Below are 57,671 nucleotides of genomic sequence, written 5' to 3'. Positions count from 1 at the left end.
ATCAGCCGCACGCCTAGTCGAGGTGTGGGACCCACCACACGTTCGGTCCGCCGGGTACCCGACACCCAACGGACCCGTTCGCGTCGCACATCGCGCATCACATCGACGCCGAGAATGCGCCCTCCGCAACACGGCGCGCACGCAACGCGCAAGGCGGCGCGCCTCCGACGGCACCGGGCACCCACCGTCTACCGTTCCTCCTCGTGACACCGCTCGACATCCGCGACGGCGCCGCACCGACCGGGGGAACGCCCCGTGAGCCTGCTTCTTTTCGGGCGGCGGTCGATGCGATGGGCACCGCAACAGTGCACCCACAAATCGAGCTGGCGCCTATCCGGCCTCCGCAACGGTTGGCGCCGTTCTCCTATGCGCTCGGAGCGGAGGTCATCCACCCCGAGGGCCCGGTGGTGCCCACCGACTCCGAGGGGGACGCGTTCGGCAGGCTGATCCTGCTACACGACCCCGACGGCGACGAGGCCTGGAACGGGGTGTTCCGGCTGGTCGCCTACATCCAGGCCGATATCGACGCCGCGCTCGCCGCCGATCCGCTCTTACCCGAGGTCGCGTGGAGCTGGCTGGTCGACTCCCTGGAATCGCGCGGCGAACCGTTCACTGCTCTCGGCGGCACGGTCACCGCGACCAGCTCGGTCCGCTACGGCGATATCGCGGGCCCACCGCGCGCCCACCAGCTCGAACTGCGCGCGTCGTGGACGGCGACGACCACCGAGATGCGCCGACACGTCGAAGCGTTCTGCGAAGTGCTGGCCTTCGCCGCCGGGCTGCCGCCCGCCGGGGTCACCCATTTACGACCGGAGTCCTATACCCGCACCGATCGCCCTTGATCGCCACGTAGAGTTCACGTTTATGTCGGTCGCCGAGGAACCCACCGCAGCAGAGCCCCTGCTCGTCCCTGCCGAGGGCGTTCCACCTGTGCTGGCGACCGCCGACGAGGTCGCCGCGGCCGCCAAAACCCTCGCCGCGGGCACCGGTCCCCTGGCCGTCGACGCCGAACGCGCGTCCGGTTTCCGATATTCGGCACGGGCCTACCTGATCCAGCTCCGCCGCGAAGGCGCGGGCTCGTTCCTCATCGACCCCATTCCCGTTACCGACGCGCTGACCCCTTTGGCCGAGGCGATCAACGACCTCGAGTGGGTCCTGCACTCCGCCGATCAAGACCTGCCCGGCCTCGCCGAACTGGGTTTGCGTCCCGCCCGCCTCTTCGACACCGAACTCGGCGGCCGCATCGCCGGCTACGAACGCGTCGGCCTGGCCGCGATGGTCGAAAACCTCCTCGGCCGCTCTTTGCGCAAAGGTCACGGCGCCGCCGACTGGTCGAGCCGCCCGCTGCCCGACGAGTGGCTCAACTACGCCGCCCTCGACGTGGAACTACTCCTCGAACTGCGCGACACCGTCGCCGCCGACCTCACCGAGCAGGGCAAACTCGACTGGGCCGCAGAGGAATTCGAACACGTCCGCACCATGGACCCGCCCTCCCCCAAGGCCGACCGCTGGCGCCGAACCTCCGGCATCCACACCCTGCGCCGCACCCGCCAACTGGCGATCGTGCGCGAACTGTGGACCACCCGCGACGAACTCGCTCGCGCCCGCGACGTCGCCCCCGCCCGCATCCTGCCCGACTCGGCCATCGTCGCCGCCGCCGCCGGCGAACCCCGCTCGATCGCCCAACTGCGCACCCTCCCCGTCTTCGGCGGCCCCCGCCAACGCCGCTACTCCCGCGACTGGCTGGCCGCCGTCGAACGAGGCCGCACCCTCCCCGACAAACAACTCCCCCCACTGACCCTCCCCTTCGACGGCCCACCACCGGTCAACCGCTGGGAACGCCGCGACCCCGTCGCCGCCGCCCGCCTCACCACCGCCCGCGGCGCCATGGGCGAACTCTCCACCGAACACTCCATCCCGGTCGAGAACCTGCTCTCGCCCGACCTGGTCCGCCGTCTCTGCTGGGATGGACTCCCGGACTACAAGAACGTCGGCACACCCGATGAGTTGTCCGCGAGGATCGAGGCATTTCTCCTCGCCGGCGGTGCTCGCCAATGGCAGCGCACCCTCGCAGTCCCCGCCTTGACCAACGCGCTGACGCCCCCGACCGAGTAGTCGAGCCACGACGCGGGCCAGCTGCCCAGAGGTCGACAGGCAGCCGATGTCAGATAGCGTTGCCAGATTTCACTGCAACCATCGGGAACCCATGTGGATAAACTCGAATTGAAAAACTTGTGCAAGCGACCAAACTATCCACTCCGGTAGATTTCAATGCTAAACACTTGACCCGATTCCATTTGGATTCATCTATATCCGAAATATGGAGCAACGCCAAGGATTGATTTTCGTCGGCAAGATCAATCGTTATCGATTTGAAGACCGTCTTCATCTGCATCGCGAAGACGCTGAAGAATCTGATGGATACAAAGGATGGATCCGGAGATCTATCGAAGCTACGTAGCTCCAGTTCCGATAGAGACAAGTTGTAGCGCCATGGTCTGAAATTGAATCCGAAATGGATCGGAAGATTACCATTAATTAGCGTATATTCGCGATCAGGTGAAGGGGTTGTCATACCGGCTCCCGTTTCGATAGAAGAACACGTTCGACATAGAACTGCGATTATCCATGATATACGACAATTCCCAAGGTGTTACGTGGCCGTCAAAAATTGGGTCAGTTCCCCTGGCTCGTCCAGCTGAAGTGATCCACTGTTGATCATCTAGTCATCGCCTTGCGATGGCCAGTCATGATATGACCGTGCCCCGACTGAACTGGCAAAGTCCTGTAGAGCCATCGGGTCACCATCGATTTCACAGATTGCCCAGAATTGGCCGTCGACCGATTGGGTGAGGGGAACGTGGGTAGTGGGGTGATTGGTCCAGGTGTGGGTGCGGGTACCTGAACGGTCAGTGGTGGTTTGTTCAGTGAGGTGGAGCCCGTCCCAGGCGAAGTCGGTGTGGATGTTGTCTGCCTGGTTTTGCTTGCTGGTTCGGCGGCCGAAGGGGTCGTAGGAGTAGGACCAGGTGTTTTTGTCGGGCGTCGTGACTTCGGTGAGTTGGTCGAAGGCGTTGTAGCGGTAGTGCCAGATTGCGGGCTTGCGGGAGATCCGGGTCTTCTCTTTGCGAATGAGGCGTCCGGCGGTGTCGTAGTGGTAGCGGGTGCGGCCGGCACGGACGAGGAGGTTGTTGCGGTACTCGAAACGCGGATCAGTTGCGGATTCAGAGGGGTTGTGCTCCAGCACAACCGGATCAGATTGTGCTGGAACTCTGGAGATTTCGGTGGTGAGGAGGTTAGACAGTGCGTCGTAGCTGTACTGCTCGGCGACACCGGCGTTGGGGATGGCTATGTCGGTGATGCGCCCGATCACGTCCAGGCTGTAGTCGCGACGGCGACTGGCGGTGGATGTCGTGGTGACATGGCTAGTGACGTAACCGTCTGGGCGCCAAGCATATTCGTCACGTTCGAGCAGTTGACTCGGCGCGCTGGTGTGAGGGTCGAGTCGGACGAGTTCGCGGCTGAGGATGTGGCCGGTGGGGCTGTAGGTATTGTGCTGACCGATTCCGGTACTGTGCCAGCTGTTTTGGCGGCCGATCGGGTCGTGGGTGAGGTCGAAGCGGTGCCCGTCTGCGGTCAGGGCGGCGACCTGACCGGTTGGGGTGCGCTCGTAGCTGGTCGACGCACCGCTGGGAGTGGTGTACCGACTACGACGGCCGTGCTCGTCGTAGTCGTAGATGACGGGGCGGCCGTCAACGTGCTGAGCCAGGACACGCCCCGCCGGAGTATGGGTGAAGGTGACCGAATGGATCAGGTCGGCGTGCACACCATTTCGGGCTGTCGCGAGTTGCCCGGCGGGGGTATAGGTATTGGTGATCCATTCTCCGGTATCGGTGCTGACGCCGGTGAATCGACCCAGAATGTCGAAGGTCAGGCGGCGTTGGACACCAGTGGGTGTGGTGACGGCGATGGGACGGTTGAGAAGGTCGTAGTCGGTATGGGTGACCGAGCCGTTGTAGTCGGTTTCGGTGCACAGATTGCCCGCGGAGTCATATTCATAGGTCCACGTGTCGCCGAGGGGGTTGGTGACCGAAGTGAGACGACGTTCGGTGTCGTGGGTGTAGGAAGTAACTGCGCCATCAGCGGTTTCGCGGGTACTGACCAAGTCGAAAGTGCTGTAGACATAGCGGGTGACGGCACCGATCTGGTTGGCGTGGGTGAGCAGGTTCGCTTCACCGTCATAGGTCCAGACCTGGGTGGCGCCATCGGCATCGTTGCGTGACAGCAACTTTCCCTCAGCCGAGTACCGATTAGTGCTGATATTGCCGAGGGGATCGGTAATCGTGACTGGTCGTCCGAACATGTCACGCTCGACGATGGTGATCGCGTTGCCGGGCTCGGTGATCGTGATCGGCAGCCCAGCGGCATCGACATCGATGCTTGTGGTGGCCCCTGTCGATCGTGTCATCGACGCCGGTGCACCACTCGGGTGGTGGGTGTATGTGGTTGTGACACCGTCGGCGTCGGTGATTCTGGTGAGGTTGCCGTGTCCGTCGTAGGTGCGGGTGGTAGTCGTGCCGTCGACATCGGTGATCGTGGCCGGGCGCCGCGGCGCGGCGTAGCTGACCGTGATGGTTGCCTGGTCAGGGCGTCGGAGCAAGACCAGGTCGCCATCAGCGTTGTAAAGATAGACGGTGGTGTTGGAGTATGCGTCCACATGGCGGACCGGCTGGCGGTACTCGTTGTAGTCGGTGAGCGATGTCGCGCCCCGCGGATCGATCAGGTTGCGAAGGCGCAGGTCTTCATCGAACTCGAAGACGGTGGTCGAGCCGAGAGAATTCGTATGATGGGTGCGCGACCGTCGGAACTCGGATGGCGGTTCATACGCGAAGGTTGCGGACAGGATGCCGTCGGTACCGACCTGTTTGATGACCCTCCCGAATCGGTCGTAGGTGTTGTGCATTTCTGTGCCACGGGAGTCGCGCCAGGACAGCATGCGGTGCTGTTCGTCGTAGCGGAAGGTAGTGGTCGCGGCTACACCGTTGGCGACCGAGGCGAGATCACCTGCTGTGTATCCGAATTCGCGAACAACCGTTTTCGCGAAGTCGCCCTCAGGGGTGGTGCCGAGCACGGTCAGGCCGGTGATGCGACTACCGTTGGCGTCGATACGGACTCGGTAGCCGCCGCTGTGGGTGACCTCGGCCGGTTGGCCGGTGCTGGTGTAGTGGAAAGTGATTCGGTTGTGGTGGCGGTCGGTGATCTCGGAGATCGGATAGTTGCCGAGCGGGGCTTCCGTTGCGGTCGACGTCCCGGTCGGCCGGAAGCTCCAGGTGAGTTCGCGGTCAGGGTCGTGCACCGAGTATCCGCCGGTTTCAGCGCGGGTCATCGTCGCGCGGGTGCCCTGGTGCACAGGGCGAACCGGGACATCGGGTGCGGTGTGGGGGAATTGCCACAGCTCACCGTCGGGCCCGACGAACCTGACTCCGACCTGGTCGACTTCGACGCGCATGTCCAGCGTCGCTGCCCAGGAAGGCCCGAACCAGCGTCCGAAGCGGTAAGACGAACGGTGTCGGCGGGTCAGGACCAGTGCCAACACCCCAGGCAGGTCGATATCGGTTGCGGGGAGAAGGAACTCACCGGTCGCTACGTCGACCGGGTCACCACAGTCGATGGTTTGCTTCGCGGTCTTGTTGAGATCTGGTTTCTCGGAGCCGGATTGGTCGGGAAGCTTGCTGGTATCGCTCGGAGTGCTCGCGGGTTTCGTAGCACCCGGGGTATCCGGATTGTCGGTCGTTTTGGACGGAGTGTCGGGTGTACTCGCCGGATTCGTAGGCGTGTCAGGCTGTTTGGTAGTCGACGGCGTTGTCGAGGTGTCGGTGTTCTTCGCCGCCGCGGGGCTCGTGGTGGTGGTGTCGGCGTCCTTCGACGTCTTCGACGGGGTCTTCTTGAACGCCTTCGCGATATCACCGAACGCCGACTTCAACTGCTTGAGCAACGGATTCAACTTCGCCATCGTCTTAGCCAACTTCGAAAACAACTTCGAAATCGTCGCCACAGTCTTCGCGATATACGCAGTGGCCTGGACCGCAACCAACGGGGTCGCCAGACCAACCGAGAACACCAACTCCGCAGCCCAGACCGCGAGGCGACCGACGGTTTGGGCTACCAGGTCACGCACGGTTTCGCGGACCGCTGCCACGATCCCACCCGCCATACGGATCGCTGAAGCTGCCGCAGTCGCAGCAGTGTTCGCCGCAGTGAGCAGGTTCGTGGTATTGGAAGCTGCGGATTTGTAGGCAGTGGCGGTCTGGCCGGTCCAGTCCGAAACATCGGCAGAAACCGCGGCGTTCTGAGCCGTCGCTACCTCGCTGATCCGGGCAGCGACGTTGTCCCAAGTTTTGGCACCTCGATCTGGGCAGGGTCGCCCGCGATCCAATCCAGGGCATCTTGCAATGGTTGGCAGTGTTCGATCAGCCAACCGACGCCGTAACCGGCCAAGGTGCCGAGCGGGTCCACAACGAGGGAGACTGCTTCGGCGCCGAGGCCGACGACACCCAGGCCTACTTCGATCCAGGACCCACCCGAGATCGCGTCGGAGAGGTCGGTGACCGAGCTGACCAGACTGATGCCGGTGGACCAGTCGGTGGTGTCTTCCTTCGCCGCGATCAACGGGTTGGCGGCCATTACAGGCCGGACTCTTGGGCCTTGAGCGCGGCAGCATTGGTGGTGTCGCGGGTAGTGAACGCATCAGCAACGGCGGTAAGGTTCGAGCTGGTATCACCAAAGGCATCGATCGCGGCCTGGATCGCGTCGATGCCATCGGTCTCCACTGAGTCGACGAACAACGGACCGAGGAACGCACACAGCTTCCCGAAAGCGTCCGAGGGAGCTGAGACGGCTTGGGCTGCTTCGAGGGCCTCGGTCAACCCTGAACCAGCCGAGGTGACGTTGGTGGCGTGGGTTTTGATCTTGTCCGGGGAGACGCTGAGTTCCCCGCCTGCACTGGTCATATTCGGTGCCCCGCCCCTCGTGTGATGCCACCCCTGAGTCGGCGGGCACTCCCTGCCCGCGACCTGCGATGTCGAACCTGATCGACCAGGTCGAAACCACCGGAAGAACCAGCACGTCAGACCTGCGGCACGCAGTGCCAATCGCCGAGCGTAGCGGATGTGGGCGGGTTGGTATGTGCGGTGAAATCGATGGAACCGGAAGGGGCTTCGATGCGTCTAAGGACGTGAAGGAGTGCCATCTCAGTGGTCGGAAGTGTGATGCGCGGGGCGGTGAAGATCAATGCTCGACCGTAGGACTCGCGACCGTCGGGCGTTCGCTGTGGGTTGTTGCCGAGGGTTTGGCAGCCCTCTGGCACGGAACTCGCTGGGGTTGTGGACGTTTCCTGGGTCGGGGCAGTGAGGTGAATTGGGTGAGGTGGTGTCGTAGGCTGTGCGGAACGACGGGGTGTCGGGTGCGGGGAGCATTCGGGGCGGCTGTGGGGTTGGTGCGGGCTCGGCCGGACGGTGTGGCTCGTTGATCGGGGAAGACGGAGGATGCTCGTGCGGCGACGGTCTGCGGTGATGACCACGGTGTTGTGTGGAGTGCTTGCGGCGGCGGGGTGTTCCACTACCGAGAGTGGGAATGCACAGCCGAGTGCGGCCACCGACCAGGCAGCGGCTACTGCTGCCCTGTGGGACCCGTGCACGCAGATCCCGGATTCGACGCTGACGAGCTTGGGTTTGGATGTGGCGTCGAAGCGGTCCGGAATCCTCGGTGCCGAAGAACCGGGGTGGAAAATCTGTGGGTGGGAAGATGCCGAGTTCCCCCCGAACTACGGTGTCGGCGCGTACTCGACGATCCACACAATCGATGAAGTCCGGGCGAAGCCTACCAATATCGCGTTTTCGGATGTCGTAGTCGCAGGCCGCAGCGGCGTGCAATACCGGCAGACCCACAACGACGCGAATGAGGAATGCTCCCTCGCCTTCCCGACCGCGAGCGGGTTTGCACAAATCGACCTGCTCAATAGCAGTACGAAGTCGAAGTCTGTGCCGCCGTGCGATCGGCTGAAACCGATCGCGGAGGCGATCGTTCCTTTGTTTCCCAAGTGAATCGTCGAAAAGATTAGGGGGTGCGGTGGCTCCAACTGATGAGAAGTCCCGCTGGCAATACTTGAATGAGGAGGCAAAGGCCGGTCGCCTCTACCTCGACCCGTCGGTTGCCACAAGCTGCCGCGATGCAAGCAACAATCAGATTGCGCTCTTTATCCAGCTCAAGAGCGACCTACAACGACTATCGGCTGTGACCGGCCTTGGAAGGTTCACCGCCGCCGACGAGCTCTCCAAGATGCTAGGCATGAAAGCTATTGGCGGAGAACGAGATTTCAACACCGCGTTCGAGGAACACATAGCAGTTCTCGAACTCATTCGCGACACCATCGAGATCTCGGTGAAAAAGTATGAAGACCAGCAAATAGCCCAGGCACAAGCACTGACTTCACAGGGCGCCAACATCACTGGCGGTGATCAATAATGTCATTTCTGGACAGCGCTCTCAGTGCTTTCCCGATCGGTCGCGAATACGTCCAGCTCAAGAATTATGCGGAAGGCAGTAAGCCGACCAGGTCTACGGATGAGAGCCCAGACGCATCGGTCGCGCGGAATCGGCTGACGCAGTTGGAAACCTCGTTCGACGGCACCTACCAGAAGCCGCAAGTTCAAAGCGGATCGTACGAAGACCCCGGCGGCATGTCGGACCTGTACGAGCGGGTCTCGGCGATGTCGATGGCTGATGTGAACACGCTGCACACCCGCTGGGAAACGTTGCGCAACAAGCTGGAAGAGGGATTCAAGACCTACGACGCGGAGATCGCGAAGGCCATCTCGGAGAAGTGGACCGGTAACGCGGCGGCGAGCGCCGGCAAGGGGATCCAGGAGTACGTCGAGAAATCCGGCAACCTGTTGGGTTCGGCGCAGATGATGGCCGAGAAGGTGAAGCTGGTCGAGTCGGCCATGCAGATCACCAAGGATCGGGTCAAGCCGCACGAAGGTTCCACGATCAGCGGGATCGCGAGTTACATTCCCGGACCCACCTGGAAGATGGACAGCCACAACGCCGATACCGCGAAATCCGAAGGGGCGGAGGTGGTCAGGGGCGTCTACTACACGGCGATCGGGCAAGCCGATACCAACGTCCCACTGGTGCCGCAGCCGTACAACCCCCTCGACACGGGGTCGAAGACGGTCGACGGCAAGGGCACCCAGGGCGAGACCACCGACACGAAGCCGACCACGCAACAACCCACGACGCAGCAGCCCACCACCGAACAACCCACCACCGAACAGCCGACCACCGAGACACCGACGACGGAGGATCCGTCCGACGACGACACCGGTGACGACACCACTCCGTCGAGCACGGAGCCTGCGGCAACGACCACACCGCAGTCGACCATGCCGACCACGCCGACAGGCACCACCCCCGCGTCGACGACGCCGATGGGGACCGGCGGCTCTCCGGGCGGGGGCTCGCCCGGTGCAGGGACACCCGGTTCCGGCGTTCCGGGAGCGGCCGTTCCGGGCACACCGGGAGGCGCGACCGCCGGGAAAACTGGTGCGGGCGCAGGAGGTTCGGGTTCCGGCGGCGCGGGCCGCGGGATGTCGGGCATGGGCGGCATGGGCGCCGGTGGCGGCAAGGGCGGCAAGGGCGATGACGAGAAGGAATCCGGGACGAAGGACTATCTGATCAATCAGGAAAACGGTGAAGAACTCACGGGGCTCAGCGAGGATCAGCGAGCCAAGACGGTGCCGCCGGTGATCGGCGAATGAGCCAGGGACAGTGGCAGTTCAGCGCGCTCGGGTTCACGGTGCTGTGGCGCGCGGCGGATCGCGATGTGCTGCCGTATCCCCTGCAGACCCATACCGACGCGGTGACCGTGGACGACTACGACCGCATGTGGCAGGACGAGGCGCAGCGGATTCTGCCGACGTTCGACCATTCGCTGGAAGCCGCGTTGCGGATCCTGCTCGAGCCGGAAGCGCGGTTCGAACTGGCCGGGTACGGCGACGAGGAGAAGTTGCGGTCGTTCGCGGCGGTGCGGGGGCAGCAGGCGGTGCTGGTGGAACAGCAGCGGGTGCCGCTCGACCGCGAGGGTGGGGACATCCGGATGAGCATGCTCGAGATCGAGCAGTTGCCCGACAAGCTCCTTGCCCGGCTGCCGAAGACGGGGGCGGCAGGCGGGGACGTGTTCTCGATGAACAGCAACGACCTCGACGAGGAAGCGCCCTACGATCCGTGGGCGGCCGACCGGCGGACTCCACAGCAGAAGGCGGATGATTTCTTCGGGCGCGCACGGTCGACGCTGGTGTACGTGGCGGGCTATCCGGGCGCCGCGACGGACAACCGACCGCAATCCGGACAGGGCTTCCACGTGATGGATTTCCCGGATGGACGCTACCTGGTCACCGAACGTGGCTCTGTGATCGAGGCGCGACCGGGTGATACCGGTGATGCCAGAGGGTCGTTGGTCCGGTTGATGAAATCGGCGCTCGCGATCTATCGCGAGGACAACGAGCCCGTATATCGGTAGGCGCGCATCGACCCTGCCGCTGGGTGCGGCAGGGTCGATGAGTGGTTTCCGGGCGGAAGCTCGGTGTCCAGCGGCACTAAATCAGTCGCCCCGACACGTGCTCGACGCTAGCGTTGATTCTCGCCGTCACGCCGCCGTCGAAAGGTCATGCCGTGCTCGAAGCCGAAGCGATTGCCGCCAATCGGGCGAATTGGGACGACCGGGCCGACGTGCACGCGCGGTCGCGGATGTACGACGTCGATGCCTTCCTGGCCGATCCGGACGATATTTCCTCGGTGGTGCGCAACGATCTCGCGGTGCTGGCGCCGCACCTCTCGGAATCCGGGATCCAGGGGCGGTCGCTGCTGCATCTGCAGTGTCACATCGGTACCGACACCGTGTCCTGGGCGCGGTTGGGCGCGGTGGAGGTACACGGGCTGGATCTGTCGCCGAACTCGCTGCGGCACGCGGCGCGGATCGCCGAGGCCGACGGACGCGACATCACCTGGGTCGAAGGGGACGCGCGGTTCGCCTCGACGCTGCTCGACCGGCGCTTCGACACCATCGTGACCAGTGCGGGAACCATCGTCTGGCTGCCGGAGCTCACCGCTTGGGCGCGGTCGATTCATGACCTGCTCGAACCGGGTGGGGTGTTCGTGATCCGCGACGACCATCCGATTCTGGGTGCGATGCGGTTCGAACCGTGGGAGATCGACGACGATTACCTCGGTGGCGGTGGCGCTCGGAGCTACTCGGACTCGGGTACCTACACCGAGGAATCGGACGGACAGATCGCCCACACCAGCCATCACGAGTGGCGCCACGATCTGGGCGAGATCGTCGGAGCGCTGCTGGGCGCCGGGCTCGTCATCGAAGCGTTGACCGAACTGGCCTACATGGATTGGCCCGCGTTTTCCGATCTCGTACCCTGCGAGCAAGGGTGGACGCTGCCCGACGGAGCACCGCGTATCCCGTTGAACTTCGCGGTAGTCGCTCGACGGCCGCACCACTGAACGAACTCGGATCGGACATCCCGAGGGGACCGTTCGGCAGCGAGGTACGCGGCGCCTGAGCGGGTCAGCACCCGACACGCGGCGGGTGCTGTACCGCGCTGATCAGCGCGATTGCAGCCAGCCGCCGATCCGCTGGGCGATGGCGTCGGGGGTGAGGCCGAGCTCTTCGAGTATCTCGTTGCGGGTGGCGTGGTCCAGGAACTGTTGCGGCACACCGAGATCGCGGGTGGGGACATCGAGGCCCGCGTCGCGCAGGCGCGCGGAGACGGTGGAACCGATTCCGCCGTGCAGGCCGCCGTCTTCGACGGTGACGACAAGGCGATAGTTCTCGGCGAGCTTGACCAGGGTGTCGGAGACCGGGATGACCCAGCGCGGGTCGACGACGGTGACCGAGATCCCTTGTGGTTCCAGCAGTTCGGCGACCTTCATGGCGGTGTCGGCGAAGGGGCCGACGGCGACGATCAGGACGTCACCGTGCTGGGACTGCGCGGACCCCGCGCTGGGGACGGCCAGTCGCAGCACATCCAGACCGTCGAGACGTTCCACGGCCGTGATGTCTTCGGCGACACTGCCTTTCGGGAAACGCAGCACGGTCGGACCGTCGGAGACGGCGAGCGCTTCGGCCAGTTCCTCACGCAGGGTGGCACCGTCGCGGGGAGCCGCGACGCGAATACCGGGGACGATGCCGAGCAGCGAGAGGTCCCACATGCCGTTGTGACTGGCGCCGTCGGGGCCGGTGACGCCCGCGCGGTCCAGCACGACCGTGACGGGCTGCTTGAGCAGCGCCACGTCCATCAAGAGCTGGTCGAACGCACGGTTGAGGAAGGTGGCGTAGATGGCAACCACCGGGTGCATGCCGCCCAGCGCCAGACCGGCGGCCGAGGCCATGCCGTGCTGTTCGGCGATGCCGACGTCGAACATGCGCTCGGGAAAGCGTTCACCGAACGCGGCCAGACCGGTGGGGCCCGGCATGGCGGCGGTGATGGCGACGATGTCCTCACGACGCGAGCCGTGTTCGATGAGCTCCTCGGAGAACACCGCGGTCCAGCCCTTGGCCTTCTTGCCGGCGAGGGGGCGGCCGGTGAGCGGGTCGATCGGGTCGCAGGCGTGCATCTGGTCGGCGACGTGGTTCTCGGCGTGCTCGTAACCGTTGCCCTTGCGGGTGACCACGTGCACCACGACCGGACCACCGAAGTCCTTGGCGCGCCGCATGGCTGCCTCGAGCGCGACGAGATCGTGGCCATCGACCGGGCCCACGTACTTCATGCCCAGATCGGAGAACAGTTCCTGCGGGCTCACCGCGTCCTTGATCCCGGCCTTGAGCGCGTGGACCATCGAATACGCCGAATCCCCCACGGCGGGAATGCTTTTCAGAATGCGTTTCCCTGCGACCAGTGCGTGCTCGTAGGCGGGCTGGGTGCGCAGGGCGGTCAAGCGGTCGGCGAGTCCACCGATCGTGGGGGCATAGGAACGACCGTTGTCGTTGACGACCACCACCACCGGACGATCGGGGGCACCCGCGATGTTGTTGAGCGCCTCCCAGCACATGCCGCCGGTGAGCGCGCCGTCGCCGACGACCGCCACCACGGTGCGGTCCTGGTCGGTGAGCGCGAACGCCTTGGCCAGACCGTCGGCGTAGGACAGCGCGGCTGACGCGTGCGAGGACTCGACCCAGTCGTGTTCGCTCTCGGCGCGGCTCGGGTAGCCCGACAGGCCGTCGCGGCTGCGCAGCGAGTCGAAGCGGTCCTTGCGGCCGGTGAGGATCTTGTGCACGTAGGCCTGGTGGCCGGTGTCGAAGATCAACGGGTCGGCCGGCGAATCGAAAATCCGGTGCAGGGCGATGGTCAGCTCGACCACCCCTAGATTGGGGCCGAGATGGCCTCCGGTGGCGGCGACCTTCTGCACCAGGAACTCGCGGATCTCGTCCGCCAGATCCCGCAGCTGCGGCACGCTCAGCCGGCGCAGATCTTCGGGTGAATCCACCCGCGACAGCACTCCCACCTGAACTCGCTCCCTCCGGACTACATTGTGATCAGCCCAGTGTATTTGCCCGCGTGACGGGCACAGGCTCGCGGGCCCTTCCCAGCATGGGCACAGCGAGGTCTACGGTCGCGACGACGATACCGCCCCATGGCCGCTGAACAGGACGCCCGAGCGGAAATCGGGTTCTACAAAGGCTTACCTCACTGCGTTCTCGGCTGTGAGGACAATCTCCCGCGCGTCCCCGCCCGCACCCGGTGACGGCGCGACCTACAGTGACGCTGTGACCCGAAGCCACGGCGCGACGCGCACGATCGACCCGGGTGTGGTGGCAGGCATGCTCGACGAGGTGTACGCGGCCTGCCGCGAGGACACCTCCGGCGCACCCGCCGACTACATCCCCGAGCTCGCCGCGGTCGCACCGGATTCGTTCGGCTTGTGCCTGGCCACCGCCGACGGGCTGGTCTACGAAGTCGGCGACACCGATATCGGGTTCACCATCCAGTCGATCTCCAAGCCGTTCACCTATGCGCTGGCGCTGGCCGATCGCGGGCTCGACGGGGTGGCCGAGCACATCGATGTGGAGCCGTCGGGCGAGCCGTTCAACGAGATCAGCCTCGAACCCGAGACCCAGCGGCCGAGCAATCCGATGATCAACTCCGGGGCCATCACCGCGGCCTCGCTGATCAACGGCCGCGACGCCGCCGACAAGTTCGAGCGGGTTCGTCGCTGCTACTCCCGCTTCGCCGGGCGCGAGCTGACGATGGACGAGGCGGTCTACGAATCCGAAGCCCGCACCGGGTACCGCAATCGGGCGATCGGGTACATGTTGCGCTCGGTCGGCATCATCGACGTCGACCCCGACGACGCGGTCGACCGCTACTTCCGGCAGTGCTCGATCGAGATCACCTGCGCCGATCTGGCCATGATGGCGGCGACGCTCGCCGACAACGGGGTCAATCCGAAGACACACGAACGGGCGCTGTCGACCTCGCTCACCGAACGGGTGCTCAGCGTGATGACCACCTGCGGTATGTACAACGCCGCCGGTGACTGGGTGACCACGGTCGGGCTGCCCGCCAAGAGCGGGGTCGGCGGCGGGATCATCGCGGTGCTGCCCGGTCAGCTCGGGATCTCGGTGTATTCGCCGAGGCTGGACGGGCACGGCAACAGTGTGCGCGGGGCCGCAGCGTGCCGGGAGCTGTCGCGGCGGCTCGAATTGCACTTCTGTCACGTGACCCGGTCCGCGCGCACCGCGATCCGCGCCGACTACTCGGTGGCGCAGCTGCCGTCGCGATTGCGCCGCGCGCCCGAGGACGCCGAGGTGCTGGCCGCCCACGGTGACCGGGCGCGGGTCTACGAGCTGCACGGCGATCTGTTGTTCGCCGGTGCCGAGCGGGCGGTTCGGGCGATCGAGGCCAACGCCGACGAGCTCGACGCGCTGGTGATCGACCTGCGGCGGGTCGGTGAGGTGAGCCAGGTGGCTCGCGGCATGGTCGAGCAGCTGCAGACCGAGCTGGTGCGCCGGGGCAGCCGAGTGGCGCTGGTCGATCCCGATGCCAAGCTCGGGCACGAGGCGTCGAGTCTGGATCCCGACGATCCTCGTGGGCGAGTGTTCATCGACCGGGACACCGCGACCGAATGGTGCGAGGACATCGTGCTCGACCGGCGTCGACCGGCCGGGACGAGCGCCCGTACGTCGATCGACCTCGATGAGCATCCGTTGCTGGTGGGGCTGGACGCCGCCGACCGGGACCGGCTGTGCGCGGAGTTCGTCGTCCGCACGTTCGCCCGCGGTGAGGTGATCGCCGAACGCGGTGAACCACGGTCCGGGCTGTATCTGATTCTCGACGGGCGGGTGCGGGGGACGTTTCCCGGTACCGACGGGCGGGTGCACCGGTTGGTGACGTTCTCGGCGGGGATGTCGTTCGGCGAGATCCCGATGTTGATCGGTGAGAGGTTCGTCAACGACATCGTCGCCGAGACCGGGGTCCGGGTGGCGGTGATGAGCCCCGCGGTGTTCGACGAGCTCGCCGAGCAGCACCCGCAACTGAAACTCGCTCTGCTACAACGACTCGCGGCCGGGGCTTACGCGCAGATGGACGCAGCGGTACGCACAGTATCGGCGAACTCCGAGAACTACTGACCACCTCAGAACGCAGCGGTACGCACAATTCCGAGAACTACTGGCCCGGGCAGCGGAACTCGGTCCGAACGCGAGACGTTGAGCAGCACAGCAGCCTTCGACCGACAGGAGTACAGCGGTGAGCAAGAAATCCTGGCAGGCGAGCACGACCACCTACGGGCGCGGCGTCGTGCGCGCGATCCCCGACCTCATCCGGTTGACGTTGTCGGTGGAATCGCGCGCCGACACCGTCGCCGGGGCCTACGGGCGCGCCGGTGACCAGGTGAGCGCGGTCGTCGCGGCACTGCGGGCTGCCGGAGTGAGCGACGCCGACATGGCGACCAGCGGCTTGAGCGTGCGCACCGAGACCGTCTACACCGACAACGGCCGCACTGAGATCGCCGGATATCTGGCGTCCACCGGCCTCACCGTGTCGCTCCGCGAAGGAACCGGCACCGAGCCCGCCGACACCGTCGCCGCCGCGGTGAACGCGGGCGGCGACGACGTGCGCTTGGGTGGTCTGACCCGAGGCGTCGCCGACCCCGCGCCACTGCTCGAACAAGCCCGCGACGCGGCATTCGACGACGCCAAGGCCAAGGCCGAGCAGTACGCGGCCCGCGCCGGGGTAAGCCTCGGCGCGGTCCTCCAGATCACCGAGGACACCTCTCCCCCCACCAGCCGCGCCTACGACATCAGCGCGGAGATGGACTCGTCCCCCATGCTGATGGCACGCGCCAGCTCCCCCGTCCCGGTAGTCCCCGGCGAAACCGAAGTCGGCGCGAGCGTCCGGGTGACCTGGGCCCTCGACTGACTCCGCACTCGCCCGTCAGCGGTCGAGCAACGCCACACACTCCACATGATGAGTAGCAGGGAACGCATCGAACGCCCGCAACTCCGTGAGGTGATACCCGGCGTCGAGATACAACCCGAGGTCACGAGCGAAAGCCGCAGGGTCACAACCGATATGAATGATCCGACGCGGATCGGCATCGGTGACGGCAGCGACGACGTCCTTGCCGGCCCCAGCCCGCGGCGGATCGAGCACCACGACATCCGGTCGACCGGAAGCACTCCGAGCCCAACGCTCGACCCGATCGCTGTGCAATTCCAGCCACGGCAGATCGCCCAACGCCGCCACCCCGTCGACCACCGCCGAACGAGCCGATTCGACACCGGACACCGCGCCGGTCTGCCCCGTCTGCTCGGCAAGCCTGGCGGCAAAGACACCGACCCCGCTGTAGAGATCCCAACCGGAACCTCCGGGAGCAAGCCCCGACCATTCAGCGATCAGATCCGAATAACCCTGCGCCGCACCACGATGCGCCTGCCAGAAGCCCGTCGCCGACAGTTCCCACCGACGCCCCGCCACATACTCCACAACACGACCCGAACCTTCGACCACACACTCCTCGCGAGGCGCGTTCATGGCCGACTTACGCGAAGCCGCCCGGTCCCGGATCGCACCGCGCTCATCACCCGCGGGCGGCACCGACTCACGACGGCGCCCCGGCCGCTGACCTCGACCGCGACTGCCGCCACGCGGCGTCTCGGGACGACCGGCCGGGCCCGAGGCCGGAGTCTCGGCCAGTTCCACGATATGACGCACACCGTCACCGTCGATCGCGACGACCAGGTCGGCACCCGGCGTCCACAACCGATCCGCGACACCGTCGAGCGCACCGGCGACAGGCTGCGGGCAGCGCAGATCCGCGATCACCTCGGTGCTGCGGTAGCGATGCACACCAGCGTGGCCCGCACCGTCGACGACCAACCGCACCCGCGTGCGCCAACCGCCGGTGTCGGCACCGGAATCACCGGCGATCGGTTCGACCGTCACCGCGTGCTCGATCTTGGCCAACCGCCGCAACTGCTCTTCCACCACCGAGGCTTTGAGCGCACGCTGCGCCGCGGGCGTGGCGAAGGAGAAATCACAGCACCCCGCACCACCCGGTCCCGAGACGGGGCAGGTCGCGGGCACCCGATCCGCGGATGCCTCGATGATCTCGACGGCATCGGCGCGGCAGAACGAACCGCCGCGATCCTCGGTCACCCGAGCGCGCACCAGCTCACCGGGCAGACCGTGTCGCACGAACACGACCCGGCCCTCGTGGCGAGCGACGATGAAACCACCGTGCCCCGGCGCCCCGAGGCGTACCTCGAATTCTTGTCCGCTCCAATCACTCACGGCCACACCCACTCTCACCCTCGACCGGCGCGCCGCTCATTCGCGACGTCCTGGTCGTTCGAAACCTCGACGCACCGAACCCGGTGCGTTCACTTCGCCTGCCTGCTTGGCCCTGGTGGAGGAACTGAGCTGCCACGGCACGCTCGTCACCATCACACCCGGTTCGAACAGCAATCTGCCCTTCAATCGCAGCGCCGACTGGTTGTGTAGCACCTGCTCCCACCAGTGTCCGACCACGTATTCGGGGATGAACACGGTGACCACGTCGCGCGGTGCGTTCTTGCGCACCCGCTTGACGTATTCGAGCACCGGCTTGGTGATCTCGCGGTAGGGCGATTCGATCACCTTCAGCGGCACGTTGATCTCGCTGTTCTCCCATTCGCGCACCAGCTTGCGGGTGTCGGCGTCGTCGACGTTGACCGTCACCGCCTCCAGAGTGTCCGGGCGGGTGGCGCGCGCGAAGGCCAGCGCACGGCGCGTGGGCAGGTGCAGCTTGGAGACCAGGACCAGTGAGTGGGTGCGGCTGGGCAGCACGCCGTCCCAGTCGGATTCGTCGAGTTCGCGCGAGACGGAGTCGTAGTGCTTACGGATCAGCTTCATCACCCCGAAGATCGCCACCATCGTGAGGATCGCGATCCAGGCACCGGCGAAGAACTTGGTGACCAGCACGATCATCAGCACGGCGCCCGTCGCGGTCAAACCGATCGCGTTGATCACCCGGGAACGCATCATGTGCCTGCGCTGCGCCGGGTCGGTCTCGGTGCGCAGCAGGCGCGTCCAGTGCCGCAGCATGCCGGTCTGGCTCAGCACGAACGAGACGAACACACCCACGATGTAGAGCTGGATCAGCTTGGTCACTTCGGCGCCGAAGACCACCACGAACGCGATCGCCGCACCCGAGAGGAACAGGATGCCGTTGGAGAACGCGAGCCGGTCGCCGCGGGTGTGCAGCTGGCGGGGCAGGTAGCGGTCCTGAGCCAGGATCGAACCGAGTACGGGGAAACCGTTGAACGCGGTGTTGGCGGCCAGCACGAGGATCAGCGCGGTGACGATGGTGATGAAGAAGAAACCGATCGGGAAGCCGTGGAACACCGCTTCGGCGATCTGCGCGATCAGCGTCTTCTGGTGATAGTCGGCGGGCGCGCCGATCAGGTTCGCGGGGTCGTGGGCATACACGACACGGATCTTCTGGGCCAGGATGATGATGCCCATCAGCAGCACGATCGCGATGGAACCCAGCAGCAGCAGGGTGGTCGCGGCATTGCGCGACTTGGGTTTACGGAACGCGGGCACACCGTTGCTGATGGCCTCGACACCGGTGAGCGCCGCACAGCCGGAGGAGAAGGCGCGCGCGATCAGGAAGGCGAAGGCCAGGCCGTAGAGGTGCTCGTCTTCGGCATCGAGCCCGAATCCGGCGGACTCGGCCTGGATGTCGTCGCCGAGCACATAGGTACGGAACAGTCCCCAGGACAGCATCGCGACCATGCCGACGATGAACGCGTACGTCGGAATCGCGAACGCGGTCCCGGATTCGCGCACCCCGCGCAGGTTGATCGCGGTCAGGATCGCGATTGCCACCACCGCGAACAACACCTTGTGCGTGGCGACGAACGGAATGGCCGAGCCGATGTTCGAGGCCGCCGAGGAGATCGACACCGCGACCGTAAGCACGTAGTCGACCAGCAGCGCGCTGCCGACCGTCAAACCGGCATTGGGTCCGATGTTCTTGGTGGCGACCTCGTAGTCACCGCCGCCGGAGGGGTAGGCGTGCACGTTCTGCCGGTAGCTGGCGACGACCACGGCCATCACCAGCGCGACAGCCAAGCCGACCCACGGGGCGTACACATAGGCCGAGATGCCCGCCGCCGACAGCACCAGGAAGATTTCCTCCGGGGCATAGGCGACCGACGACATCGCATCGGAGGCGAAGACCGGAAGAGCGATACGCTTGGGCAACAACGTGTGGCCGAGCGAATCGCTACGGAACGGCCTGCCCAGCAGCACTCGCTTGGCTGCCGTCGTCAACTTGGACACCGGGCTGAGCATAGAGGAGTTCACCAGCACCTTCGCGCGCACGTTCATCGGCGTCACGGCGATGTCTGGATTGTTTGCCCCGCGTCGACGCGGGGAAAATGGGCGATGGGAGCATCCGGCGGGTACGGTCCTTGCCGGATACCACGGGTAGGCCAGGAACGAGGGTGCACGGTGTACGTAGTGATCATGGGGTGCGGGCGTGTCGGCTCGTCACTGGCGCGTGCGCTGACCCGGGTGGGTCACGAGGTCACGGTCATCGACCGCGATCCCACCGCGTTCCGCCGCCTCGGTGAGGGCTTCACCGGACAGCAGGTGATCGGCGTCGGCTTCGACCGTGAGGTACTGACCCGCGCGGGGATCGAGCGCGCCGACGCGTTCGCCGCGGTGAGCTCCGGCGACAACTCCAACATCATCTCCGCCAGGGTGGCCAGGGAGATGTTCGGTGTCGAACGTGTCGTGGCCCGCATCTACGACGCCAAGCGCGCCGAGGTGTACGAACGGCTCGGCATCCCGACCATCGCGACCGTGCCGTGGACCACCGACCGGTTCCTGCGCACCCTCATCGGCGACAACTCGACCACCACCTGGCGCGACCCCACCGGCGCGGTCGCGGTGACCCAGCTGACCCTGCACGAGGACTGGTCCGGTCGCACCGTGCGCGATCTGGAACGCGACCTGCAGGTGCGGGTGGCGTTCATCCTGCGCTTCGGCCAGGGCCTGCTTCCCGAATCCAAGACGATCGTCCAGGCCGACGACGTCGTCTACGTAGCGGCCACGTCCGGCACTGTCGGCGAGGCGATCGCCTTGGCCGCCAAGGCCCCCGTGAGCGAGGACTGAACACATGAAGGTCGCCATCGCCGGAGCGGGCGCGGTCGGGCGCTCGATCGCCAGGGAACTGTTACGGGGCGGGCATCGGGTGATGCTGCTCGAACGCCAGCTCGACCACATCGACCCGGCGGCCATCCCCGACGCCGTCTGGGTCCACGCCGACGCCTGTGAGCTGTCGCTGTTGGAGAACGCCGATCTCGAGACCTACGAGGTGGTGATCGCGGCCACCGGCGACGACAAGGCGAATCTCGTGCACGCCCTGCTCGCCAAGACCGAGTTCGGGGTGCGCCGGGTAGTGGCGCGGGTCAACGATCCGCGCAACGAATGGCTGTTCAACGAGTCGTGGGGCGTCGACGTGGCGGTGTCGACGCCGCGGCTGCTCGCCTCACTCGTCGAGGAGGCTGTATCGGTGGGTGATCTGGTCCGGCTGATGACGTTGCGGCAGGGACAGGCCAACCTGGTGGAGATCACCCTGCCCGCCGACACCCAGCTGGCCGGAAAGCCCGTACGAACACTGAAGATGCCGCGCGATACCGCGCTGGTGACCATCCTGCGCGGTGGCCGGGTGATCGTGCCGCAGCCCGACGATCCGTTCGAGGGCGACGACGAACTGCTGTTCGTCACCTCGGTGGAGGCCGAAGAGGATCTGCGGCTGACCCTGGCGACCCACGGCGTGAAACCCTGAGTCCTTACGCCACTTTCAGTTCCGCGCGGAGCTTGTTGAGCGCGCGGTGCTGCATCACCCGGACGACGCCGGGGCTGGTGCCGATGGCCTCGGCGGTCTGAGCCGCGCTCCAGCCGAGCACGATGCGCATGTGCAGCACCTCGCGGTGATTCGGCGCGAGCACCTTCATCAGTTCATGGGTGGCGGCGCGGCGTTCGAAAGCCAGTACCCAGTCCTCCGGACCCGCGGAGGCACTCGCGGTGTCGGGGAGTTCGGCCGTCGGGTAGGCGGTGTGCTTGCCGCGACGGAAGGCGTCGGAGACCTTGTTGGCGGCGATGCCGTAGACGAAGGCCAGAAACGACTTGCCCTGATCGCGGTAGCGCGGGATGGCCGTGACGGTGGCGATGAGGACTTCCTGGGTGACATCGTCGGCAGTGACGGTGAGATGGCCGGTGGAGCCCATGCGTGCCGAGCAGTACCGGCGGACCAGCGGGTGCACCAGGCGCAGGATCTCCGCGACGGCGTCGCGGTCACCGCGGGCGGCGGGACCGATCAGCGCGTCGAGTTCGGCGCCGATGCGCTTGCTCTCCGACAGAACCGGCGCCGGGGTCTTGGTGGCGTCGCGGCGGGCGGTGGTGGCCGGTCGCTCATTTCGGTGCTCGGTTGCCATCATGGTCGCCGGTCCTCTCACGATCATCGCGTATTTTTCGGTACGCATTGATCGTGCGACGAACGGCCGGTCGCAACCAGATACCCCAGGGTGGGTACTTCCCCACCTCCGGCGCCTCGCTACCCACCCTATGCGCGCACGGATTCCGTTCCGGCCCCGGACTTGTCGGCTTTTTCGGCGGGCAGGTGCCCTGCGCGGCGCACCGCCCAGACGGTAACGACGAGGGCCACCGCGGAGAGCGGCCAGCCCATGCCGATCCGCGCCACGGCCAGCCAGGTGGTGTGGTCGGTGTCGTAGAGCTGTGACTGCACCAGGTAGCGGGCACCGAACACGACCACCCACACGACCGTGGCCAGGTCGTAGAGCTTGCGAATGCGCTTGTCGGTACGCCAGTGGTGGCCGTGGCCGTTGAGCGCGCCCCAGATCACCCCGACCAGCGGTCGGCGCAGCAGGATCGACACCGCGAACACGCCCGCGTACACGAGGCTGGTGTAGATGCCGAACAGGAAGAAGCCCTTGGCCTCCCCCACCCGCTGGGCGATGAGCGCGCACAGGCCGACGCCGAGGAAGCCGGACACGGCCGGCTGGATAGGACTGCGCTGCACCAGCCGCCAGATGAGGATGGCGGCGGCGACACCGAGGGCGGCCCAGAGGGCCACGGTGAGGCCAGCGAAGGTGTTCACCGGGACGAACACCAGAACGGGGAGGGTGGAATAGATCAGGCCGCTGAAACCGCCGAGCTGCTCGAGCAAGGTTTGTTCGGCCTTGTCGACCTCGGTGTCGATCTCCGGGTCCACCGTTTCATCGGTGACCACGGGCAACGCCACGGTGGCTTCGGGGTCCGCGGCAGTGCGGTACTCGTCGCTGGAGGGCATACGTCAGCTGTTCCCGCGCAATTCGTAGTAGGGGTTGAAGATCACTTTGCGGCCGTCGCGGTCGCCGACGCGGCCACGGACCAGAATGCGCCTGCCCGGTTCGATCCCGGGAATGCGCCTGCGCCCGATCCACACCAGGGTGATGGCGTCGGTGCCGTCGAAGAACTCGGCCTGCACGGTGGCACCCGCGGCTTTCGGACACGCCTCGACACTGCGGAGCCTGCCCAGAATGGTCGCCTCTTCACCACGACAGCAGTCCTTGGCCCGCCGGGCACCGGAGGCATCGACCGTTTCGGCCAATTCCTCGGCGTCGAGCTGATCGATATCTGCGGTGAGACGACGACCGAGTCGACGAAAATATCCCGAGTCCGGACCCGATCCCGACTTGTGTCCGCCCGTGGATGACGACATGTCACGCTTCTCCCGCTAGTTGGCCGTACACCGCCACTGTAGATGGGCAAACGCCCGGCCGCTACGCTCGGTCGGTGTTGCGCACCCCACCCCAGGTCACCGTGGTCGCCCTGCCGGGGACCGGCTCCGACGCCGATTTCGCGGCCCGCGCGTTCGGGCCTGCCGCCCTTGCGCGCGGACTCGCCTTCCACGCCGTCGAACCGGACCCGCAGGCCGTGATCGGGAGCTGTACCGCGGCTTTGGACGCTGCCGCGGCGCGCGGTCCGGTCCTGGCCGCGGGCATCTCCCTCGGCGCCGCGATCGCGCTCGACTGGGCAGCCGAGCACTCGAACGCGGTAGTCGGTGTCATCACAGCATTACCCGCCTGGACGGGTGCCGAAACCGCCTCGTGCCCCGCCGCTTTGAGCGCTTCGGTTACCGCCGAGCAACTGCGCGCCGACGGTCTGGAGGCGGTCATCGAGCGGATGCGGGCGTCGAGTCCGCGGTGGTTGGCCGACGCGTTGACCCAGTCGTGGCGCCGGCAGTGGCCGCATCTGCCCGCCGCGCTGGACGAGGCCGCGGGGTACGCGTGGCCGTCACCGGCGGCGTTGGCCGCCAACAACGTGCCGATCGCGGTGGTTGGCGCGAGCGACGACCCGGTACACCCGATCGCGGTGGCCGAAGAGTGGGCGTCGACGTTGCCGTCGGCCCGACTACACCGAGTGACACTGGCCGAGTTGGGCGCCGATCCCGCGGTGCTCGGCCACGTAGGCTTCGCGGAGTTGCTGACCGTTATCGACCAGACAACGAACAGCCTTGCAGGACAACTGATTTCGCGAGTACATGGGTAACTCGCCGGGCACGCCCAGCACGCCCCCCGACCGAAACCGCCGGCCCGATCACTAGCCGAACCGCCTCCCCACGACCGGCAAAAGTCGCGGAGAGGCGGGGGAGGGCTTAATTCAGGCCCAGTTGCTGCATGGCCGAACCATCGGCGCCACGACGGGGCTCGTCGGGCAGTTTCGGCGGGATGGCCGACGGAGGCGGGGCGGCGGCCGCGGCGGCCTGGGCCTCCATGGCGTCCTGCTGGGCCTGGATCTGCTGCTGGTGGGCGGCGGCCAGCTGTTCGGCCAGTTCCTGGGGCAGGACCACCGGGAGCGGGTCGCGCACGGGCAGCGGGTCGGTGCCGCGGCGGACCACTGCGTCGGCCAGGACCGCGCGGGCGGCGGTGATCAGTGGACTGCGGTCGTCGACGGCGCCCTTGGGACCGGCGGCGACGAGGCGGATCATCCAGCGCGGGCCGTCGACGCCGATGAAGCGCAGGTCCGCGCCCTCGGTGATCGCCTTGACCTCGCGGCCCCACGGGCCCTTCTCGACGGCCACGCTCGCGCCGTCACCGCGCAGCGACTCGGCCAGATCCGCGGCGACCGTGCGCCACTGGCCCGCCGACTTCGGCGCGGCATAGGCGGCGACCGTGAGCCTGCCGTGCTCGGTGGCCAGGTGCACCGCCTGGGGGGTGCCGTCGGGGCTCATCTCCACCTGCAACTGCCCGCCCTGGGGCACCGGGATGAGCACCGAGCCCAGGTCGAGGCGCCGCGAGATCGCTTCGTCGGAGACCTCGCTGATGTCGTAGGGGCCCGCGGCGGCATCGGGGGCGTGGTCGAAATTGCCGTAGATACGCTCGTCGGTCGGCGCGTCGTCGAAGTCCAGGCGCGCGAAGTCGGGGCGCTGGAACTCATCGGTGTCGTACTCGTCGGAGTCCGCGTCCAGGTCGTAGTCCGCCTCGTCGTACTCGACTTCGTCGTATTCGACGTAGTCGGCCTCGTCGTCGCGCGCCCGCTTCTTCTTTCCGAACAGACCCATCACGCCTCCTTGTCGGCCAGGCTGGCATGCCCGCCGCTCGACCCGTATCCGCCGGTGCCGCGGGCGGTGTCGTCGAGATCGTCGACCTCGGCGAAATCGACCAACTCGACCCGCTGCACCAGCAACTGCGCGATGCGGTCACCGCGACGCAACTCGATGGCGGTGCGCGGGTCGTGATTGATCAGGCACACCTTGATCTCACCGCGGTAGCCCGCGTCGACCGTGCCGGGCGTGTTGACCACCGACAGGCCGGCCTTCGCGGCCAAGCCCGAACGGGGGTGGATCAAGCCGACGGTGCCCACCGGCAACGCGATCGCGATCCCGGTGCCGACCAGCACCCGCTCGCCCGGTTCGATGATCACATCCTCGGTGGTACAGAGGTCGACGCCCGCGTCACCCGGATGGGCACGCGTCGGCACAGGGATGCCGGGATCGAGCCGCCGCAGCGGAATCGGTGCAAGTGCGTTCACATCGGTCGAGACTACGCGGTCGAGGCCGGACCTTCTCGTCGCAGCCCTGGTGCGGTGACCTAGTGTTGAGGGGTGCCCGACCAGCCCCATTCCTCGACGACCGCGACCACAGACGCCGACCACCGCGCGCCGAGCGCGCAGGGTCCGTCGCCCTACTCCGAGCGCCTGTGGGTGCCGCTGTGGTGGTGGCCGGTCGGCTTCGCGATCGCGGGCCTGCTCGCGGCCGAGATCCATATGGGCGCGCCTGGAGTGCGGGCCTGGCTGCCGTATGTGTTGCTGGCGCCGGTCCCGGTCTGGATTCTGTTGTGGATGAGCAGGCATCGCCTGGATGTCACGGTGGCCGACGATGGTACGGCGGAATTGCGCGTCGACCGCGCTCACCTACCGGTGAGCTTCGTCGCGCGCGCCGCGGCCGTCGCGCCGACGGCCAAGAGTGCGGCGCTGGGCCGACAACTCGACCCCGCCGCCTATGTGCAGCACCGGGCCTGGATCGGCCCGATGGCATTGCTGGTTCTGGACGACCCGGACGACCCCACGCCGTACTGGTTGGTCAGTACGCGTAGGCCGGACCGAGTCTTGACCGCGCTCGGACTCCCGAGCGCGGGCTGACCCTTCCTCACTGATCCAACTGGATCAGTAGCGCGCAGTCCCTGTGGATCAACTGTCCACACGGTGATGCGCACTGCCTGCTTCTAGAGCGCGCAGTCCATGCAGATGAGCTGTCCACCCTTCTCCGTAGCCAGTCGGCTGCGGTGATGCACGAGGAAACAGCTCGAGCAGGTGAACTCGTCCGCCTGCTTCGGGACCACCCGAACGCTGAGTACCTCGTCGGACAAGTCCGCGCCGGGAAGCTCGAACGATTCCGCTGTATCGGCTTCGTCGATGTCCACGACGGCGGACTGCGCCTCGTTGCGGCGGGCCTTCAGCTCCTCGAGCGAATCCTCCGACACCTCGTCGGATTCGGTGCGCCGCGGTGCGTCATAGTCGGTTGCCATGTCGTCTTCCCCTCAGTCCTTACTCCGTATATCCCGGATCAGTCGATTGCCGTAACCCCGCAGGGGTCCGGCGTTCGTACCGCCCCGCCGGTGGTGCACCTCACACGTGCACCGGTCATCTATCAGGTTCGACCAGCTAGCGATCTACTCCGACAGCGTTCGGTAAACGCAGGACATGCCCTTGTTGTTCCCGCGACCGACCACCGTTTCACCGGTAAATATTCGATCTGGGCGGCCAGACAATAGCGGACCAACGGGCGAAAGTCGCAATCGAACCCCCGCCGAGCCGAAACCGACGACGAATCGTCACCTGCTGGGAAACTCGCCGAGACCTCCCCGACTCGCGCACCGCCGCGGGACTCGTAGAGTGAGCGCGTGGTTTCACTGATCACCGAAGGCAGCGCGACTGATCGCGACGGCAAACCCTTTCCGCGGCGGCGGCCCGAGCTCTGGCTCGCGCTCGTCCTCGTGCTGGCTCTGGTGAGCCTGTTCGTCTGGATTACGGCGTTCCGTACCCGTGACGACAGCAACGAACCGATGGCGTGCAACGCGCCGAGCACGCCGACCGCCGCCAACGCCCCGCAGCCCGCGGCACTGGGCTCACGCGTGGGCCCCACACGGCTGGAGGCGGTCGATCCGGCGGCACTGTCGGAGTCGAGGGTGCGGGTATTCAACGCCAACGGCAAGAGCGGGCAGGCAGGTAACATCGCCTCCGCTCTCGGCGACCTCGGGTTCGCCGGCGCGCCGGGGACACAGGTCGGTAACGATCCGGTCTATGTCAGCGGGGACCTCACCTGCACCGGGCAGATCCGGTTCGGCGTGAACGGCCGACCGGCCGCCGCCTCGGTGCAGCTCGTCGCTCCCTGCGCCGAGCTGATCGAGGACCCGCGCACCGACGACACCGTCGATCTGGTCCTCGGCCAGGCGTTCGGCGAATCGTTGCGCCCCGGCGCCGACGCCGAGGCCGTGCTCCGGTCGCTGAAGAACCTCGCCCCCGGCGCGAGCTCGTCGTCGATCGACCCCGACCTCGTCGACGCGGCGCGCGACGTCAAGTGCTGAGCTGAATTCTCGACGGCCCCGCCGCTGACGTCAGTCCGGCAGGGCGGTCGGGGCGCCGACGCGGTCGAGTAGATCGTTGAGGTCCTTGGCGATGCCGGGGGCGGCCACGACCGTCAGTTCGCCCGCGGCGCCGCCGACGGTCACCGGGGGGACGTGGACGACCGCGCCCGCTTCGGCGGCGATGAGGGCGCCCGCGGCCCAGTCCCAGGCATTGAGGCCGTGCTCGTAGTAGGCCTCGAGCCGACCCGCGGCGACATGACACAGGTCCATGGCGGCCGCGCCGAGGCGGCGGATATCGCGAATCCGCGGCAGGATCTCGGTGAGCAGCTGCGCCTGACGGGCACGGCGCACGCTGCCGTAGGCGAAGCCGGTGGCTACAAGGGCCACCGAGAGCGAATCCTCGCTACTGCAGCGCAGTGTCACCCGGGTGCCGTCCGGGCGCACAGCGTGCGATCCAGCGCCCAGTGCGGCGCTATAGGTGGTCGCGGCGGCCACGTCGACCACGGCGCCGGCCACGGGCTTGCCATCGACCACCGCGCCCACCGACACGGCGTAGCCAGGCAGCCCGTACAGGAAGTTCACGGTGCCGTCGATCGGGTCGACGACCCAGGTGACAGTGCCCGGCGCGGTGGCGCCGACATCGCCGCCGCCCTCCTCCCCCAGAATCGCGTCGTCGGGCCTGCGCTCGGCGAGCAGCCCACGGATCAGCTGTTCGGATTCGGTGTCGACGATGGTGACCGGATCGGTGACGTGCCCCTTGGTGGCCACCGCGCCCGCCACGGGTCCGCCGTCGGCGAACACCTCCGGCCTGCGGGCACGCACATGCGCGGCGGCCGCTTCGGCGAGCTCGACGGCGAGGCGGCGCAACTGCTCGTAATCAGTGGATGTGATGGGGGCGTTCGGTGTCTCGGGCTCGGTGTAGTCGGGCACGGCTCCATCGCATCACATGTCGTGGCGTCTCGCGCGAGGGGTGACTACCGCTACTCTGCTTGCTGGTGTCTGTCAGGCACATCGACCGCGTCAGCAAGGGGTTGAACCATGTCCACTCGGGGGCACGCATTCGGGATCGATATCGGCGGCAGCGGGGTGAAGGGCGCCGAGGTCGATCTGGCCACCGGCCTGCTCGCCCATGACCGCATCAAGATCGCGACACCGCAGCCGTCAACGCCGGCGGCCGTCGCCGCGGCGGTCGCCGAACTGGTGGCCCAGACGGGGTGGGAGGGTCCGGTCGGCATCACCATGCCGTGCGTGGTGCTCGACGGCCACGCCAGAACCGCGGCCAACATCGATCAGGCCTGGATCGGCACCGATGCCCGCGCGTTGTTCACCGAGGCGCTGGGTGGGCGAGCCGTCACCGTGCTCAACGACGCCGACGCCGCCGGCCTGGCCGAGGACTCCTACGGCACCGCGCGCGACCTCGACGGGCTGACCCTGCTGCTCACCTTCGGCACTGGCATCGGCTCCGCGCTGCTCTACAACGGCGTGCTGGTACCCAACTCCGAACTCGGCCATCTCAAGATCGAGGGCGTCGACGCCGAGGATCTGGCCGCGGCCTCGGTCAAGGACAACGAGGATCTCACCTACCCCGAGTGGGCGCAGCGGGTGAGTCGCGTGTTGCGTCACATCGAGGATCTTTTCTGGCCGAAGGTGATCGTGGCGGGCGGCGGCATCAGCCGTGATCACGAGCAGTGGATCCCCTTGCTCACCAACCGAACTCCCGTGATTCCGGCCGTATTGAAGAACACCGCGGGTATCGTCGGCGCGGCGATGGCCATCGATGCGGGCATCGCGCCGTAGCCCGGCGCGGCCTGCGACGCAACGCCTGGATGGCATCGTGCCATGAGTACCCTGGTTGGATCGTTACAATGGAACACGTCCGGCGGTGAGCCGGTGAAACCTTCCGGCCGCGGCCGGTCGCGAGAAGGTCGGTGAACGAGCGCCGACTTCACCCGGCCGACGCATCGCCGGTGCAACCCGACCGACCGCTCCGCCGGAAAACCACTCTGGCGTGACGCCGCACGAGACCGTCACGAAAGGGCGTACGTGGTAGCCACGAATACCCGTCAGACCGCCGACTCGGCCTCCGACGCCGATGCCGACGACGCCGTAACCCCGGCCAAGAAGGCGCCGGCCAAAAAGGCCGCCGCCAAAAAGGCGCCGGCCAAAAAGGCCGTAGCCAAAAAGGCGCCGGCGAAGAAGGCTGCCGCCAAGAAGGCGCCGGCCAAGAAAACCGCCGCGAAGAAGGCAACCTCGGGCGAGGGCGGTGAAGAGCAGCTCGACGACGAGTCGGTCGAAGTCGACGATCTCGGTGATCTCGAAGTCGCCGAGGACGAACTCGTCGGCGAGGAGGTCGTCGTCGAAGACGTCGCCGAGGAAACCGCCGAAGTCGCCGAGACCGTGGAGCCGTCCGAGAAGGACAAGGCTTCCGGCGATTTCGTCTGGGACGAGGAGGAGTCCGAAGCGCTGCGTCAAGCACGCAAGGACGCCGAACTCACCGCCTCCGCCGACTCGGTACGCGCTTACCTCAAGCAGATCGGCAAGGTCGCGCTGCTCAACGCGGAAGAGGAGGTCGAACTCGCCAAGCGGATCGAGGCCGGCCTGTTCGCCGCGGAGAAGATGCGCGAGTTCGCCGAGGCGGGCGAGAAGCTCTCGGTGACGACGCGCCGCGACTTCAACTGGATCGTGCGCGACGGCAACCGAGCGAAGAACCATCTGCTCGAGGCCAACCTGCGACTGGTCGTCTCGCTGGCCAAGCGCTACACCGGCCGCGGCATGGCATTCCTCGATCTCATCCAGGAAGGCAACCTGGGTCTGATCCGCGCGGTCGAGAAGTTCGACTACACCAAGGGTTACAAGTTCTCGACCTACGCGACGTGGTGGATCCGTCAGGCCATCACCCGCGCCATGGCCGATCAGGCCCGCACCATCCGTATTCCGGTGCACATGGTCGAAGTGATCAACAAGCTCGGCCGCATCCAGCGCGAGCTGCTCCAGGACCTGGGCCGTGAGCCCACGCCGGAGGAGCTCGCCAAGGAAATGGACATCACGCCGGAGAAGGTGCTGGAGATCCAGCAGTACGCGCGTGAACCGATCTCGCTCGACCAGACCATCGGCGACGAGGGCGACAGCCAGCTCGGTGACTTCATCGAGGACTCCGAGGCGGTCGTCGCGGTCGACGCGGTGAGCTTCACCCTGCTGCAGGATCAGCTGCAGTCGGTGCTGGAGACGCTGTCCGAGCGCGAGGCGGGCGTCGTGCGGTTGCGCTTCGGCCTCACCGACGGTCAGCCGCGCACCCTCGACGAGATCGGTCAGGTCTACGGCGTCACGCGTGAGCGCATCCGCCAGATCGAATCGAAGACGATGAGCAAGCTGCGCCACCCGAGCCGTTCGCAAGTTCTGCGCGACTACCTCGACTAGCAGTTCTACGAAGAAAAGGCCCGCACCACCGAATCGGTGGTGCGGGCCTTTTCTTCGTTTTGCTAGCTACATTCCCAGCGGTCTGTTTTATCCAGCAGACCGACCGGTTAATCGTTTCGTGATCAACCCCACACTGATGGATTGCACTGCGGAGGACACGGATTGGCGATCTTCACCGTATGGTCACACTCAGCTTTTCGTTCTACCGCCTCAAGTCTGCGGTATCGGCATTGAGGGTTTTTCGCGCGTGCTCGACATTTATCACTTCAGCTACGGCTGGATCACCCCTGTTCTCGCCTACTTCATGTCCGTCACGGGCTGCCTGCTCGGACTGCAGTGCGCGGCCCGCGGTCGCAACGCCCCCGAGGGGCGAGCCGGCTGGCTCGTCGCCGCCGCGATCGCGATCGGCGGAACCGGCATCTGGGTCATGCATTTCATCGCCATGCTCGGCTTCACCATCCGCGGCGCCGACATTCGCTACGACGTCCCGTTGACGCTGTTCAGCGCGCTCACCGCAATGGTGGTGGTCGGGATCGGACTGTTCATGGTCAACAAGCCGCAGCCGACACTGCGCTCGTTGCTCGCCGGTGGCACCATCACCGGCCTCGGTGTCGGGACCATGCACTACACCGGCATGTTCGCGATGAAATCCAGCGCGACCGTGCGATACGACCCCGCGATCGTGGCGCTGTCGATGGTGATCGCGGTCGTGGCTTCGGTCGTGGCGCTGTGGTTCACGTTGCGCGTCAAGGGTTTTCTCGCCACCGTGGGTGCGGCGCTGATCATGGGTGTGGCCGTATGCGGCATGCACTACACCGGGATGGCGTCGATGCACGCGCACACCGATCATCAGGCCGTGCCCGGCTCCGGCGCCCAGGCGATGCAACTGCTGGCTCCGCTGATCGGGGTGAGCAGCATCGTCACCATGCTCGTGTTGATCAGTGTGAGCCTGACCGAGATCGAGAACGAGGAAGCGCTGCCGCGCATGTGGCTCACCTCGCGGCACCGCCCGGGGCCTCGACCGGCCAGACCGGCCGAACCCGCGCCACCGGTCGCGCGGTTCGCGCCACCTGTCCAGCATGAGTACCGCACCGAGGAACTGAGTTATGACGGCGCGGGCGCGTGGCCACGCCGCGTCATCGACTGATCAATTCGTCGCGACACCCGAACGGCGCCGGACGAATTCGACCACCGGCTCGACGACCCGCGCTGCGATCGGCCCGAGAATCGCCATCAGCAGGACATAGGCCGACGCCAGCGCGGCCAGTTTCGCGTCGGCCTTGCCGTAGGCGACCGCCAATCCGGCGATGACGATGGAGAATTCGCCGCGCGCCACCAGCGCCGCGCCTGCTCGCGCGCGACCCATCTGCCGGATTCCCTGCTTGCCGGCGGCCCACCAGCCGACCGCGATCTTGGTGCCGGTGGTCACCACCGCCAACGCGACCGCCCAGGCGAACACCGGCGGGATCGCGGCCGGGTCGATCGACAGGCCGAACGCCACGAAGAAGATCGCGGCGAACAGATCACGCAGCGGCTCCAGCAGTTTCACCGCCTCGCGCGCGGTGGAGCCCGAGATGGCGATGCCGAGCAGGAACGCGCCGACCGCGGCCGAGACATTGAGTGCCGAGGCCACACCGGCCACGAGCAGTGCCGCACCGAGCAGTTGCAACAGGAACACTTCGCGATCGGCGCTGTCGACCACCGCCGAGACCACCCGCCCGAAACGCAGCGCGACCACGAGCACCACCGTGATGGTCGCCAGCGCGATCGCGAGGGAGATCAGTCCGCTCAGCAGGCTCAACCCCGCCAGCATCATGGTCAGGATCGGCAGGTACACCGCCATCGCGAGGTCTTCGAACACCAGGATCGACAGCACCACCGGGGTCTCGCGGTTACCGAGGCGGCCCAGATCGTCGAGCACCTTGGCCACGATCCCCGACGACGAGATGTAGGTGACCCCGCCGAGCACGACGGCGCCGAGCACGCCCCAGCCCAGGATCAGCGCCACCGCGATGCCGGGGAGCGCGTTGGCCACCAGGTCGAGCACTCCGGCCCCCCAGGAGCGCCGCAGACCGGTCATCAGCTCGGGAGCCGTGTACTCGAGCCCGAGCAGCAACAGCAGCAGCACGACGCCGATCTCGCTCGCCACGTGCCCGAACTCGGTGGCGGCGCCGAGGTCGATGAACCCACCGCGACCGAACGCAAGCCCGCCGAGCAGATACAGCGGAATCGGTGACATCCCGAACCGGCCCGCCACTCTCCCGCAGACCCCCAGCGCGAACAAGATCACGCCGAGCTCGAGCAGCGCCAAGGCCTGCGAGGTCACGGGCGCTCAGCCGTGCACGAGAATCTTCGCGGCCGCTTCCAGGCCGTCCGGGGTTCCGACGACCACGAGCAGATCACCCTCGGTGAAGGTGAAATCCGGGCCGGGTGACGGGTGGAGCTGACCGGCGCGCATGACCGCGACGATCGAGGTCTTGGTCCGGGTGCGCATGCCGGTCTCGCCGAGGGTTCTTCCCGCATAGGGTGATTCGTCGACGATCGCGAGTTGCCGGGTGGTGATGCCCGGCAGATCGCGGTGGTCGTCGTTGAGCCTGGCGACCAGTTGCGGCGCGCCGAGCAGGTTCGCCAGCACCGACGCCTCGTCGGTGGACAGCGGCACCTGGGCGGCGATGGCGTCCGGGTCGTCGGGTTTGGACACGATCAGGTCGATGTCACCGTCGCGGTGGGCGACCACCCCGACGCGGCGCCCCGACCTGACTTCGAAATCCTTACGCACTCCGATGCCCGGTAGCGCTGTGACGTCGACGTTCACATCGTCAACAGTAGACGCGCCCGGCCCCGATTGTGGTCTACGCCACTCCCTCCCGGCGCGGTGTGGTGAACACGCCGTCGGAGCCGGGCAGATACGGCTGCGCGGCGAGCACCGCGGCGACCGGCAGCGGGGCATAGAGATGTGGGAAGAGCATCGACGACGGGTCGCTGGGGACGCCCGGCTCCCACTTCACCTCACCGGTGAACGCCGTGGGATCCAGCCACAGCACGACCATGTCGGCGCGCCCGGCGAAGAGTCGGTTGGCGGGCAGGTGGACCTGCTCCGGGGTGGACAGGTGCACGAAGCCCGCGTCGGCCAGCGACGGCGGCCTGCGCTCGCCCGCGTTACGAGCTTGTTCCCATTCTTGGGAAGAACACAGGTGAACAAGGGTGTGAGTGTCGGATATCACGGGTAATCTCCGGGTAGACAACAGCTTCGGACGGTCAAGACCCTGTCACAACTCGATGATGTTCAAGCCCGGTTCGGCCGTTGCGCCCCGCGTAACGAGCAACACCGCAGCGAGCGACATATCGGTGCGTAACAGGATCGAGGGGGAGGTGGCATCAGCGCTTCGCGGGTGATCGGTGGGTGCTCGAAACCGACGGTCGGCGGATGTTCGCTTTCAGCGAAACCGCAGGTCTGTTATCGAAAACACAAAGATTCACTTCCGGGAACAAAGCCTGAACCCCGAACGTCTGACAGAGTAGTCGTACCACTGCTGGGAAGTAGCGGATGCGAGCCGCGTGGAGTGACCACGAGGCCCACACCTAGGCGAACGGCCACGCAGAGCCGGGAGCCGGGACGGAGGAGTCATGCCAGGAACCCTGACCAGCACCCCACTGACCGCACTCGATCGTTGCGATCGTTGCGGGGCGGCTGCCCGAGTGCGTGCCGTGCTTCCCGCGGGTGGCGAGTTGCTCTTCTGCCAGCACCACGCGAATGAACACATGGACCGCTTGCGCGAACTCGAAGCCGTGATCAACACGGACGAAGCTCCCGCGATCTGACCACTCCTCGCGTCCGAAACAACCACATCTGACAACAGAAAACTCCCGACAGCGGGCGACCCGAACAGGGCGCCCGCTGTCGCTGTATCAGGCGTCGGCGAGCAGACCGTCGACGAGGGTGGCCACCCCGTAGTCGAACGCGCCGTCCGGGTCGGCGGGGGCCTGGTAGTGCTCGCCGACGGCGGTGCCGACCCGCCCGGCGAGCGGGAATTCGTCGGCGGGCATCACCCGAGCCAGCAAGGGGCCGTTGACCTCCCACCACTGCGCGTCGCTCAGTTGCGCGGCGGCTCCCGCGGCCGCGACGGCGAGGCGGGCATTGCCCGTGGCGAAATCGGTGAGGACCGCGATCGCGCGGTCCATGGCCAGATCGCCCAGGCCGATGCCGTCGATCGCCGCCAGTTGACGTTCGTAGCGACGCATCCTCCCCGGGCCGAGTACCTGGCGCCACGGGGACACTTCCAGGAGCCAGGGGTGCTGTATCAGTTCGGCCCTGATCTGGGTGGCGATGGCGATCATGCGGTCTCTGACCGGCAGGTCGGCCGAGATCGAGGTGTCGGCGGCGGCGACGGCGTCGACCATGAGCACGATCAGGGCGTCCTTGCTGGGGACGTAGGTGTAGAGGCTCATCGCGCGCAGGCCGAGTTCGGCGGCGACCGCCCGAATCGTCAGCTTGTCGATACCGTCGCGGTCGGCCAGGGCGATGCCCGCCGAGACCACGTCGTCGACGGTGACGCCCGGTTTCGGGCCGCGTGCGCCCGGCTTGGACGGCAGGGCGTGGCGCCACAGCAGTTCGAGGATCTGGGTGGCCTGCGCGGTCTTGTCGTCGCCGTCGGTCGGCACGGCACCCTGCTTCCTGACGCTCGGGAACAAACTCGGTACAGTGTACGTTATTCGGTTGCCCGCCGTCTGATCAGAGGAGAACGTTCTGCCCGCCACTCAGGCCACCTACCTCCCCGACCGTCATCTGTTCGCGTTGTGGACGTGGACCGGGCACGATGCCGGTGCCGCGCCGACGGGAATCGGCGATCCGGAAACGCTCACCCTCGCGCTGCCCGTCGGGGAGCGCGGCGCGATCGAACCCGTCGAGGTGGCGACCGCCGTGGTGACGCCCACCGAATTGGCCGACGTCACCATCGACGACCTCGCCCCGTCCGCGTTGGCCTGGCGCGCGTTGTTGTCCGACGAACGGCCCACCGCATTGCCCACCGCCGCACACGCGGTGCCCGATGCGGTCGGCACCGCGATCGTCTCCGCCGAGCGCGCGGCGCGGGTGCTGTGCGAGACGCAGGCGCTCGACGAGGAGCTCGCCGGGGTCCTCGATGCCACGCTGCGGCCCTATCAGGTGCGCGGGGTCGGGTGGTTGCGCGAGACCGTATCGGCGTACGGCGGGGCCGTGCTGGCCGACGAGATGGGCCTCGGTAAGACGGTGCAGACGATCGGCTTCCTCCAGGGGCGCGCCGACGAGCCGCAACTGGTGGTGTGTCCGACCTCGCTGGTGGGCAACTGGGTGCACGAGATCGAGCGGTTCGCGCCGGGGTTGAAGCCGGTGTCGTGGCGTGGCGGCGCGGTATCCGCCGGGGCGGGGACGGTTGTCGTGACCGGGTATCCGACATTGCGGCTGCACGGGGCAGCGCTGACCGGCGAGCAGTGGGCGACCGTGGTGTTCGACGAGGCGCAGGCGCTGAAGAATCCGCGCACACAGGTGTCACGGGCGGCGCGAGGGTTGACCGCCGACGCGAAGGTCGCGCTGACCGGCACCCCGGTGGAGAACCACCTCGACGAACTGTTCGCCCTGCTCAATCTCACCGTGCCGCGACTGTTCGCGCATCGAACGCAGTTCCGACGCAGGTTCGTCAAGCCGATCGAGGAGGGTTCGGCCACGGCGGCGGCTCGGCTGCGCGATGCTATCGAGCCGGTTGTCCTGGGACGCAAGAAGCTTCAGGTGGCGGCATCGCTGCCGGCGAAGATCCACAGCGATCTGCTGTGCGATCTCACCGCCGAGCAGGAACGGGTATACGACGCGGTCCTCGCCGACGCCTTGGACGAGGGATTCGGCTCCGGCCTGCAACGACAGGGACGAGTACTGGCCGCGCTGACCCACCTCAAACAGGTGTGCAACCACCCCGGACTGGTCTCCGGTGACCTGGACGAACTCGCGGGCCGCTCCGGCAAACTCGACCTGTGCACCGACATCGTCGCCACCAACCTCGACACCGACGATCCCACGCTGATCTTCACCCAGTACCGCAAGACCGGCGAGCTGCTGGTGCGTCACCTGGCCGAACAGTTCGGAGTCGAGGCGCCGTTCTTCCACGGCGGGCTCGACGCCACCCAGCGCGGCGAACTGGTCACCCGCTTCCAGGCACCGGACGGACCGCCGGTGCTGATCCTGAGCCTGCGCGCCGCGGGCACCGGCCTCACGCTCACCCGCGCGGCCGATGTGATCCATTTCGATCGCTGGTGGAATCCGGCGGTGGAGGCGCAGGCGTCGGACCGGGCACACCGGATCGGGCAGACCCGCACCGTCACCGTCACCACCCTCACCAGCGCCACGACGGTGGAGGAACACATCGCGGCGATGCACACCCGTAAGTCCGCGCTGACGGATCTGTCCGATGCCGCGGGCATCGCCGAACTGGCCCGCCTCGACGACGACGCCCTCGTCGACATCCTGCGCCGGAAGCGAGAGAACTGATGGCCGACAACGAATACGGTTACACCCCATGGGGAAGGGACTGGGTGCGGCTGGCCGAACCGCTGCGCCAGACCCGCCCGGAGCCACTGCTGCCCCGGGCCCGCAGCATCGCGCGCAACGACGGCGTGGGCATCGAGATCGAGGGGCGAACCGTGCGCGCGCATCTGCATCGCGGCGGTCAGGCCTCGATCGCGCACGTCGAGGTGGCACCGCTGTCCCGAGCGGCGGTGACCGCGATCGGTACCACGATCACCGATCCGACCATCCTCACCGACGAGATGCACCGGGCTCTGCTCGACGCGGGTCACTCCCCCGCGCCGAGCCTGGTGAGCACCGACTGTTCCTGCTCCGCGCGGACCGCGCGCTGCGTGCACGTGTTCGCGATGCTGTACACGATCGCGCGCAAGGTCGACGAGAATCCGCGCCTCGCACTGGAATTGCAGGGCTACTTCGATGCCACCACCGACTCCGATCTCCCCACCCAGGAGCCGCGCTGGACCAGCATCAACAGTCTCGACCCGACCCGGTTCTTCGTACCCGCCTCCTGAGCGGCCGGTCCGCTCGGTCGTCTCAGGCGTTGGTGCCGCCGTCCACGGTGAGGATCGCGCCGGTGATCGATCGGCCGGACGGACCGGCGAGGAAGGCGACCAGGTCGGCGACGTCGGCGGCGGCGCCGAACCGGCCGAGGGCATTGAACTCTCGTTGGGTCGGGGCGTGATCGCTGTTCGCCGGGTTCATGTCGGTGTCGGTGGGACCCGGCTGCACGAGGTTGACGGTGATGCCGCGCGGACCCAGTTCACGCGCAAGGGCTTTGGTGAAGCCGTTGAGGGCCGACTTGCTCAGGTTGTACAGCGACAACCCGCCGAAGAGCGCGCGTTCGGACAGGTTGGAGCCGATGGAGATGATCCGGCCGCCGTCGCCGAGGTGCGGTAGCGCGGCCTGGCCCGCGACGAAGGCTGCGCGGGCATGGATGTTCAGCGCGCGGTCGATCTCGTCGAGGGTGAACTCCTCGTACGGCTTGGCCGGGAAGATGCCCGCGTTGTTCACGAGCACGTCGAGGCCGCCCAGGTCGCGCGCGGTCTGCTCGACGGCGGCGACGACCTGCGCGGCATCGGCGCTGTCGGCCCTGATCGGCAGCGCCCGCCTGCCCAGCGCCTCGATATCGGCGGCTACCGCCTTCGCGGCGACCTCGTCGCGCTGGTAGGTGAACGCCACATCGGTGCCGGCGGCGGCCAGGGCGCGGGCGATGGCCGCGCCGATCCCACGGCTCGCGCCGGTCACCAGGGCCACGGTGTTGCTGCTCGTCATCAGGCTCGCTCCAATTTTGTAGTGGTCGATACACAAATAGACAAGCGCACTCGCACCCCAGCCGTCAAGAGTTTCTTATCGATCGACACAGATATCGTGGGCGGGCGCCGCGACCCTCGCTGGGAGCGGTATATTTACCGATCGGCACAGAAAGGTTTCGCATGGCAGAACGCGGGCGTCCCCGAGGCTTCGACCGTGAGGTCGCGCTGCGCCGTGCCATGGAGGTGTTCTGGGAACGCGGCTATGACGGCGCCTCGATGAGCGACCTCACCACCGCCATGGGCATCAACTCCCCCAGCCTCTACGCCGCCTTCGGCGACAAAGAAGCTCTGTTCCGCGCCGCTGTCGAGCTCTACGGCCGCAGCGAGGGTTCCCACACGGCCAGGGCGCTGCGCGAACAGCCCACCGCGTACGCCGCGATCGAGGCGATGCTGCGCGACAACATCCCCCTTTACACCGACCCCGACCTTCCGCACGGCTGCATGGTGGTCCTCGCCGGCGCGACCTACACCACCCGCAACGCCGCGGTCCGCGAATTCCTGGTCGAAGCCCGTCGCCGCACCACGGCAGACATCCGCGCCCGGCTCGACCGTGGCGTTACCGAAGGCGACCTCGCTCCCGACACCGATACCGCTTCGCTCGCCATGCTTTTCAGCACTGTGCTCTACGGCCTGTCGATCCAGGCCAGAGACGGCGTCGGGCCCGAAGAACTGAGCATCGCCGTCGACAGCGCCATGCAGACACTGGCGGGCGCGACACGCTAGGCGAGGCCGGACGATCGGCGATCGGGGAACTACGACGAGGGCGATCCTGAGCGGGATCTCTCAGAGTCGACGCAGAGCCGCGATCCGCTCGCCCAATTGATCGACACTGGCCAATGCGGTTGGTGGACCACCACATTCGCGGCGGAGTTCGCCATGGATCACGCCGTGGGGCTTGCCGGTGCGGTGGTGGTGCATGGCCACCAGGCTGTTGAGTTCGCGACGCAGTTCGCCCAATTTGTCGGAGGTGGCGACGCGTTCGGCGACGGCCGCGGGTTGCGGCGCGGATTCCTGCGCGGCGCTCCGGTCGGCGAGTTGGCGGGTCTGCCGGTCGCGCAGCAGTGCGCGCATCTGGTCGGCGTCGAGCAGACCGGGGATGCCGAGGTAGTCGGCTTCTTCGTCGCTGCCCGCGATGGTGGCGGTGCCGAAGGAGGATCCGTCGTAGATCACCTGGTCGAGTTCGGCGTCCGCGGCGAGCGCGACGAAGGACTTCTCGTCCTCGCCGGGCTCGTCCTCGGTCTTGTTCGCGTCCACCAGCAGCTCGTCGTCGAGGCCGTCCTTCTCGCGATGCGGCTTGCCGATGACGTGATCGCGCTGCAGCTCGAGCTGCGCGGCCAGATCCAGCAGCACCGGCACCGACGGCAGGAACACGCTCGCGGTCTCCCCCGGCTTGCGGGCACGCACGAAACGCCCGATGGCCTGCGCGAAGTACAGCGGTGTCGACGCACTGGTGGCATACACGCCGACGGCCAACCGGGGCACGTCGACGCCTTCGGACACCATGCGCACCGCCACCATCCACGGCTGGGTGCTCGTGCCGAACTCGCCGATGCGCTGCGAGGACTGTGGGTCGTCGGAGAGCACCACCGTCGGCCGCTCGCCGCAGATGTGTTCGAGCAGTTCGGCGTAGTCGCGGGCCCGTTCCTGATCGGTGGCGATCACCAGACCACCCGCGTCGGGCATGCCGGAGGCGCGCAACTGACGCAGGCGCATGTCTGCCGCGCGCAGCACCGACGAGATCCAATCGCCCGCCGGATCGAGCGCGGTGCGCCAGGCCCGCGCGGTGTGCTCGGCGCTGAGCGGTTCGCCGAGCCGGGCGGTGTGTTCCTCGCCCGCGCTGTCGCGCCAGTGCGCGTCGCCGGAGTAGGCCAGGAACACGACCGGACGCACGACGCCGTCGGCGAGCGCGTCGGCGTAGCCGTAGGAATGGTCGGCGCGCGAGCGCGGGAAACCACCTTCGTCGGGTTCGTAGGTGACGAACGGGATCTTCGAATCGTCACTGCGGAACGGGGTTCCGGTCAGCGCGAGACGGCGTGTGGCGTCGCCGAACGCCTCTTCGGTCGCCTCACCCCAGGTCTTGGCGTCGCCCGCGTGGTGGATCTCGTCGAGAATCACCAGGGTGCGCCGGTTCTCGGTGCGCACCCGGTGCCGAGTGGGGTGCGCGGCGACCTGGGCATAGGTCACCACCACGCCGTGATAGTCGCCCGAGGTCGCGCCGGTGGAGTTGGAAAACCGCGAATCCAGCTGAATTCCGGTCCGCGCGGCCGCGGCCGACCACTGGTGCTTGAGGTGTTCGGTCGGGGCGACGACGGTGATCTGGTCCACCGTGCGATCGGCCAGCAACTCCGCGGCAACCCGCAGCGCGAAGGTGGTCTTACCGGCGCCGGGTGTCGCGACCGCGAGGAAGTCACGCGGCTTGGTGGCCAGGTATTTCGTCAAAGCGCGCCGCTGCCAGGCACGCAACGAGCCGGACGGGGCACCTCCCGCGGCAGTATCGCCCGGTGTCCCCACTTGCTTCGCCGTAGCGGCACCACCCGACCCAGTCACGCAGACGACCCTAGCCGCCCGATGCGGCGTGTCGCCAAACCGACGCGGGGTGGGCGACAGGCATCACAACCGCGCCCGTGGTCACCGGCCATTTACCTGTTACCCACCGACACGATGCCGCGCCCGCACCACACAGACCCCCATCGTGCGGGATGCTTGACACTGAGATGAGCAACGACCAGGTCCCGGCTGCCGACGCGGCGCACCCGCCGCGGGCGCGCCCGCCCCGCGACGCGCCCGCACGCCCCGCGGCCGGCGCGCAGGCGGCCCCGCAACGTCGCAGCGATCGCGCGCGGTGGATGCGCTGGCTGGCTACGGCGTGGCGGCTGGTGGTCCGGGTCGCGGTCAAGTCCTGGGACAACTCGATTTTCGCCAAGTCCGCGGCCGCGGCGTTCTGGCAGACGCTGTCGCTGGCACCGCTGCTGCTCGGCCTTCTCGGCAGCCTCGGCTACGTGGGCGGGTTGTTCGGGCCCGACACCGTGTTGATCGTGGAGAGCAAGATCATCGCGTTCAGCCGCGATTTCTTCAGTCCGTCGGTGGTCTCGGATCTGATCGAACCCACCGTCGACGACGTGCTCGGCAAGGGACGCGGCGCGCTGGTGTCGGTGGGTTTCGTGCTCTCGCTGTGGGCCGGATCCTCGGCGATGGCCACCTTCGTCGACGCCATCGTGGAGGCGCACGGGCAGCAGGACGCGCGTCATCCGGTCTGGCAGCGGATCTTCGCGCTGCTGCTGTACGTGCAGTTCCTGGTGGCCGCGGTGCTGATCTTGCCGGTGATCGCGCTGGGCCCGACTCGAATCGGGCGGGTGCTGCCCGAGGCGTGGCGTGAGCCGGGGCTGCGGCTGATCGACACCTTCTACTATCCGATCGTGGGCGTGCTGTTGATCGTCGGCCTGACCACGCTCTACAAGTTGGCCTTGCACAAATCGCTGCCGTGGCATCGACTCTTCGGCGGCGCGCTGGTGGCCGGAGTCTTCTTCTTGGCGGCCAGCGACCTGCTGCGCCGGTACCTGTCGTGGATCACCGCCACCGGGGTGAGTTACGGCGCGCTGGCCACCCCGATCGCGTTTCTGCTGTTCACGTACTTCCTCGGCTTCGCGGTGATCCTGGGCGCGGAGTTCAACGCCGCCGTTCAGGAATTCTGGCCTGCCCGGGCCACCCGGATGGAGCAGGTCAAGGAGTGGATCACCAGCCAGGTGCGCGGTGACGACGAAGAAGACGACGAGCACGACGAAACCGCCGACGCCTCACCCGAGGCGCCGGCGTCACCGACCGAGCACTCCGCTCAGTCGCCGCCCTTGCGCAAGCCCTCGTAGACCTTCTTGCAGTCCGGGCACACGGGCGAGCCGGGCTTGGCCGAACGCGTCACCGGGAAAACCTCGCCGCACAGCGCGACGACCATCGTGCCCATCACGGCACTTTCGGCGATCCGGTCCTTCTTCACGTAATGGAAGAATTTGGGGGTGTCGTCGCTGGTCGTCTCGTCGGTCGTGGTTTCCGGGCGTACCAGAGTGTCTGTACTCACGCCTTCCATGATGCCGCATCCGGTGCCCGCACCGCTGACCAGGCGCGTGTGCGCTCGACGACGCCGAGTGGAAGACTCGGGGGTATGCAGTCCTACGGCGATGCCCCAGGCGCCGACGAATCGAAGCCGGACGCGGAAGTGACCATGCCCACCGAGCCCAAGTCCTCGCGTGGGTTCTTCCGTCCCGCCCCCGCCGAACATGCCGTGCTGATCACCGAGGCCGCACCCTCGCTCGACGAGCAGCATCGCGCCAGGGTGCGCCGCTACACCTTCATCATGGCCTTCCGGATCCCGTGCCTGGTCCTCGCCGCGATCGCCTACAGCGCGTTCGAGAATCCGCTGCTGTCGATCCTGATCCTCGCCGCCTCGGTGCCGCTGCCGTGGATCGCGGTGCTGATCGCCAACGATCGGCCGCCGCGCACCAAGGACGAACCCAGCCGCTGGGACGGTCGCAACAATCAGATCGCCCTCGAATCCGGACACCACAAGACGCTGGAATAGGCGCCGCGGGTTTCGGCTATCCGGCCGTCTCCGGTCGGCGGACCAGCATCGACATGACGGCCGCGATGCCGCAGAGAGCGCCCGCGAGATACCACGCGAGGTCGTAGGAGCCCTGCAGGTCGCGGATGAGACCGGCCCCGGTGGCGGCGATCGCGGCGCCGACCTGGTGGGCGGCGAAGACCCAGCCGAACGCGATCGGGCCGTCGGCGCCGAAGATCTCACGACACAGCAGCACCGTCGGCGGAACCGTCGCGATCCAGTCCAAGCCGTAGAACACGATGAACACCCACATACTCGGCTGCGTGTGCGGGCCGAGCAGTGACGGCAGGATCAGCAGCGACAGACCGCGCAGCGAGTAGTAGCCGAGCAACAGGTAGCGCGGGTCGATCCGGTCGGAGAGCCAGCCCGAGGCGATGGTGCCTGCCACATCGAAGATCCCGACCAGTGCCAGCAGTCCGGCGGCGGTGGTCGGCGGCATGCCGTGGTCGTGGGCGGCGGTGACGAAATGGGTGCCGACCAAGCCGTTCGTGGAGGCGCCACAGATCGCGAATCCGCCCGCCAGCAGCCAGAATCCGGGCCTGCGCGCGGCCGAGGCCAAGACCGTCAGCGCCCGGTTCGCGCCACCGGCGATCGGCACCCGCACCCCCGCGTCCGAACCGGCGGGCGCCCCATAGGCACGCACACCCACATCGCTGGGATAGTCGCGCACGAACAACCACACCAGCGGCACCACCGACAGCGCCACCGCCGCCACGAGCAGCGACGGCAGTCGCCAGCCGTGCTCGGTCGCGAGCATCGACACCAGAGGCAGGAACACCAGCTGACCGGTCGCGCCCGCGGCGGTGAGCACCCCGGTGACCAGGCCACGACTCCGAACGAACCAGCGTCCGGTGATCGTCGCGACGAACGGCATGGACATCGACCCGACGCCGATACCCACCAGCAGTCCCCACGTCGCCACCAGCTGCCACGCCTGGGTCATGAACACCGTCAGCCCGCTGCCCGCGGCGATCAGCACCAGCGCCGAACACACCACCTTGCGAATGCCGAATCGGTCCATCAGCGCGGCTGCGAACGGCGAGATCAGGCCGTAGAGCAGCATATTCAGCGAGATGGCGGTGGAGATCGTGGCGTGCGACCAGCCGAATTCGGTGTGCAGCGGGTCGATGAGGACGCTGGGCACCGAGCGGAAAGCGGCCGCGCCGAGCAGAGCGACGAATCCGACGCCCGCCACGATCCACGCGGGGTGGAGTCGGTGACGTTCGTCGGTGACCGATGCCGGTGTGAGGGTGAGGTTGTCGGCCGGGTCGTCGCCGGTGGGCGGCACAGGCGCACGTAAATCGGTCACTCGGTCAGCGTGCCGGATCAGCGCTGGAGGAGCGAGTGGCCGGTGTGACATGTTTCGTCAATATTCTGCCACCGGAAATGGGTAGACGCGCCGCGCACGACGTACCGCGACAGCGGCGCACCTCGAGCCTGTCGACAGCGGAGCCGGAGCCGCCTACCGTTCGGACAGGACCACCCGCGCGGCCTGACAGGACAACCGATTTCGGCCGACGGCTTTGCGAGTGTCCTCATATCGGAAGAGAGACAGCATGATTCGCTGGACCTGGGCATTTCTCGATCGGCCCGTCGACACCTTCGCCGACTGTGCGCGGTTCTGGGCGAAGGTCACCGATTCCACTGTGTCGGCACCGCGTGGCGAGCACGACGAATTCGTCACGCTGCTGCCCGCCTCGGGACCCGCGTGGATCAAGATGCAAGCGGTCGACGACGACGGTGGCATCCATCTCGACCTCGACGTCGACGACATCCCCGCCGCGGTAGCGACAGCGACCCGACTCGGCGCCCGCGTCGTTGCCGAGCTGCCCGACTACACCGTGCTGCAATCGCCTGCCGGACAGACGTTCTGCCTCACTCCGGCCGCCGACTCGTCGGATCTCGGGCCCGCACCGGTGACGGTGTCGACCGCACCCGACGGCACAGTGACGCGCCTCGACCAGATCTGTCTCGACCTGTCTCCCAGCGACATCGACGCCGATACTGCCTTCTGGCAGGCACTCACCGACTGGACGCACAAGCCCGGCCGCCGCCCGGAATTCTCAAGCCTCCGCGGCCCCGACCAGCCACTGCACTTTCTGCTCCAGCGCCTCGATGAGCCCGGACCCACGGGCGCGCACGCCGACCTGGCCTCGTCGAACATCGCCGCCACCGCCGCCTGGCACGAATCCCTCGGCGCCACCCGAATCACCGACGGCGAACACTGGATAGTCCTACGAGACCCCGGAAACGCCTTGTACTGCGTGACATCCAGAGACCCCTACACCGGCTGAGTCACTCTGAACGTGCAGGCGCCCCGGGGCTCTGAGCCCCGGGCGACACGCAGCGGCAGCTGGTCGTTCTCAGCCCTCGCGGTCCTGGCAGAGTAGGCGAGTGCCTACGAACCCGACAATGACCGCCTCCCTGCTCACCGCGCTGTGCCCGGACCTGCGCACCGCGCTGATCCGGGTCGGCTACGACGCCGACACGCTGGTGGAGGCGCTGGGACCCGATGTGCATGCGGCGCTGAGCCGTTCGGAGCCGGTGCCGGTACGCCGGGCCGCACGGGCGGCGGGCGAGCTGGGCACGCTGGTGCGGTTGTTGCTGCTCGGAGACGTGTTGCCCGAGCGCGAGGTCGCCGCCGCGCTGGCGCCGGTACGCACCGATGCGGCGGTGGCGGCGGGTCTGCTCACGCGCGACGGTGACGAGGTCAGGGCCGCGCTGGATCTGCGGCCGCTCGATGTCGGCGCGGGTACGCGATGGATCCTGTCCGATCTCGACGATTCGATGCGCAGGCGCACGCTCACCGAGGATCACGTTCTCGGCGTCGGGCACGCGTCGCTGTCGTTGCTGCGAGCGACACCGACCGAACCGGTCGGCACCGTGTTGGATCTGGGCACCGGCTGTGGCGTGCAGGCCGTGCACGCGGCCGGTTACGCGGGCCGGGTCACCGCGACCGACGTCAACGCGCGGGCCTTGTGGCTGGCCCAGGCCACAGCTGCGCTCAACGAACTCGATATCGAACTGCTCGAAGGGTCCTGGTTCGAGCCGGTAGCCGGGCGGCGCTTCGATCAGGTGGTGGCCAATCCGCCGTTCGTGGTCGGTCCGGCCCGCATCGAGCACACCTATCGCGACTCCGGGCTCGCCCTGGACGGCGCCAGCCAACTGGTGATCGGGCAGGCGCCCGAGCTGCTGGCACCCGGCGGCACAGCGGCCATGCTCGCGGCCTGGGTGCACGTGGACGGCGAGGACTGGCGGCAACGGGTGTCGAGCTGGTTGCCCTCGCACGGCGTAGACGCGTGGGTCGTGCAGCGCGACGTCGCCGACCCGGCGCTCTACGTCGGCACCTGGCTGCGCGACGCGGGTCTCGACCCCCGTGACCCGGCCGCCCAGGAACAGGCGGCACGGTGGCTCGACGCCTTCGATGCCGCCGACGTCGAAGGCGTCGGGTTCGGCTTCGTCTATCTCCGCGCGATCGACGGCCCCACCGAACTCCTCGCCGAGGACCTCACCCACGGCTTCGACGACCCGCTCGGCACCGAGGTGGCCGGGTACTTCGCCCGGTCGGCATGGCTGCGCGCGGTGGCCGGCGACGACAGCCTCGCGTGGACTTCCCGTTTCGCGCCGAGCCCGGCGACCGCGTTGGAACGGGTGTTCCTGCCCGGCGAGTTCGGCTGGACCGAACAGGTGACCCGGCTCCATCGCGGCGACGGACCGCGCTGGCAGCACGAGGTCGACGAGTCGACGATCGCCCTGGTGGCGGGAATGCGGCCCGACGGGCTGCCGTTGTACGAATTGATCGAACTACTCGCCCTCGCCGACGGAGCCGAGCAGGTCACGCCGGAATTCGCCGCCCAGGCACTCGGTGTGGTCGCCGGACTCGTCCGCCACGGATTGGTGCGGCCCGTCTGAATCGCCCCGCGGTGACAGCGAGTTCCGGCTACGGCGCTCTTCTCAGGAACTTCTCAGCCGTTGGGGTGGGAACCAGCAGCTCAGAGCGGTTTATCGACCGCGGGAACGGGAACTTTCTCTACGTCGGGTCCGTTGAACGGAATGAGACACCACCGACAGGAGGCAAGTCATGACAAGCCCCGCCACCACTCGTTTGCGCCCCAGCGAGGCCGATATCGACGCCCAGAGCCCGGCAGCCGATCTGGTACGCGTGTACCTCAACGGAATCGGACGCACGGCACTGCTCACGGCGGCCGACGAGGTCGAATTGGCCAAGCGCATCGAGGCGGGCCTGTATGCCCAGAACCTGCTATCGACCGGTAAGCGGTTGACGGCGGCTCGCAAGCGTGATCTGGCGATCCTGGTCCGCGAGGGCTCCGCCGCCCGCTCGCACCTGCTCGAGGCAAACCTGCGTCTGGTCGTATCCCTGGCCAAGCGCTACACCGGCCGCGGCATGCCGCTGCTGGACCTGATCCAGGAGGGCAACCTCGGACTGATCCGCGCGATGGAGAAATTCGACTACGCCAAGGGCTTCAAGTTCTCCACTTACGCCACCTGGTGGATCCGCCAGGCGATCACCCGCGGCATGGCTGATCAGAGCCGCACCATCCGGCTGCCCGTGCACCTGGTCGAACAGGTGAACAAGCTCGCCAGGATCAAGCGTGAACTGCACCAGCAGCTGGGCCGCGAGGCCACCGACGCCGAACTCGCCAACGAGTCGGGCATCCCGGTGGAGAAGATCGCCGACCTCCTCGATCACAGCCGCGACCCGGTGAGCCTGGACATGCCCGTCGGCAACGACGAGGAGGCCCCGCTCGGCGACTTCATCGAGGATTCCGAGGCCACCTCCGCCGAGAGCGCCGTTATCGCCGGCTTGCTGCACCACGACGTGCGCAGCGTCCTTGCCACGCTCGACGAGCGCGAACAGCAGGTCATCCGCCTGCGCTTCGGTCTCGACGACGGCCAGCCGCGCACCCTGGACCAGATCGGCAAGCTGTTCGGCCTGTCCCGTGAGCGGGTGCGCCAGATCGAGCGCGAGGTCATGTCCAAGCTGCGCAAGGGCGACCGCGCCGACCGTTTGCGCGCCTACGCCAGCTGATCCGAAAACTCGACGGCCCCACGGGGTCGTCTGCCGAAACGCCGACCGGCGACCGCGAACCCTCCCCTCCGGGTCGCGAGCCGGTCGGCGTTGTTCGTTCACCGGGCCCCGCATCGGCTCCGCATCAGGTAGCGGCAGGTCAGGGCCGTCGCACCTTCAGGCCAATCGGCGGGGGCCGGTGTCGAAGCGGCTGGGTTCCGGACCGATGCGCGCTCGGGCGTAGATGATCTCCGCCGAGGCCGAGGCGGCGAGCACCGGATCGCACGAGAGTTCGCGCATCTGAGGGATGTCGTCGAACAGGGCCGAAATACGTTGGGCAAGTTCGGCGAGGGCCGCCTTGTCGACCCCTGTTCTGCCCGGGCCCTCCGACAGCAGTGGCGCTGCTCGTGGTGCGTCGATGAGTGCGGTCGCCTCGTCCTGGGTCAGCGGTAGTGCGCGGTAGGCGCGGTCGCCGAGCAGGTCGATGATCATGCCGGACAGGCCGAATTGGATGACCGACCCGAACGAGGGGTCGTCGGTGACGCGGAGCACGCAGCCGACCCCCTTGGTCGCCATCTTCTGCACGTGCAGGAGCGGATCGCCGCAGATCTCCACCAGGTCGGTGTAGGCCTGATGGACCGCGTCCGGCCCCCACAGGTCCAAGCGCACGCCGATCAGATCGGGTCGACGCCGCCACAGCTCCCCGGTGGCCTTGGCCGCCACCGGATAGCCCAGTTCCTCGGCCGCGGCGACGGCCTGTTCGGCATCGCGCACCGCCCGGAACTCGACCACATCGATCCCGTAGCAGTCGAGCAGCAGCACCGCCTCCTCATCGGTGAGCCAGCGGCCGCCCGATTCCGCCGACCAGCCCTCCACGAGTGCCGCCGCGGCCGCGGTGTCGATCCCGGGCGGGCGCGTGACCGGCGAGATCGGCCGGTCACGCCAGCGCGCGTACCGGTCGACCCTGGCCAGCGCACGTGCGGCCCGCTCAGGGTCCGGGTAGGACGGGATGGATCCGCGTGCCGGAGCACCCGCGGTGGTCCGCACCGCCAACTGTCGCGGAATGCCCGATTCCGCGACAAAGGTGGTGAGCACCGGCTTTTCCGGCGCTGCCGCGGCGGCAGCCCGCAAAGCATCCCCGAAGCCCTCCATCGGCACCGGAACCGGCGGCGCGACCACAACGATCACCGCGTCGACCTCGTCGCTGCGCAGCGCGGCGAGGACCGCCTCCCTGAAGTCGGCGGGTGTGGCCTCCGGACCGAGGTCCACCGGCCCGTCGACTCCCACACCGACTGCTCCCCGCTCGAACGGCTCGGCGGTGTCCGGCTCCCGCGCGGGAGGCTCGATGCTGTCCGCACCACGACCGGCCCGTCGAGCGCTACGCACGCCCCACCCGGTCCGGCCGCCACGATCCGAACCCTGCTCCGCACGGTCGGAATCCCGTCCGGTCCGCCGCCCACGATCCACTCCCCGCCCGACCCTGCCACGATCGGCCTCCCGGCCGATTCGTCCGGCGCGGTCGGAGTCCCTGTCGGGCACTTCCTGCGAATCGCGGTCGGTCCCCAGCGAACTGTTCGGACCTCGCTCAGCCCGCACCGCCCCCTCCGAGTCCCGCTCGATCGGCGGAGTGCCTTGCAGTCCGCGCTCAGTCGGTCGGGCACCGGGACCTCGGTCGACAGCGGTGACGGGCCGATACACCCGCAACCCTTCGCTGCGGGCGGCGTCGATCGCCAGCCAGTTCAGTGCGGCGCTGTTGCCGACCACGGCGACCCGAGGGCCCTTCGGAAGCGGCTGACAGGCCAGCAGGGCGGCGCAGTCGAACAGTTCGGAGATGGAGTCGACCTGGATGATTCCGGCTTGGCCGAACAGATCACGGACCACCGTGCGGTCCATGTCGGCGCCCGCGGCGAGGCGACCGCTGCTCACCGCCACGATCGGTTTGCCGCGGGCCACCCGGCGGGCCAGACGAGAGAACTTGCGCGGGTTACCGAAGCTCTCCAGGTACAGCAGGATCACCTCGGTGTCGGCGGCGGTATCCCAGTACTGGAGCAGATCGTTGCCCGAGACATCGGCTCGGTTGCCTGCCGAGACGAACGTCGACAGGCCGAGATTGCGTGCCGCGGCCTCGCCGAGAATCGCCGCACCGAGCGGGCCGGACTGGCAGAAGAACCCGATCCGTCCGCGCTCGGGCAGGACAGGGGCCAGCGTGGCGTTCAGGCCGACCGCGGGGTCGGTGTTGGCGATGCCGAGTGCGCTCGGCCCGACCACCCGCATGCCGTGCCCACGTGCCGCGGCGACCAGGTCGTGTTCGGCGGCCAGCCCGGCCGCCCCGGTCTCACCGAAGCCCGCGGTCAGCACGACCAGGCCCTTGACTCCCTTGGCCATGCAGTCGTCCAGGACCGCCCCGATCGCGGCGGGCGGCACCGCCACCACCGCCAGGTCCACCTCGTCGGGGATCTCGCGCACCGTGGCGTAGGCCCGCACGCCGCGCACCGAACGCCGGTGCAGATTCACCGGGAACACCGGCCCGCTGAAACCGCCTGCGAGCAGATTCGCGAGCACGGCGCCGCCGACGCGGGTCTGTTCCGGTGACGCGCCGATCACCGCGACCGAACCGGGTGCGAGCAGGTTTCCGACGCTGCGCGCCTCCGAGGCCGCCTCCCGCGAATCCCGCACGGTGCGCAGCGCTTCGGTGGGGTCGATGGCGAATTCGAGGTGCACTTCGGAACCGTCGCGACTGCGCTGCAGTTGGTAGCCCGCCTCCCGGAAGACTGTGATCATGGCCTCGTTCTCGGCCAGCACCTCGGCGACGAACGCGACCACTTCGTTCTCGGCGGCGGCGCCGGCCAGATGCTCGAGCAGCACCGAACCGAGCCCACGTCCCTGGTGCTCGTCGGCGACCACGAAGGCCACCTCGGCCGCGCGTGGGCCCTGCCGAGCGAGCAGCTCGTAGCGGGCCACGGCGATGATGGCCGTGCCGAGTACCGCGACGAGGCCGACCCGATCTCGATAGTCGACGTGGGTGGTGCGGTACATGTCCTTCGGCGAGATCTGCGGGTACGGACCGAAGTAGCGCAGATACCGGGTGCGGTCGGACAGACCGGTGTGAAAGGCGGCGAGCGCGTCGGCATCGGCGGGCACGATCGGACGAACCTGGACCACACCGCCGTCGGCGGCGAGCACATCGCCGAACCAGTGTTGGGGTGGCGCAGGCGGATTCGCGGGCGTGTCGGAAGTATCGGGCAGCAGTGGCTCAGTCACGTGGATCCTCCGGGTCGAGGCCGAGCAGGCCGAAACTCGCCCGTCGGGTGGCCGTGATGGCGGTGTCGACCGCTCGCTGCGCGCGGATCTGGCCCGCATCGCCGATCTCGGGCGTGCCGCCCGGTCCGTCCCATGGGCGGTAGGCGGTGTCGCCCCCGTCGCCCATGGTCGTCGGTGGCTGCACCCGCGGCGCGGACGCTCGCACCTGTTCGATCCAGTCGGCGGGCACCGGCGTTTCGGGGGCCAGCGGGCGGTCGAGTGCCGCGGCGAGCAGGTGGGTCCAGGCTCGCGGCACCACTCGCACCACGCCGTATCCGCCGCCGCCGATCGCCAGCCACCGCCCCTCGGCGTACTCGTCGGCCAGGTCCCGCATCGCGAGGAACGCCGCGCGCTGACCGTCGACGGTGAGCTCCAGATCGGCCAGCGGATCTTCGCGGTGGGTGTCGACACCGCACTGGCTGACGATGATCTGGGGCCGGAACGCGGCCACCGCCCCGGGTACCACCGCGTGAAATCCCCTCAACCACTGCGCATCTCGTGTTCCGGGCAACAGTGGCAGGTTGATCGAGGTGCCTTCGGCGGTCCCGACCCCGGTCTCCTCCGGCCAACCGGTGTTGGGCCACAACGTCGCCGGATGCTGGTGCAGCGAGACCGTGAGCACGCGCGGATCGGCATAGAACGCCCGCTGCACCCCGTCGCCGTGATGGACATCGACATCGAGGTAGGCGATGCGATCGAAGCCGTTCTCGAGCAGCCACGAGATGGCGATCGCCGCATCGTTGTAGACACAGAACCCCGCCGCCGAATCCGGCATGGCGTGGTGCATTCCGCCGCCGATGCTCACCGCGCGCCGCGTACGGCCCGCCGCGATCTCCCGCGCGGCGGCGAGGGTGCCGCCGACGATCACCGACGCCGCCTCGTGCATGTGTGGGAACACCGGATTGTCGGCGGTTCCGAGGCCGTAGACGGCATCCTCGGGCGTCGGCGGCCCCTGCCCCGCCCGGCGCACCGCCTCGATGTAGGCGCTGCTGTGGACCCGCATCAGATCCGACTCGGTCGCCGCGTCGGGTGCCAGCGGCTCGACACCGTCGAGAAGACCTAAGCTTTGGGCCAGCGACATGGTGTATTGCAGGCGCGCCGGCTTCATCGGATGCTCCGGACTCCAGGTGTAACCGAGGAATCGCTCGGTCCATACGACAGTCCCTGTGTGTTCGCTGCGCGGCAACGTGACCATGCTCGCCACGCTAGCCGGAAGCAGCGGACCCCGTGCGGCGTTGACATGCAGTAGAAATAGGGCCGCTGGTCCGACGGGCGGACCGGCGTTCGCGCGTGGGTAGAATTCGTGCAGACGAAGGGGTATCAGGTGAAGGATCTGGTCGACACCACGGAGATGTATCTCCGTACCATCTACGACCTCGAGGAAGAGGGCGTGGTGCCCCTGCGGGCGCGTATCGCCGAACGCCTCGAGCAGAGTGGTCCGACGGTGAGCCAGACGGTCGCGCGGATGGAGCGCGACGGCCTGTTGCTCGTCGCCGGCGATCGCCATCTCGAGCTCACCGACAAAGGTAGGTCCATGGCGGTGTCGGTGATGCGCAAGCACCGGCTCGCCGAGCGGTTGCTGGTCGACATCATCGGATTGGATTGGGAGAACGTGCACGCCGAGGCGTGTCGCTGGGAGCACGTGATGAGCGAGGAGGTGGAGCGGCGCCTGATCGAGGTGCTCAATCACCCGACCACCTCGCCCTACGGCAACCCGATTCCCGGCTTGGACGAACTCGGTCTGGCCGACGCTCCCGCCGCCGAGGAGAAGCTGATCCGGCTCTCCGATCTGCCCAACGGCGCCCTGCACGCGGTGGTCGTGCGCAGGCTGGCCGAGCACATCCAGACCGACCCGGAGGTCATCGGGCGGTTGCGTGAGGCGGGCGTTGTTCCTGATGCTCGCGTTACCGTGGAGACCAAGCCGGGTGCGGTACTGATCACAGTGCCGGGCCACAACGGTTTCGAACTGTCCGAAGAGATGGCGCATGCCGTCCAGGTGAGGCTGGTCTGATTCGTGAAACTTCTTGTCACCGGCGGCGCCGGCTATGTGGGTGGCGGCTGCGCCGCCGTACTGCTCGAAGAGGGCCATGAGGTCGTCGTCGTCGACGACCTCTCGACCGGTAACGCCGACGGTGTTCCGGCCGGTGCCCGATTCGTCGACGGCGATATCGCCGTCGCCGCCCCCGATCTGCTGCGTGCCGAATCCTTCGACGGCGTCCTGCATTTCGCGGCGCAGTCGCTGGTCGGCGAGTCGGTGGAACAGCCGGAGAAGTACTGGCACGGCAATGTCGTGAAGACGCTGACGCTGCTGGAGGCGATCCGCGAGTCCGGCACACCGCGACTGGTGTTCTCCTCCACGGCCGCGGTGTACGGCGAGCCCGAGCAGGTCCCGATCACCGAGGACTCGCCCACTCGCCCCACCAATCCCTACGGTGCGAGCAAGCTGGCCATCGATCACGCCATCACCTCCTACGCGGCGGCGCACGATCTGGCCGCGACCAGCCTGCGCTACTTCAACGTGGCAGGCGCCTATGCCGGACTCGGTGAGAACCGGGTCGTGGAAACACATCTGATTCCCCTCGTGTTGCAGGTGGCACTGGGTCACCGCAAGGCCATTTCGGTGTACGGCACCGACTGGCCGACGCCGGACGGTACGTGTGTGCGCGACTACATCCACATCCGCGATCTGGCGCAGGCGCACCTGCTCGCGCTGTCGTCGTCGCAGCCGGGCACACACCGGATCTGCAACCTGGGTTCGGGCACGGGTTTCTCGGTGCGCGAAGTGATCTCGGCGTGCGAGCGGGTCACCGGCCTGCCGATCGAGACGATCGACGCGCCGCGGCGCGCGGGTGATCCGGCTGTCCTGATCGCCTCGAGTGACCGCGCGGTCGCCGAACTGGGCTGGCGACCCGAGCACAACGACCTCGACGAGATCGTCTCCGACGCTTGGGATTTCCTGCGTTCCCTCGGCGCGAACGCCCACAGCGCTCGCTGAAACGTCCGCCTCACGGGGCGATCGGGCCGATGTCGACCCCGAGATCGGCGGCGATCTGGTGACCACAATGCGCGAGTCTGCGCAGCCGTTCGGGCCGCAACCCGGTCTGCAGCGAAGTCTCCAGCAATGCCGCCATCGCGTGCTCGGCGTCGGCCTCCACGGCGGCGGCGATAGCCACGCCGGCGAAGGGTCCGTCGCCGCGCAGATAGGCGCTGAAACCGAGCAGGGCCGCCGCTTCGGCGCGGTCGGCACCGGGTGTCGCCCGCGCCAGCTGCGCCCACAGCAGCTCGGCGGCTTCGGCGTGATCGCCCAGCGCCAGCCCGTACATGGCGTCGCGGATCGGCCGGTCACGCAGGGTCACGGCCAGCCGCGCGAGTTCGCGCTCGGCCCGCGGTGCGCCGGACGCGGTGTCGGCGATCTGCCACAGCACCCATTCCAATGCCCGCCGCTGGTAGGCGACCATGTTCCCGGCGCGCGTCGCCGCCGCCAGCCCACCCCGATACCGCGCGTGGGCCGCCCCGAGCTGGGCGCGCACGCGCGCGCTCAGCAGGTCGTCGGGAATCATCAGCGCGGTCATCTCACGGCGGGAACCGCGAATCTGCTTGCCTTCCAGCACATGTGACACCGCGACAATCGAGGACGACGGATCGGCGACCAGGCCGGTCCCGACCGTGCCGAAGACACTGCGGTAGCGCTCACCCGCCGCGATCGCCCGCACCGACCAGGCGCCACGTACCGCGATCCCGTCCTCGGCCAGCACGTCGATCAACTCGGCGGCGCGCAGGACTTCCTCCCCCTCGAACTCAGCGCGGTCCTCGACGAAGACGGCGAGCACCCCGGTCGCCTCTTCGCGCAGGCAGATCGATGCCAGGCAGGCGGTGAACTGGTCGAGCAGCCGCATGTCGGTGGCCACGTCGAGGTCGAAGCGCACCACCGCCTCGATCGCCTCCGCCGCCCCGCCCGCCACCTCGTGCAGCACCGCGACGACGAGGGATCGTTCGGGCACGAAGCCGAGCATCGCGGGCAGGGCGGCGATCAGTTCACCGGGTTCGTCGACCCGCAGTGGTGGGCGCGGCAGTCCGCCGGGATAGCGGGGGGTGGATTCGGCGCAGCCGAGTGCGCGGGGAAACGGTCCGGTGCGCTCGGCCCGGCGGGTGGGGTTCGTCGATGGCGTCATGACTCCACCGTGCCCGCCGCCTACCGCGCACCGACTGCACCGACCTGGGCTTTTATCCGCCCTGTGAGTAGCGCCGGAACTGTGGAGTAACCCCGGTCCCTGCACCGCGACGCCGGCGAATCTGTCACCGCCCCGTGGTAGGCGCTCAGCTGCCGCGCACGGAGGCGACAGTTGTCGCGAACATCTCGTCCACAGCTGCCGTATCCGGTTGTCCCGCACCGAAAGTCATCGCTGTCACCGTGATGCGCACATCACCGATCTGCCCGATCGAGGTCTGCATCGTCTGGGTCAGCCCCACACCGCCGACTTCGGGAACCACGGTGCGCCGCAACGCTATCGCATCGTCGGTACCGGCGGGTACGGCCTGGTCGAGCACCGTCGTGACAGTGGAACCCGCACCGGCCCGCCGCACCTGGATCTGTCCGCACTCGCGGAGCCGATCACGCAGCCGCGCCACCGGTTCGGCGCTCCGCGACAATTCGACGGTGAGCGTGGCCCGGCTCGCGTCATCGGATCCGACCGCCACCGCCGCGGGCTCCCCACCGGGCTCGGGCTCGGTCGGCGTGCACTGCGTCGGACTGACCGACGCACCCGCGCCGACTCCATCGAGATCACCCGCCGCGGCCGCCGCCGCCTGCGGGGGCAGCACCACCGCCGGGTATCGGGCCGGAAACCGCGACGGTGCCGGCAACAGTTCGGCCAACGAACCCTCGACCTGTCGCACCGACACGGCGCTCTCGGCGACCGGCGTCCCGCTGACGCTCTGCGCGCACCCGGTGAGCGCGAACGAAACTACCGCCAACCCCAGCCACCAGCGACGCAGGCCAGGATCACCCGCGCGGATCGGTGTCGCCTGCGCCACGTTCACACCGTCCACTGTGCCCCACCGCGTCTATCGGCCCGGGCCCGCCACGCCGTGTGGGAGGCACAGCACGCCCCCACGGCCACCGCCTGTTGCCCCCTGGCAGCGGTGGTGCGGGAATGCGCGGCGCGTCCATGCTGTTGCCTACCAGGACGAGCCGTCCCCGGCCGTGTGCGACAGCACTGCTCGCGTGGGGGACAATGGAGATCCGCTTCCCCACCCCGCGAGCGATGGTGGACCGCGCAGGAAGGAGAAACGCGATGGATGACCAGTCGCATATGTACGAACTGGAGTTCCCGGCGCCGCAGTTGTCCTCGGACGACGGCGCGGGCCCCGTGCTGGTGCACGGCCTGGAAGGTTTCACCGACGCCGGCCACGCCGTGCGTCTGGCGACGACCCATCTGCGCGAGAGCCTCGAATCGGAACTGGTCGCGTCCTTCGACGTCGACGAGCTGCTCGATTACCGTTCGCGCCGCCCACTGATGACGTTCAAGACCGATCACTTCGCCGAGTACGCCGAGCCGGAACTGAACCTGTGGGCGCTGCGCGACACCGCGGGCACCCCGTTCCTGCTGCTCTCGGGCCTGGAACCGGATCTGCGCTGGGAGAAGTTCACCACCGCGGTGCGGCTGCTGGCCGAACAGCTGGGCGTACGCCGCACGATCGGCCTCTCGGCGATTCCGATGGCGATCCCGCACACGCGTCCG

General features: G+C 67.6%; 54 protein-coding genes (1 of these 54 only partly in view). 29 read left to right on the top strand and 25 right to left on the bottom strand.

Going from position 1 to position 57,671, the window contains the following annotated elements; genetic code table 11:
- Positions 1-290 precede the first annotated feature (290 nt).
- Both IBJ82_RS02970 and IBJ82_RS02965 read left to right on the top strand, forming a co-directional pair.
- The gene (locus IBJ82_RS02970) at positions 291-842 is read left to right on the top strand and encodes a DUF3000 domain-containing protein (RefSeq protein ID WP_228536619.1); all 552 of its coding nucleotides are present in this window, start codon (positions 291-293) and stop codon (positions 840-842) included.
- A gap of 22 nt (positions 843-864) precedes the next feature.
- Positions 865-2,115, top strand: coding sequence for a ribonuclease D (locus tag IBJ82_RS02965; protein ID WP_194824383.1), 1,251 nt, complete (start codon positions 865-867; stop codon positions 2,113-2,115).
- 607 nt (positions 2,116-2,722) lie between these two features.
- On the opposite strand, the gene IBJ82_RS02960 is transcribed toward IBJ82_RS02965, so the two are convergent.
- The 3 genes from IBJ82_RS02960 to IBJ82_RS02950 all read right to left on the bottom strand — a co-directional run bounded on the left by IBJ82_RS02960 (position 2,723) and on the right by IBJ82_RS02950 (position 7,007).
- Positions 2,723-6,010, bottom strand: a complete 3,288-nt coding sequence (locus IBJ82_RS02960; protein WP_194824382.1) for a DUF6531 domain-containing protein — start codon at positions 6,008-6,010, stop codon at positions 2,723-2,725.
- A gap of 347 nt (positions 6,011-6,357) precedes the next feature.
- The gene (locus IBJ82_RS02955) at positions 6,358-6,681 is read right to left on the bottom strand and encodes a hypothetical protein (RefSeq protein WP_194824381.1); all 324 of its coding nucleotides are present in this window, start codon (positions 6,679-6,681) and stop codon (positions 6,358-6,360) included.
- A complete protein-coding gene (locus IBJ82_RS02950) occupies positions 6,681-7,007 on the bottom strand; it encodes a type VII secretion target (RefSeq protein ID WP_194824380.1) in 327 nt (108 codons plus the stop codon). Before IBJ82_RS02950 ends, IBJ82_RS02955 begins: the two co-directional genes overlap by 1 nt.
- A 561-nt stretch (positions 7,008-7,568) precedes the next feature.
- On the opposite strand from IBJ82_RS02950, the gene IBJ82_RS02945 reads away from it, so the two are divergent.
- The 5 genes from IBJ82_RS02945 to IBJ82_RS02925 all read left to right on the top strand — a co-directional run bounded on the left by IBJ82_RS02945 (position 7,569) and on the right by IBJ82_RS02925 (position 11,568).
- Positions 7,569-8,099 (top strand): DUF3558 domain-containing protein, encoded by a 531-nt coding sequence (locus IBJ82_RS02945; protein ID WP_194824379.1) that lies wholly within the window; start codon positions 7,569-7,571, stop codon positions 8,097-8,099.
- Positions 8,100-8,124: 25 nt separating this feature from the next.
- Complete coding sequence (locus tag IBJ82_RS02940; RefSeq protein ID WP_194824378.1) at positions 8,125-8,520, top strand: hypothetical protein; 396 nt, start codon at positions 8,125-8,127, stop codon at positions 8,518-8,520.
- A gap of 143 nt (positions 8,521-8,663) precedes the next feature.
- The gene (locus IBJ82_RS02935; protein WP_194824377.1) at positions 8,664-9,815 is read left to right on the top strand and encodes a hypothetical protein; all 1,152 of its coding nucleotides are present in this window, start codon (positions 8,664-8,666) and stop codon (positions 9,813-9,815) included.
- On the top strand, positions 9,812-10,576 hold the full coding sequence (locus IBJ82_RS02930) for an ESX secretion-associated protein EspG (RefSeq protein WP_194824376.1): 765 nt from the start codon (positions 9,812-9,814) through the stop codon (positions 10,574-10,576). Before IBJ82_RS02935 ends, IBJ82_RS02930 begins: the two co-directional genes overlap by 4 nt.
- Positions 10,577-10,728: 152 nt before the next feature.
- On the top strand, positions 10,729-11,568 hold the full coding sequence (locus IBJ82_RS02925; RefSeq protein WP_194824375.1) for a class I SAM-dependent methyltransferase: 840 nt from the start codon (positions 10,729-10,731) through the stop codon (positions 11,566-11,568).
- Between the two features lie 102 nt (positions 11,569-11,670).
- On the opposite strand, the gene dxs is transcribed toward IBJ82_RS02925, so the two are convergent.
- A complete protein-coding gene (gene dxs, locus IBJ82_RS02920; RefSeq protein WP_194824374.1) occupies positions 11,671-13,569 on the bottom strand; it encodes a 1-deoxy-D-xylulose-5-phosphate synthase in 1,899 nt (632 codons plus the stop codon).
- A 316-nt stretch (positions 13,570-13,885) separates the two neighbouring features.
- Between dxs and glsA the strand changes: the two genes are divergently transcribed.
- Both glsA and IBJ82_RS02910 read left to right on the top strand, forming a co-directional pair.
- Positions 13,886-15,694, top strand: a complete 1,809-nt coding sequence (glsA, locus tag IBJ82_RS02915) for a glutaminase A (protein ID WP_194825140.1) — start codon at positions 13,886-13,888, stop codon at positions 15,692-15,694.
- A 118-nt stretch (positions 15,695-15,812) separates the two neighbouring features.
- Positions 15,813-16,484 (top strand): SIMPL domain-containing protein, encoded by a 672-nt coding sequence (locus tag IBJ82_RS02910; RefSeq protein WP_194824373.1) that lies wholly within the window; start codon positions 15,813-15,815, stop codon positions 16,482-16,484.
- A 15-nt stretch (positions 16,485-16,499) separates the two neighbouring features.
- Here IBJ82_RS02910 and IBJ82_RS02905 read toward each other — a convergent pair whose 3' ends face one another.
- Both IBJ82_RS02905 and IBJ82_RS02900 read right to left on the bottom strand, forming a co-directional pair.
- Positions 16,500-17,858, bottom strand: coding sequence for a class I SAM-dependent RNA methyltransferase (locus IBJ82_RS02905; RefSeq protein WP_194824372.1), 1,359 nt, complete (start codon positions 17,856-17,858; stop codon positions 16,500-16,502).
- A 36-nt stretch (positions 17,859-17,894) separates the two neighbouring features.
- A complete protein-coding gene (locus IBJ82_RS02900) occupies positions 17,895-19,892 on the bottom strand; it encodes an APC family permease (RefSeq protein WP_194824371.1) in 1,998 nt (665 codons plus the stop codon).
- A 171-nt stretch (positions 19,893-20,063) separates the two neighbouring features.
- On the opposite strand from IBJ82_RS02900, the gene IBJ82_RS02895 reads away from it, so the two are divergent.
- Positions 20,064-20,729 (top strand): TrkA family potassium uptake protein, encoded by a 666-nt coding sequence (locus tag IBJ82_RS02895; protein ID WP_194824370.1) that lies wholly within the window; start codon positions 20,064-20,066, stop codon positions 20,727-20,729.
- Between the two features lie 4 nt (positions 20,730-20,733).
- Positions 20,734-21,405, top strand: a complete 672-nt coding sequence (locus IBJ82_RS02890; RefSeq protein ID WP_194824369.1) for a TrkA family potassium uptake protein — start codon at positions 20,734-20,736, stop codon at positions 21,403-21,405.
- Between the two features lie 4 nt (positions 21,406-21,409).
- Here IBJ82_RS02890 and IBJ82_RS02885 read toward each other — a convergent pair whose 3' ends face one another.
- From IBJ82_RS02885 to IBJ82_RS02875, 3 genes are all read right to left on the bottom strand, one after another.
- Entirely contained in the window at positions 21,410-22,054 is a 645-nt protein-coding gene (locus IBJ82_RS02885; RefSeq protein WP_228536405.1) for a sigma-70 family RNA polymerase sigma factor, read from the bottom strand.
- A 128-nt stretch (positions 22,055-22,182) separates the two neighbouring features.
- A complete protein-coding gene (locus tag IBJ82_RS02880) occupies positions 22,183-22,929 on the bottom strand; it encodes a DUF3159 domain-containing protein (RefSeq protein WP_194824367.1) in 747 nt (248 codons plus the stop codon).
- Between the two features lie 3 nt (positions 22,930-22,932).
- A complete protein-coding gene (locus IBJ82_RS02875; RefSeq protein ID WP_101466671.1) occupies positions 22,933-23,340 on the bottom strand; it encodes an OB-fold nucleic acid binding domain-containing protein in 408 nt (135 codons plus the stop codon).
- Positions 23,341-23,414: 74 nt separating this feature from the next.
- Between IBJ82_RS02875 and IBJ82_RS02870 the strand changes: the two genes are divergently transcribed.
- Positions 23,415-24,170 (top strand): alpha/beta fold hydrolase, encoded by a 756-nt coding sequence (locus IBJ82_RS02870; protein ID WP_194824366.1) that lies wholly within the window; start codon positions 23,415-23,417, stop codon positions 24,168-24,170.
- A gap of 106 nt (positions 24,171-24,276) precedes the next feature.
- On the opposite strand, the gene IBJ82_RS02865 is transcribed toward IBJ82_RS02870, so the two are convergent.
- A complete protein-coding gene (locus tag IBJ82_RS02865) occupies positions 24,277-25,176 on the bottom strand; it encodes a DUF3710 domain-containing protein (protein WP_370585199.1) in 900 nt (299 codons plus the stop codon).
- 5 nt (positions 25,177-25,181) lie between these two features.
- Positions 25,182-25,652, bottom strand: coding sequence for a dUTP diphosphatase (gene dut / locus IBJ82_RS02860; protein ID WP_056811235.1), 471 nt, complete (start codon positions 25,650-25,652; stop codon positions 25,182-25,184).
- Between the two features lie 72 nt (positions 25,653-25,724).
- On the opposite strand from dut, the gene IBJ82_RS02855 reads away from it, so the two are divergent.
- A complete protein-coding gene (locus tag IBJ82_RS02855) occupies positions 25,725-26,261 on the top strand; it encodes a DUF3093 domain-containing protein (RefSeq protein ID WP_194824364.1) in 537 nt (178 codons plus the stop codon).
- Positions 26,262-26,344: 83 nt separating this feature from the next.
- Here the strand turns inward: IBJ82_RS02855 and IBJ82_RS02850 are convergent, their stop codons facing one another.
- Positions 26,345-26,647, bottom strand: a complete 303-nt coding sequence (locus tag IBJ82_RS02850; protein ID WP_194824363.1) for a DUF4193 domain-containing protein — start codon at positions 26,645-26,647, stop codon at positions 26,345-26,347.
- A gap of 375 nt (positions 26,648-27,022) precedes the next feature.
- Between IBJ82_RS02850 and cei the strand changes: the two genes are divergently transcribed.
- Positions 27,023-27,706, top strand: coding sequence for an envelope integrity protein Cei (gene cei / locus IBJ82_RS02845; RefSeq protein WP_194824362.1), 684 nt, complete (start codon positions 27,023-27,025; stop codon positions 27,704-27,706).
- A 30-nt stretch (positions 27,707-27,736) separates the two neighbouring features.
- Here cei and IBJ82_RS02840 read toward each other — a convergent pair whose 3' ends face one another.
- Positions 27,737-28,636 (bottom strand): inositol monophosphatase family protein, encoded by a 900-nt coding sequence (locus IBJ82_RS02840; RefSeq protein WP_194824361.1) that lies wholly within the window; start codon positions 28,634-28,636, stop codon positions 27,737-27,739.
- Positions 28,637-28,744: 108 nt separating this feature from the next.
- Here IBJ82_RS02840 and ppgK point away from each other — a divergent pair, with 108 nt between their 5' ends.
- The 3 genes from ppgK to IBJ82_RS02825 all read left to right on the top strand — a co-directional run bounded on the left by ppgK (position 28,745) and on the right by IBJ82_RS02825 (position 32,270).
- A complete protein-coding gene (gene ppgK / locus IBJ82_RS02835) occupies positions 28,745-29,503 on the top strand; it encodes a polyphosphate--glucose phosphotransferase (RefSeq protein ID WP_194824360.1) in 759 nt (252 codons plus the stop codon).
- Between the two features lie 246 nt (positions 29,504-29,749).
- Entirely contained in the window at positions 29,750-31,123 is a 1,374-nt protein-coding gene (locus IBJ82_RS02830) for an RNA polymerase sigma factor (RefSeq protein ID WP_194824359.1), read from the top strand.
- A gap of 247 nt (positions 31,124-31,370) precedes the next feature.
- A complete protein-coding gene (locus IBJ82_RS02825) occupies positions 31,371-32,270 on the top strand; it encodes an MHYT domain-containing protein (RefSeq protein WP_194824358.1) in 900 nt (299 codons plus the stop codon).
- On the opposite strand, the gene IBJ82_RS02820 is transcribed toward IBJ82_RS02825, so the two are convergent.
- Genes IBJ82_RS02820 through IBJ82_RS02810 form a run of 3 tightly spaced genes read right to left on the bottom strand, consistent with a single transcriptional unit; the run spans position 32,271 to position 34,347 of the window.
- Complete coding sequence (locus IBJ82_RS02820; protein WP_194824357.1) at positions 32,271-33,449, bottom strand: cation:proton antiporter; 1,179 nt, start codon at positions 33,447-33,449, stop codon at positions 32,271-32,273.
- 6 nt (positions 33,450-33,455) lie between these two features.
- Entirely contained in the window at positions 33,456-33,938 is a 483-nt protein-coding gene (locus tag IBJ82_RS02815) for a cation:proton antiporter regulatory subunit (RefSeq protein ID WP_194824356.1), read from the bottom strand.
- A 37-nt stretch (positions 33,939-33,975) separates the two neighbouring features.
- The gene (locus IBJ82_RS02810) at positions 33,976-34,347 is read right to left on the bottom strand and encodes a DUF952 domain-containing protein (protein ID WP_194824355.1); all 372 of its coding nucleotides are present in this window, start codon (positions 34,345-34,347) and stop codon (positions 33,976-33,978) included.
- Between the two features lie 403 nt (positions 34,348-34,750).
- On the opposite strand from IBJ82_RS02810, the gene IBJ82_RS02805 reads away from it, so the two are divergent.
- Complete coding sequence (locus tag IBJ82_RS02805; RefSeq protein ID WP_056811260.1) at positions 34,751-34,945, top strand: hypothetical protein; 195 nt, start codon at positions 34,751-34,753, stop codon at positions 34,943-34,945.
- An 87-nt stretch (positions 34,946-35,032) separates the two neighbouring features.
- Here the strand turns inward: IBJ82_RS02805 and IBJ82_RS02800 are convergent, their stop codons facing one another.
- Positions 35,033-35,785 carry a TetR/AcrR family transcriptional regulator gene (locus tag IBJ82_RS02800; protein WP_194824354.1) on the bottom strand — a complete coding sequence of 251 codons (753 nt, stop codon included), beginning with the start codon at positions 35,783-35,785 and terminating at the stop codon, positions 35,033-35,035.
- Between the two features lie 124 nt (positions 35,786-35,909).
- Here IBJ82_RS02800 and IBJ82_RS02795 point away from each other — a divergent pair, with 124 nt between their 5' ends.
- Positions 35,910-37,640, top strand: a complete 1,731-nt coding sequence (locus tag IBJ82_RS02795; RefSeq protein WP_194825139.1) for a DEAD/DEAH box helicase — start codon at positions 35,910-35,912, stop codon at positions 37,638-37,640.
- Positions 37,640-38,188 (top strand): hypothetical protein, encoded by a 549-nt coding sequence (locus tag IBJ82_RS02790; RefSeq protein ID WP_194824353.1) that lies wholly within the window; start codon positions 37,640-37,642, stop codon positions 38,186-38,188. Before IBJ82_RS02795 ends, IBJ82_RS02790 begins: the two co-directional genes overlap by 1 nt.
- A 22-nt stretch (positions 38,189-38,210) precedes the next feature.
- On the opposite strand, the gene IBJ82_RS02785 is transcribed toward IBJ82_RS02790, so the two are convergent.
- Positions 38,211-38,948, bottom strand: coding sequence for an SDR family NAD(P)-dependent oxidoreductase (locus IBJ82_RS02785; RefSeq protein WP_194824352.1), 738 nt, complete (start codon positions 38,946-38,948; stop codon positions 38,211-38,213).
- A gap of 161 nt (positions 38,949-39,109) precedes the next feature.
- Here IBJ82_RS02785 and IBJ82_RS02780 point away from each other — a divergent pair, with 161 nt between their 5' ends.
- On the top strand, positions 39,110-39,712 hold the full coding sequence (locus tag IBJ82_RS02780; RefSeq protein ID WP_194824351.1) for a TetR/AcrR family transcriptional regulator: 603 nt from the start codon (positions 39,110-39,112) through the stop codon (positions 39,710-39,712).
- A 60-nt stretch (positions 39,713-39,772) separates the two neighbouring features.
- Here the strand turns inward: IBJ82_RS02780 and IBJ82_RS02775 are convergent, their stop codons facing one another.
- A complete protein-coding gene (locus IBJ82_RS02775) occupies positions 39,773-41,500 on the bottom strand; it encodes a DEAD/DEAH box helicase (protein ID WP_194825138.1) in 1,728 nt (575 codons plus the stop codon).
- Positions 41,501-41,835: 335 nt separating this feature from the next.
- Here IBJ82_RS02775 and IBJ82_RS02770 point away from each other — a divergent pair, with 335 nt between their 5' ends.
- On the top strand, positions 41,836-42,852 hold the full coding sequence (locus tag IBJ82_RS02770; RefSeq protein WP_228536605.1) for a YihY/virulence factor BrkB family protein: 1,017 nt from the start codon (positions 41,836-41,838) through the stop codon (positions 42,850-42,852).
- Here the strand turns inward: IBJ82_RS02770 and IBJ82_RS02765 are convergent.
- Positions 42,822-43,061, bottom strand: coding sequence for a DUF3039 domain-containing protein (locus IBJ82_RS02765; RefSeq protein WP_194824349.1), 240 nt, complete (start codon positions 43,059-43,061; stop codon positions 42,822-42,824). The genes IBJ82_RS02770 and IBJ82_RS02765 overlap by 31 nt on opposite strands.
- 144 nt (positions 43,062-43,205) lie before the next feature.
- Between IBJ82_RS02765 and IBJ82_RS02760 the strand changes: the two genes are divergently transcribed.
- Positions 43,206-43,562, top strand: a complete 357-nt coding sequence (locus IBJ82_RS02760) for a DUF3099 domain-containing protein (RefSeq protein ID WP_228536604.1) — start codon at positions 43,206-43,208, stop codon at positions 43,560-43,562.
- 16 nt (positions 43,563-43,578) lie between these two features.
- Here the strand turns inward: IBJ82_RS02760 and IBJ82_RS02755 are convergent, their stop codons facing one another.
- On the bottom strand, positions 43,579-44,910 hold the full coding sequence (locus tag IBJ82_RS02755) for an MFS transporter (RefSeq protein WP_194824347.1): 1,332 nt from the start codon (positions 44,908-44,910) through the stop codon (positions 43,579-43,581).
- 247 nt (positions 44,911-45,157) lie between these two features.
- On the opposite strand from IBJ82_RS02755, the gene IBJ82_RS02750 reads away from it, so the two are divergent.
- The 3 genes from IBJ82_RS02750 to IBJ82_RS02740 all read left to right on the top strand — a co-directional run bounded on the left by IBJ82_RS02750 (position 45,158) and on the right by IBJ82_RS02740 (position 48,651).
- Positions 45,158-45,895, top strand: coding sequence for a VOC family protein (locus tag IBJ82_RS02750; protein ID WP_194824346.1), 738 nt, complete (start codon positions 45,158-45,160; stop codon positions 45,893-45,895).
- A gap of 118 nt (positions 45,896-46,013) precedes the next feature.
- Complete coding sequence (locus IBJ82_RS02745; protein WP_194824345.1) at positions 46,014-47,513, top strand: methyltransferase; 1,500 nt, start codon at positions 46,014-46,016, stop codon at positions 47,511-47,513.
- A 169-nt stretch (positions 47,514-47,682) separates the two neighbouring features.
- Positions 47,683-48,651 (top strand): sigma-70 family RNA polymerase sigma factor, encoded by a 969-nt coding sequence (locus tag IBJ82_RS02740; protein ID WP_056811283.1) that lies wholly within the window; start codon positions 47,683-47,685, stop codon positions 48,649-48,651.
- A 156-nt stretch (positions 48,652-48,807) separates the two neighbouring features.
- Here IBJ82_RS02740 and IBJ82_RS34455 read toward each other — a convergent pair whose 3' ends face one another.
- Positions 48,808-51,891, bottom strand: coding sequence for a GNAT family N-acetyltransferase (locus IBJ82_RS34455; RefSeq protein ID WP_370585115.1), 3,084 nt, complete (start codon positions 51,889-51,891; stop codon positions 48,808-48,810).
- A complete protein-coding gene (locus tag IBJ82_RS02725) occupies positions 51,884-53,125 on the bottom strand; it encodes an acetoin utilization protein AcuC (RefSeq protein WP_194824344.1) in 1,242 nt (413 codons plus the stop codon). Before IBJ82_RS02725 ends, IBJ82_RS34455 begins: the two co-directional genes overlap by 8 nt.
- Positions 53,126-53,254: 129 nt before the next feature.
- Here IBJ82_RS02725 and IBJ82_RS02720 point away from each other — a divergent pair, with 129 nt between their 5' ends.
- Both IBJ82_RS02720 and galE read left to right on the top strand, forming a co-directional pair.
- Positions 53,255-53,941, top strand: a complete 687-nt coding sequence (locus IBJ82_RS02720; RefSeq protein WP_056815561.1) for a metal-dependent transcriptional regulator — start codon at positions 53,255-53,257, stop codon at positions 53,939-53,941.
- A 3-nt stretch (positions 53,942-53,944) separates the two neighbouring features.
- Positions 53,945-54,925, top strand: a complete 981-nt coding sequence (gene galE, locus IBJ82_RS02715; RefSeq protein ID WP_194824343.1) for a UDP-glucose 4-epimerase GalE — start codon at positions 53,945-53,947, stop codon at positions 54,923-54,925.
- A 10-nt stretch (positions 54,926-54,935) separates the two neighbouring features.
- Here the strand turns inward: galE and IBJ82_RS02710 are convergent, their stop codons facing one another.
- On the bottom strand, positions 54,936-56,102 hold the full coding sequence (locus tag IBJ82_RS02710; protein ID WP_194824342.1) for a DUF4192 domain-containing protein: 1,167 nt from the start codon (positions 56,100-56,102) through the stop codon (positions 54,936-54,938).
- 145 nt (positions 56,103-56,247) lie between these two features.
- On the bottom strand, positions 56,248-56,970 hold the full coding sequence (locus IBJ82_RS02705; RefSeq protein WP_370585114.1) for a sensor domain-containing protein: 723 nt from the start codon (positions 56,968-56,970) through the stop codon (positions 56,248-56,250).
- 254 nt (positions 56,971-57,224) lie between these two features.
- On the opposite strand from IBJ82_RS02705, the gene IBJ82_RS02700 reads away from it, so the two are divergent.
- On the top strand, positions 57,225-57,671 hold the 5' end (the start) of the coding sequence (locus tag IBJ82_RS02700; protein WP_194824341.1) for a proteasome assembly chaperone family protein. Its footprint extends 498 nt past the window's final position; only the first 447 of its 945 coding nucleotides appear in the window; the start codon lies at positions 57,225-57,227; its stop codon lies off the right edge, out of view.

This window comes from Nocardia sp. XZ_19_231, from assembly GCF_015355705.1.
Classification (GTDB): domain Bacteria; phylum Actinomycetota; class Actinomycetes; order Mycobacteriales; family Mycobacteriaceae; genus Nocardia; species Nocardia salmonicida.
Note: the sequence above shows the minus strand (reverse complement) of the source record. Positions and strands in the feature narration are given on the sequence as shown.

Bases quoted from the DNA above. Each gene is read 5' to 3' on its own strand.
- IBJ82_RS02970 (WP_228536619.1), top strand. From the start codon at position 291: ATGGGCACCGCAACAGTGCACCCACAAATCGAGCTGGCGCCTATCCGG.
- IBJ82_RS02965 (WP_194824383.1), top strand. From the start codon at position 865: ATGTCGGTCGCCGAGGAACCCACCGCAGCAGAGCCCCTGCTCGTCCCT.
- IBJ82_RS02960 (WP_194824382.1), bottom strand. From the start codon at position 6,010: ATGGCGAAGTTGAATCCGTTGCTCAAGCAGTTGAAGTCGGCGTTCGGT.
- IBJ82_RS02955 (WP_194824381.1), bottom strand. From the start codon at position 6,681: ATGGCCGCCAACCCGTTGATCGCGGCGAAGGAAGACACCACCGACTGG.
- IBJ82_RS02950 (WP_194824380.1), bottom strand. From the start codon at position 7,007: ATGACCAGTGCAGGCGGGGAACTCAGCGTCTCCCCGGACAAGATCAAA.
- IBJ82_RS02945 (WP_194824379.1), top strand. From the start codon at position 7,569: ATGACCACGGTGTTGTGTGGAGTGCTTGCGGCGGCGGGGTGTTCCACT.
- IBJ82_RS02930 (WP_194824376.1), top strand. From the start codon at position 9,812: ATGAGCCAGGGACAGTGGCAGTTCAGCGCGCTCGGGTTCACGGTGCTG.
- glsA (WP_194825140.1), top strand. From the start codon at position 13,886: ATGCTCGACGAGGTGTACGCGGCCTGCCGCGAGGACACCTCCGGCGCA.
- IBJ82_RS02890 (WP_194824369.1), top strand. From the start codon at position 20,734: ATGAAGGTCGCCATCGCCGGAGCGGGCGCGGTCGGGCGCTCGATCGCC.
- IBJ82_RS02885 (WP_228536405.1), bottom strand. From the start codon at position 22,054: ATGGCAACCGAGCACCGAAATGAGCGACCGGCCACCACCGCCCGCCGC.
- IBJ82_RS02880 (WP_194824367.1), bottom strand. From the start codon at position 22,929: ATGCCCTCCAGCGACGAGTACCGCACTGCCGCGGACCCCGAAGCCACC.
- IBJ82_RS02875 (WP_101466671.1), bottom strand. From the start codon at position 23,340: ATGTCGTCATCCACGGGCGGACACAAGTCGGGATCGGGTCCGGACTCG.
- IBJ82_RS02850 (WP_194824363.1), bottom strand. From the start codon at position 26,647: ATGGCAACCGACTATGACGCACCGCGGCGCACCGAATCCGACGAGGTG.
- ppgK (WP_194824360.1), top strand. From the start codon at position 28,745: ATGTCCACTCGGGGGCACGCATTCGGGATCGATATCGGCGGCAGCGGG.
- IBJ82_RS02805 (WP_056811260.1), top strand. From the start codon at position 34,751: ATGCCAGGAACCCTGACCAGCACCCCACTGACCGCACTCGATCGTTGC.
- IBJ82_RS02790 (WP_194824353.1), top strand. From the start codon at position 37,640: ATGGCCGACAACGAATACGGTTACACCCCATGGGGAAGGGACTGGGTG.
- IBJ82_RS02785 (WP_194824352.1), bottom strand. From the start codon at position 38,948: ATGACGAGCAGCAACACCGTGGCCCTGGTGACCGGCGCGAGCCGTGGG.
- IBJ82_RS02780 (WP_194824351.1), top strand. From the start codon at position 39,110: ATGGCAGAACGCGGGCGTCCCCGAGGCTTCGACCGTGAGGTCGCGCTG.
- IBJ82_RS02770 (WP_228536605.1), top strand. From the start codon at position 41,836: ATGCGCTGGCTGGCTACGGCGTGGCGGCTGGTGGTCCGGGTCGCGGTC.
- IBJ82_RS02760 (WP_228536604.1), top strand. From the start codon at position 43,206: ATGCCCACCGAGCCCAAGTCCTCGCGTGGGTTCTTCCGTCCCGCCCCC.
- IBJ82_RS02750 (WP_194824346.1), top strand. From the start codon at position 45,158: ATGATTCGCTGGACCTGGGCATTTCTCGATCGGCCCGTCGACACCTTC.
- IBJ82_RS02745 (WP_194824345.1), top strand. From the start codon at position 46,014: ATGACCGCCTCCCTGCTCACCGCGCTGTGCCCGGACCTGCGCACCGCG.
- IBJ82_RS02740 (WP_056811283.1), top strand. From the start codon at position 47,683: ATGACAAGCCCCGCCACCACTCGTTTGCGCCCCAGCGAGGCCGATATC.
- IBJ82_RS02725 (WP_194824344.1), bottom strand. From the start codon at position 53,125: ATGGTCACGTTGCCGCGCAGCGAACACACAGGGACTGTCGTATGGACC.
- IBJ82_RS02710 (WP_194824342.1), bottom strand. From the start codon at position 56,102: ATGACGCCATCGACGAACCCCACCCGCCGGGCCGAGCGCACCGGACCG.